58 protein-coding genes (2 of these 58 only partly in view) are annotated in these 54,447 nt (G+C 66.3%); 41 read left to right on the plus strand and 17 right to left on the minus strand.

The annotated features are described in order from the left end of the window. Positions 1-1,617, minus strand: the 5' portion of a protein-coding gene (locus ACA097_RS12230) for an EAL domain-containing protein (RefSeq protein ID WP_371370268.1). Its footprint begins 894 nt before the window's first position; the window shows 1,617 of its 2,511 coding nt (coding positions 1-1,617); its start codon is at positions 1,615-1,617; its stop codon lies beyond the left edge, outside the window. A gap of 293 nt (positions 1,618-1,910) precedes the next feature. Here ACA097_RS12230 and ACA097_RS12235 point away from each other — a divergent pair, with 293 nt between their 5' ends. From ACA097_RS12235 to ACA097_RS12245, 3 genes are all read left to right on the plus strand, one after another. Continuing rightward, the gene (locus ACA097_RS12235) at positions 1,911-3,536 is read left to right on the plus strand and encodes an inorganic phosphate transporter (RefSeq protein ID WP_371370269.1); all 1,626 of its coding nucleotides are present in this window, start codon (positions 1,911-1,913) and stop codon (positions 3,534-3,536) included. A gap of 130 nt (positions 3,537-3,666) precedes the next feature. Beyond that, a complete protein-coding gene (locus tag ACA097_RS12240; RefSeq protein ID WP_371370270.1) occupies positions 3,667-4,725 on the plus strand; it encodes a PA0069 family radical SAM protein in 1,059 nt (352 codons plus the stop codon). Between the two features lie 241 nt (positions 4,726-4,966). Continuing rightward, positions 4,967-5,683: a carbonic anhydrase gene (locus tag ACA097_RS12245; RefSeq protein ID WP_371370271.1), complete on the plus strand. Its 717-nt coding sequence runs from the start codon at positions 4,967-4,969 to the stop codon at positions 5,681-5,683. A gap of 92 nt (positions 5,684-5,775) precedes the next feature. On the opposite strand, the gene ACA097_RS12250 is transcribed toward ACA097_RS12245, so the two are convergent. Next, the gene (locus ACA097_RS12250) at positions 5,776-6,414 is read right to left on the minus strand and encodes a hypothetical protein (RefSeq protein WP_160285431.1); all 639 of its coding nucleotides are present in this window, start codon (positions 6,412-6,414) and stop codon (positions 5,776-5,778) included. 371 nt (positions 6,415-6,785) lie between these two features. Between ACA097_RS12250 and coxB the strand changes: the two genes are divergently transcribed. The 4 genes from coxB (at position 6,786) to ACA097_RS12270 (ending at position 11,064) form a co-directional block, all read left to right on the plus strand. Next, the gene (gene coxB, locus ACA097_RS12255) at positions 6,786-7,910 is read left to right on the plus strand and encodes a cytochrome c oxidase subunit II (RefSeq protein ID WP_371370272.1); all 1,125 of its coding nucleotides are present in this window, start codon (positions 6,786-6,788) and stop codon (positions 7,908-7,910) included. 10 nt (positions 7,911-7,920) lie between these two features. Continuing rightward, positions 7,921-9,516 carry a cytochrome c oxidase subunit I gene (gene ctaD / locus ACA097_RS12260; protein WP_043248082.1) on the plus strand — a complete coding sequence of 532 codons (1,596 nt, stop codon included), beginning with the start codon at positions 7,921-7,923 and terminating at the stop codon, positions 9,514-9,516. An 80-nt stretch (positions 9,517-9,596) separates the two neighbouring features. Next, complete coding sequence (locus ACA097_RS12265) at positions 9,597-10,154, plus strand: cytochrome c oxidase assembly protein (protein WP_371370273.1); 558 nt, start codon at positions 9,597-9,599, stop codon at positions 10,152-10,154. A 22-nt stretch (positions 10,155-10,176) separates the two neighbouring features. Then, entirely contained in the window at positions 10,177-11,064 is an 888-nt protein-coding gene (locus ACA097_RS12270) for a cytochrome c oxidase subunit 3 (protein ID WP_043248077.1), read from the plus strand. A gap of 46 nt (positions 11,065-11,110) precedes the next feature. Here ACA097_RS12270 and ACA097_RS12275 read toward each other — a convergent pair whose 3' ends face one another. Next, entirely contained in the window at positions 11,111-11,320 is a 210-nt protein-coding gene (locus ACA097_RS12275) for a twin transmembrane helix small protein (RefSeq protein WP_043248076.1), read from the minus strand. A gap of 29 nt (positions 11,321-11,349) precedes the next feature. Between ACA097_RS12275 and ACA097_RS12280 the strand changes: the two genes are divergently transcribed. The 15 genes from ACA097_RS12280 to ACA097_RS12350 all read left to right on the plus strand — a co-directional run bounded on the left by ACA097_RS12280 (position 11,350) and on the right by ACA097_RS12350 (position 24,967). Then, entirely contained in the window at positions 11,350-12,129 is a 780-nt protein-coding gene (locus ACA097_RS12280; protein WP_160285428.1) for an SURF1 family protein, read from the plus strand. Then, positions 12,104-12,691: a hypothetical protein gene (locus ACA097_RS12285; RefSeq protein WP_160285427.1), complete on the plus strand. Its 588-nt coding sequence runs from the start codon at positions 12,104-12,106 to the stop codon at positions 12,689-12,691. The genes ACA097_RS12280 and ACA097_RS12285 overlap by 26 nt, the downstream gene beginning before the upstream one ends. Positions 12,692-12,738: 47 nt before the next feature. Further along, complete coding sequence (locus ACA097_RS12290; RefSeq protein ID WP_371370274.1) at positions 12,739-13,812, plus strand: heme A synthase; 1,074 nt, start codon at positions 12,739-12,741, stop codon at positions 13,810-13,812. Between the two features lie 43 nt (positions 13,813-13,855). After that, on the plus strand, positions 13,856-14,761 hold the full coding sequence (gene cyoE, locus ACA097_RS12295; RefSeq protein ID WP_043248069.1) for a heme o synthase: 906 nt from the start codon (positions 13,856-13,858) through the stop codon (positions 14,759-14,761). Between the two features lie 102 nt (positions 14,762-14,863). Continuing rightward, positions 14,864-15,499, plus strand: a complete 636-nt coding sequence (locus tag ACA097_RS12300; protein ID WP_160285425.1) for an SCO family protein — start codon at positions 14,864-14,866, stop codon at positions 15,497-15,499. A gap of 633 nt (positions 15,500-16,132) precedes the next feature. Next, positions 16,133-17,251, plus strand: coding sequence for a Re/Si-specific NAD(P)(+) transhydrogenase subunit alpha (locus ACA097_RS12305; RefSeq protein ID WP_043248065.1), 1,119 nt, complete (start codon positions 16,133-16,135; stop codon positions 17,249-17,251). Positions 17,252-17,318: 67 nt separating this feature from the next. Further along, positions 17,319-17,639, plus strand: a complete 321-nt coding sequence (locus tag ACA097_RS12310; protein ID WP_043248063.1) for an NAD(P) transhydrogenase subunit alpha — start codon at positions 17,319-17,321, stop codon at positions 17,637-17,639. Position 17,640: 1 nt separating this feature from the next. Continuing rightward, positions 17,641-19,077, plus strand: coding sequence for an NAD(P)(+) transhydrogenase (Re/Si-specific) subunit beta (locus tag ACA097_RS12315; protein ID WP_043248061.1), 1,437 nt, complete (start codon positions 17,641-17,643; stop codon positions 19,075-19,077). Positions 19,078-19,273: 196 nt separating this feature from the next. Next, entirely contained in the window at positions 19,274-20,770 is a 1,497-nt protein-coding gene (locus ACA097_RS12320) for an acetyl-CoA hydrolase/transferase family protein (RefSeq protein WP_043248060.1), read from the plus strand. 357 nt (positions 20,771-21,127) lie between these two features. Next, positions 21,128-21,334, plus strand: a complete 207-nt coding sequence (locus tag ACA097_RS12325) for a DUF1127 domain-containing protein (protein ID WP_043248058.1) — start codon at positions 21,128-21,130, stop codon at positions 21,332-21,334. Between the two features lie 283 nt (positions 21,335-21,617). Next, positions 21,618-21,815: a DUF1127 domain-containing protein gene (locus ACA097_RS12330; RefSeq protein WP_160288856.1), complete on the plus strand. Its 198-nt coding sequence runs from the start codon at positions 21,618-21,620 to the stop codon at positions 21,813-21,815. Between the two features lie 88 nt (positions 21,816-21,903). Then, on the plus strand, positions 21,904-22,221 hold the full coding sequence (locus ACA097_RS12335) for a DUF2388 domain-containing protein (protein ID WP_043248056.1): 318 nt from the start codon (positions 21,904-21,906) through the stop codon (positions 22,219-22,221). A gap of 116 nt (positions 22,222-22,337) precedes the next feature. Beyond that, complete coding sequence (locus tag ACA097_RS12340) at positions 22,338-22,634, plus strand: DUF2388 domain-containing protein (protein ID WP_043248055.1); 297 nt, start codon at positions 22,338-22,340, stop codon at positions 22,632-22,634. Between the two features lie 39 nt (positions 22,635-22,673). After that, positions 22,674-23,009, plus strand: coding sequence for a DUF2388 domain-containing protein (locus tag ACA097_RS12345; RefSeq protein WP_043248053.1), 336 nt, complete (start codon positions 22,674-22,676; stop codon positions 23,007-23,009). After that, complete coding sequence (locus ACA097_RS12350; protein ID WP_043248051.1) at positions 23,006-24,967, plus strand: DUF4105 domain-containing protein; 1,962 nt, start codon at positions 23,006-23,008, stop codon at positions 24,965-24,967. Before ACA097_RS12345 ends, ACA097_RS12350 begins: the two co-directional genes overlap by 4 nt. A 7-nt stretch (positions 24,968-24,974) precedes the next feature. On the opposite strand, the gene ACA097_RS12355 is transcribed toward ACA097_RS12350, so the two are convergent. Both ACA097_RS12355 and ACA097_RS12360 read right to left on the minus strand, forming a co-directional pair. Then, positions 24,975-25,376 carry a GFA family protein gene (locus ACA097_RS12355; RefSeq protein ID WP_043248048.1) on the minus strand — a complete coding sequence of 134 codons (402 nt, stop codon included), beginning with the start codon at positions 25,374-25,376 and terminating at the stop codon, positions 24,975-24,977. Between the two features lie 11 nt (positions 25,377-25,387). After that, positions 25,388-26,143, minus strand: coding sequence for a phytanoyl-CoA dioxygenase family protein (locus tag ACA097_RS12360; RefSeq protein ID WP_371370275.1), 756 nt, complete (start codon positions 26,141-26,143; stop codon positions 25,388-25,390). Between the two features lie 213 nt (positions 26,144-26,356). Here ACA097_RS12360 and ACA097_RS12365 point away from each other — a divergent pair, with 213 nt between their 5' ends. The 3 genes from ACA097_RS12365 to ACA097_RS12375 all read left to right on the plus strand — a co-directional run bounded on the left by ACA097_RS12365 (position 26,357) and on the right by ACA097_RS12375 (position 27,718). Next, on the plus strand, positions 26,357-26,584 hold the full coding sequence (locus tag ACA097_RS12365; protein ID WP_371370276.1) for a CopG family ribbon-helix-helix protein: 228 nt from the start codon (positions 26,357-26,359) through the stop codon (positions 26,582-26,584). After that, complete coding sequence (locus ACA097_RS12370; protein ID WP_371370277.1) at positions 26,581-26,862, plus strand: type II toxin-antitoxin system RelE/ParE family toxin; 282 nt, start codon at positions 26,581-26,583, stop codon at positions 26,860-26,862. Before ACA097_RS12365 ends, ACA097_RS12370 begins: the two co-directional genes overlap by 4 nt. Before the next feature lie 277 nt (positions 26,863-27,139). Then, positions 27,140-27,718, plus strand: a complete 579-nt coding sequence (locus ACA097_RS12375; protein ID WP_371370278.1) for an RcnB family protein — start codon at positions 27,140-27,142, stop codon at positions 27,716-27,718. Between the two features lie 30 nt (positions 27,719-27,748). Here ACA097_RS12375 and ACA097_RS12380 read toward each other — a convergent pair whose 3' ends face one another. After that, the gene (locus ACA097_RS12380; RefSeq protein WP_043248042.1) at positions 27,749-28,030 is read right to left on the minus strand and encodes a DUF2218 domain-containing protein; all 282 of its coding nucleotides are present in this window, start codon (positions 28,028-28,030) and stop codon (positions 27,749-27,751) included. A 95-nt stretch (positions 28,031-28,125) separates the two neighbouring features. Between ACA097_RS12380 and ACA097_RS12385 the strand changes: the two genes are divergently transcribed. The 5 genes from ACA097_RS12385 (at position 28,126) to ACA097_RS12405 (ending at position 34,261) form a co-directional block, all read left to right on the plus strand. Then, complete coding sequence (locus tag ACA097_RS12385; protein WP_371370279.1) at positions 28,126-29,058, plus strand: LysR family transcriptional regulator; 933 nt, start codon at positions 28,126-28,128, stop codon at positions 29,056-29,058. 44 nt (positions 29,059-29,102) lie between these two features. Next, positions 29,103-29,558 carry a GNAT family N-acetyltransferase gene (locus tag ACA097_RS12390; protein WP_371370280.1) on the plus strand — a complete coding sequence of 152 codons (456 nt, stop codon included), beginning with the start codon at positions 29,103-29,105 and terminating at the stop codon, positions 29,556-29,558. A 273-nt stretch (positions 29,559-29,831) separates the two neighbouring features. Next, positions 29,832-31,913, plus strand: coding sequence for a 3-hydroxyacyl-CoA dehydrogenase NAD-binding domain-containing protein (locus tag ACA097_RS12395; RefSeq protein ID WP_371370281.1), 2,082 nt, complete (start codon positions 29,832-29,834; stop codon positions 31,911-31,913). Between the two features lie 10 nt (positions 31,914-31,923). Next, positions 31,924-33,120 carry an acyl-CoA dehydrogenase family protein gene (locus tag ACA097_RS12400; protein WP_043248036.1) on the plus strand — a complete coding sequence of 399 codons (1,197 nt, stop codon included), beginning with the start codon at positions 31,924-31,926 and terminating at the stop codon, positions 33,118-33,120. 10 nt (positions 33,121-33,130) lie between these two features. After that, on the plus strand, positions 33,131-34,261 hold the full coding sequence (locus tag ACA097_RS12405) for an acyl-CoA dehydrogenase family protein (protein ID WP_371370282.1): 1,131 nt from the start codon (positions 33,131-33,133) through the stop codon (positions 34,259-34,261). A 307-nt stretch (positions 34,262-34,568) separates the two neighbouring features. On the opposite strand, the gene ACA097_RS12410 is transcribed toward ACA097_RS12405, so the two are convergent. Continuing rightward, on the minus strand, positions 34,569-35,354 hold the full coding sequence (locus tag ACA097_RS12410) for an IclR family transcriptional regulator (protein ID WP_043248034.1): 786 nt from the start codon (positions 35,352-35,354) through the stop codon (positions 34,569-34,571). A 183-nt stretch (positions 35,355-35,537) separates the two neighbouring features. Here ACA097_RS12410 and ACA097_RS12415 point away from each other — a divergent pair, with 183 nt between their 5' ends. Both ACA097_RS12415 and ACA097_RS12420 read left to right on the plus strand, forming a co-directional pair. Then, positions 35,538-37,169, plus strand: coding sequence for an AMP-binding protein (locus tag ACA097_RS12415; RefSeq protein ID WP_371370283.1), 1,632 nt, complete (start codon positions 35,538-35,540; stop codon positions 37,167-37,169). 50 nt (positions 37,170-37,219) lie between these two features. After that, positions 37,220-38,755: a 3-hydroxyacyl-CoA dehydrogenase gene (locus ACA097_RS12420; RefSeq protein WP_371370284.1), complete on the plus strand. Its 1,536-nt coding sequence runs from the start codon at positions 37,220-37,222 to the stop codon at positions 38,753-38,755. Here ACA097_RS12420 and ACA097_RS12425 read toward each other — a convergent pair. Together ACA097_RS12425 and ACA097_RS12430 are read right to left on the minus strand one after the other, a co-directional pair. Continuing rightward, entirely contained in the window at positions 38,752-39,837 is a 1,086-nt protein-coding gene (locus ACA097_RS12425; protein ID WP_371370285.1) for an aminopeptidase, read from the minus strand. The genes ACA097_RS12420 and ACA097_RS12425 overlap by 4 nt on opposite strands. 104 nt (positions 39,838-39,941) lie before the next feature. Then, positions 39,942-41,030 (minus strand): aminopeptidase, encoded by a 1,089-nt coding sequence (locus ACA097_RS12430; RefSeq protein ID WP_371370286.1) that lies wholly within the window; start codon positions 41,028-41,030, stop codon positions 39,942-39,944. A 63-nt stretch (positions 41,031-41,093) separates the two neighbouring features. Between ACA097_RS12430 and ACA097_RS12435 the strand changes: the two genes are divergently transcribed. After that, entirely contained in the window at positions 41,094-41,519 is a 426-nt protein-coding gene (locus tag ACA097_RS12435) for a hypothetical protein (protein ID WP_160285407.1), read from the plus strand. A gap of 66 nt (positions 41,520-41,585) precedes the next feature. Next, positions 41,586-42,020: a lipoprotein gene (locus tag ACA097_RS12440; protein WP_043248022.1), complete on the plus strand. Its 435-nt coding sequence runs from the start codon at positions 41,586-41,588 to the stop codon at positions 42,018-42,020. A gap of 1 nt (position 42,021) precedes the next feature. Here ACA097_RS12440 and ACA097_RS12445 read toward each other — a convergent pair whose 3' ends face one another. From ACA097_RS12445 to ACA097_RS12460, 4 genes are all read right to left on the minus strand, one after another. Next, positions 42,022-42,261, minus strand: coding sequence for a DUF1161 domain-containing protein (locus tag ACA097_RS12445; RefSeq protein ID WP_156957964.1), 240 nt, complete (start codon positions 42,259-42,261; stop codon positions 42,022-42,024). Between the two features lie 151 nt (positions 42,262-42,412). Continuing rightward, a complete protein-coding gene (locus ACA097_RS12450; protein ID WP_160285405.1) occupies positions 42,413-42,637 on the minus strand; it encodes a DUF1161 domain-containing protein in 225 nt (74 codons plus the stop codon). Positions 42,638-42,721: 84 nt separating this feature from the next. Next, positions 42,722-42,937 (minus strand): dodecin, encoded by a 216-nt coding sequence (locus ACA097_RS12455; protein ID WP_043248020.1) that lies wholly within the window; start codon positions 42,935-42,937, stop codon positions 42,722-42,724. Between the two features lie 94 nt (positions 42,938-43,031). Next, positions 43,032-43,919: a LysR family transcriptional regulator gene (locus ACA097_RS12460; protein WP_160285403.1), complete on the minus strand. Its 888-nt coding sequence runs from the start codon at positions 43,917-43,919 to the stop codon at positions 43,032-43,034. Between the two features lie 159 nt (positions 43,920-44,078). On the opposite strand from ACA097_RS12460, the gene trpB reads away from it, so the two are divergent. From trpB to ACA097_RS12475, 3 genes are all read left to right on the plus strand, one after another. Continuing rightward, entirely contained in the window at positions 44,079-45,287 is a 1,209-nt protein-coding gene (gene trpB, locus ACA097_RS12465) for a tryptophan synthase subunit beta (protein ID WP_371370287.1), read from the plus strand. Beyond that, positions 45,284-46,090, plus strand: a complete 807-nt coding sequence (gene trpA, locus ACA097_RS12470) for a tryptophan synthase subunit alpha (protein ID WP_371370288.1) — start codon at positions 45,284-45,286, stop codon at positions 46,088-46,090. Before trpB ends, trpA begins: the two co-directional genes overlap by 4 nt. Before the next feature lie 121 nt (positions 46,091-46,211). After that, a complete protein-coding gene (locus ACA097_RS12475; RefSeq protein ID WP_371370289.1) occupies positions 46,212-46,595 on the plus strand; it encodes a VOC family protein in 384 nt (127 codons plus the stop codon). 88 nt (positions 46,596-46,683) lie between these two features. Here the strand turns inward: ACA097_RS12475 and ACA097_RS12480 are convergent, their stop codons facing one another. Beyond that, positions 46,684-47,625, minus strand: a complete 942-nt coding sequence (locus tag ACA097_RS12480) for an AraC family transcriptional regulator N-terminal domain-containing protein (RefSeq protein WP_371370291.1) — start codon at positions 47,623-47,625, stop codon at positions 46,684-46,686. 306 nt (positions 47,626-47,931) lie between these two features. Between ACA097_RS12480 and ACA097_RS12485 the strand changes: the two genes are divergently transcribed. Beyond that, positions 47,932-48,258 carry an antibiotic biosynthesis monooxygenase family protein gene (locus ACA097_RS12485; RefSeq protein WP_371370292.1) on the plus strand — a complete coding sequence of 109 codons (327 nt, stop codon included), beginning with the start codon at positions 47,932-47,934 and terminating at the stop codon, positions 48,256-48,258. Between the two features lie 4 nt (positions 48,259-48,262). On the opposite strand, the gene ACA097_RS12490 is transcribed toward ACA097_RS12485, so the two are convergent. After that, on the minus strand, positions 48,263-48,607 hold the full coding sequence (locus tag ACA097_RS12490) for a DOPA 4,5-dioxygenase family protein (RefSeq protein ID WP_371370293.1): 345 nt from the start codon (positions 48,605-48,607) through the stop codon (positions 48,263-48,265). Then, complete coding sequence (locus tag ACA097_RS12495; RefSeq protein ID WP_371370294.1) at positions 48,604-49,509, minus strand: LysR family transcriptional regulator; 906 nt, start codon at positions 49,507-49,509, stop codon at positions 48,604-48,606. Before ACA097_RS12495 ends, ACA097_RS12490 begins: the two co-directional genes overlap by 4 nt. A gap of 128 nt (positions 49,510-49,637) precedes the next feature. On the opposite strand from ACA097_RS12495, the gene betC reads away from it, so the two are divergent. From betC to ACA097_RS12510, 3 genes are read left to right on the plus strand one after another with little or no spacing between them, the layout of a single operon-like run. Beyond that, entirely contained in the window at positions 49,638-51,146 is a 1,509-nt protein-coding gene (gene betC / locus ACA097_RS12500) for a choline-sulfatase (RefSeq protein ID WP_371370295.1), read from the plus strand. Positions 51,147-51,181: 35 nt separating this feature from the next. After that, complete coding sequence (locus tag ACA097_RS12505; RefSeq protein WP_371370296.1) at positions 51,182-52,105, plus strand: choline ABC transporter substrate-binding protein; 924 nt, start codon at positions 51,182-51,184, stop codon at positions 52,103-52,105. Positions 52,106-52,112: 7 nt separating this feature from the next. Then, positions 52,113-53,669, plus strand: coding sequence for a SulP family inorganic anion transporter (locus ACA097_RS12510; RefSeq protein WP_371370297.1), 1,557 nt, complete (start codon positions 52,113-52,115; stop codon positions 53,667-53,669). Positions 53,670-53,764: 95 nt separating this feature from the next. On the opposite strand, the gene aroE is transcribed toward ACA097_RS12510, so the two are convergent. After that, positions 53,765-54,447 carry the 3' portion of a shikimate dehydrogenase gene (gene aroE / locus ACA097_RS12515; RefSeq protein WP_371370298.1) on the minus strand. It continues 139 nt past the right edge of the window, so only the last 683 of its 822 coding nucleotides appear in the window; its start codon lies off the right edge, out of view; it ends in the stop codon at positions 53,765-53,767.

Consider the following 54,447-nt stretch of genomic DNA (forward strand, 5'->3'; position numbering starts at 1 on the left):
GTTGCTCGGGTACAGGCTGATGCCCACGCTCGCCAGGGTGATCAGGCTGACCCCGGCCACCCGGTGCGCCACCGCCAGGCGGGCGAGCAGGCGCTCGGCGACCTGCGTTGCCTGCAGGCCGTCGCAGTTCGGCAGCACGACGACGAACTCGTCGCCCGAAAGGCGCCCTACCAAGCCCTGCTCGCGGACCACCGCCTGCAGCCGCGCGGCTACCAACCGCAGCAGCTCGTCGCCGGCTGGGTGGCCGAGGGAGTCGTTGATCTGTTTGAAGCGGTCCAGGTCGATGAACAGCACCGCCAGTTCGGCGCCTTCAGCGTCGCAGCGGCTGATCGCCTGCTCCGCCTCGGCCAGCAGCAGGCTGCGGTTGGGCAGTCCGGTCAATGCGTCATAGAAAGCCAATTGGCGGATGTGCGCGCGCGCCTCGTCGCGCTCCAGCGCCAGCGCGCAAAGGTGCAGGCTGACGTCGACCAGGCGCAGGTGCAGCTCGTCCGGCCCGCGGTTCTGCTCGTAATAGAAAGCGAAGGTGCCGATGACTCGCCCTTCGCTGTTCTTGATCGGGCTCGACCAGCAGGCCATCAGGCCTGCAGGCACCAAATGGCGGTAGTCGTCCCACAGCGGGTCGGTGGCGATGTCACTGACCAGCACCGGTTCGCCGCGATAGGCGGCTGTACCACAGCTGCCCGTGCGCGGTCCGATGGGCGCCCCGTCGATGGCTTGCGAGTAGCTGTCCGGCAGATTCGGCCCCGCTAGCGTACGCAAGCGACCATTGACATCAACCCGCAGGATCGAGGCCTTCACTTCCGGCGCGATGCGCTCCACCTCGCGGCACACCAGGTCCATCACCGCCACCAGCGGCACTTCGCGCACGAGGGCGTCGAGCACCTTGTTCTGCAGCACTTCGTGCAGCTTCGTGTGGGTGATGTCGGTGAGCAGCATTACCGAGTGGGTCGGCTCGCCGCGCGCATCGAGGATGGGGTTGGCCACCACAGAGCACCACAGCGGTCGGCCGATCAGGTCGCGCACCAGCTCCTCGCGCCGGAACACCCCGCCACCGGCGCGCTGCCAATGGCGCAGGCTGCCGGCGGCCACTCGAAGCAGCTCGGACGGCAACTTGCCGACGACGTCCTGGCGGCTCCAGCCGAACATGCGGCTGAAGCCGGTATTCACATAAAGGATTCGCCCGTCGCGACCGGTGACTATCACCGCGTTGTCGGTTTCGTTGGCGGCCAGCGAGAGCACGTCCATCTGCTCGCGCTGGCGGCGCTGCAAGGTGCAGTCCTTGACGAAGGCGGTCAGCAGGCGGCGACCCTGCACGTCGATGCGCGAGATCGACATCGATCCCCACAGCCAGCTGCCGTCACGGCGCTGCATGGGTACTTCGCTGCGGCTGCCGACGATGGCCTCGCTGTCGAGCGGCGCGTCCAGGCGCGGGCGCACCTCGTCAGGCAGCAGCAGGCCGACATCTCGCCCAAGCACCTCGTCCCGGGAATAACCCCAGAGCCGCTCGGCGGCTGCGTTGAACAGCAGCACGCAGTTGCTCTCGTCGAGCACGATGACGCCGTCGATCGCCTGTTCCAGGATCTGCGGCAGTGCGTCTGGGAGTTGTGGGTTGGTCATCGCAGGCATCCCCTGCTGAAGCGGAGCTCGAAACTGTCCTTCGGGTGCACATGACGCCAGCACATCAATATTGAGCGTAGTGGCGGAATGCCCGCCAAGACTAATAGCCATTTGACATATAGTCGACTGCGACTATCGCCGAATGAAGAAAAGTCGCCCTCCCTGCCACGGGCGCAATGAGGCGGACTAGGCTATTAGCGTTCCTGGACAGGAGTCCTCCGTGCACGCCCCGCTAGCCCACTCTCTCCGCGCGACTGCTCGAGGTCGCTCCGCCGTCGCCGGGCGCGCTCGCCATGCTTGACCGCTACCTGCTGCTCGACACCCTGCGCGCGTCGCGCATCTCGCGCATGCCGGTCAATCCGGTGCTGCGCGAAGCCGCAACGCCGACGGGGCACCTGCTGTATTTCCTGCTGCTCGCTGGTGGGCTGCTGTTCACCTTCGGCAGCCTCTGGTACGACGTGCATGCCAGCGGCGGCGAGCTGCGGCCGAACCTGTCCCTGCTGGTCCTGGCGACGGCCCTGCTGATCGCCCTGGGCTTCGAGTTCATCAACGGCTTCCACGACACCGCGAACGCCGTGGCGACCGTCATCTACACGAACGCGATGCGCCCGCAGTGGGCGGTCGGCTGGTCCGGGCTGTGGAACCTGCTGGGCGTGCTGTTCTCCAGCGGCGCGGTGGCTTTCGGCATCGTTACCCTTCTGCCACTGGACCTACTGCTGCACCTGGACAGCAGCGACGGGCTGGCGATGATCTTCGCCCTGCTGGTCTCGGCCATCCTCTGGAACCTGGGCACCTGGTGGCTGGGCCTGCCGGTGTCTTCCTCGCATACGCTGATCGGCTCGATCGTCGGCGTAGGCCTCGCCCACGGCGCCATGGCCGGCGTCATCGGCCTGGGCGGCAGCGCCCTGGCGCAGCTGCTCAAGGTCGGTTATGCGCTGTTGCTGTCACCGCTGATCGGCTTCGCCGGCGCGGCTCTGCTGCTGCTCGGCATGCGCCTGGCGGTGCGCCAGCGTGCGCTGTTCCTCGCCCCCGAGGGACGCAAGCCGCCGCCCCTTGGCATCCGCGCGCTGCTGATCCTGACCTGCACCGGCGTGTCCTTCGCCCACGGCTCGAACGACGGCCAGAAGGGTATAGGACTCATCATGCTGATCCTCGCCGCGCTGCTGCCGCTGGGGTTCGCCATCAATCACGGGCAGAGCGCCGACGAGATCCGCCAATTGCTCGACCTGACCCGCCAGGCCGAGGCCCAGTTGCAACGCCTGGCGACGGTGAATGCACCAACCGATCCACAGCCGGTGCTGCTCGACTACGAGCGCGACGGCCGGCTTCAGCCGCAGGTGCTGCCGGCCCTGGCGGCGCAGATGCACGAAGTCGGCGACCGCCTGGAAAGGCGAGTCGCCGGCGAACCGCTGCCCGAGGAGGAGGTGCTGGCCTTGCGCAACGGCCTCTACCTGAGCGTGGAAACCATCCGCCAGCTTGACCGCACCGAGCAGCTCTTCGACCCGAACGCCTGGAGCACCCTGCAAGCCGTGCGCGAACACAGCCTGCGCACCGTCCAGTTCATCCCGTCGTGGGTCAAGGTCGCCGTGGCCATGGCCCTCGGCCTGGGCACCCTGGTGGGCTGGCGACGCATCGTCACCACCGTCGGCGAGGGCATCGGCAAGGAACCGCTGACCTATGCCCAGGGCGCCAGCGCGCAACTGATGGCGATGCTGACCATTGGCGCGGCGGACCACTTCGGCCTGCCGGTGTCGACCACCCAGGTGCTCTCCTCAGGCGTCGCCGGCACCATGACCGCCAACGGCTCCGGCCTGCAGTGGCACACCATCCGCAACATGCTGCTGGCGTGGCTGCTCACGCTGCCGGCGGCCATCGGCCTGGCAGCGGGGCTGTACTGGCTGCTGCGCGCGCTGATCTGAAAAACGCACCGAACATGATCTTGTAGGAGCGAGCTTGCTCCTACGAAGAGCAATCAGCCACCTATCGCAAGACGCTGGCAAGCGAGCGAAAATGCTGTATTTATATACAGCTATCTCTCGGAGCCCGCCCATGCCCACTCTCCCGCCCCGCGGTCGCGGCACCGCCAGCAACCCGCACAACCGCTTCTCCCCGACCCGCAGCGAGACGGAGGACGACGGCTGGTTCCAGGAGGAGGCACCGCCCTGCCGTGCCACCGAAGTGCGCCGGGAGACGGCGAAGACGGTCATCAGTCGCAACCAGTCGCCGGATGTCGGCTTCGACCGCTCGATCAACCCCTATCGTGGCTGCGAGCATGGCTGCATCTACTGCTTCGCGCGGCCCAGCCACGCCTACTGGGACCTGTCGCCGGGCATCGACTTCGAGACCCGGCTGATCGCCAAGACCAACCTCGCAGAACGCCTGGAAGAAGAACTCAGCAAGCCCGGCTACGTGCCGCAGCCGATCGCCCTGGGCATCAACACCGACGCCTACCAGCCGCTGGAGCGCGAACAGCGCCTGACCCGCCAGGCTCTGGAAATCCTCCTGCGCTTCCGCCATCCGCTGCACATCATCACCAAGGGCTCGCTGATCGTCCGTGACCTCGACCTGCTCGAAGAGCTGGCGAGCCTCAACCTGGTCAGCGTGGCCTTCAGCCTCACCACCCTGGACAACGAGCTCAAGCGCATCATGGAGCCACGCACCGCAGCGCCAGCCGCGCGCCTGCGCGCCATGCGCACCCTCCACGAGCATGGCGTGCCGGTCAGTGCGCTCTGCGCACCGATGATTCCGATGATCAACGACAGCGAACTGGAGAGCCTGCTGGAGGCGGCGCGCGACAATGGCGCGCGCTCGGCCGGCTACGTGTTGCTGCGCCTGCCGCTGGAAATCGCCGAACTGTTCGAAGAGTGGCTGCAGGCGCACTTCCCCGAGCGCGCCGCACACGTGATGAGCCTGATTCGCCAGAGTCGCGGCGGCAAGAATTACGACAGCCGCTTCGGCGCCCGCATGCGCGGCGAAGGCGTGTTCGCCGACCTTCTGGAGAAGCGCTTCCGCCTGGCGGTACGCCGCCTGGGGCTTAACCAGCGTGACTACGGCGGGCTGGACTGCTCGCTGTTCAGCGTGCCTCGTGCGCAGATGAGCCTGTTCTGATCGCGCGATCGTCATGCTGGCGAGCGAGGATGAGCCCGCGTCCCGCGCACACGCTGACGGACGGATAGACAGGGTGGGTTGACCTCAAGAAGACGGATACGGAAAGTTCGTCTGATTCGGCTGTCCGTTACGCCGCCCAATGCCAATTCGCCAGAACTATTCCGACAGCGTGTGCCTTTTGTGCAGGAAAAGAGCGTCGGCAAGCATGGGAAAATTCATAGTCACTCTCCGAGGCTCCTACATGAACGACAAAACGCACGGTGAAGAGCACAACACTGAGACCGCGGATGAAGCGCTGCGCCGCATCGTCGACGGCTTCCAGCACTTCCGCCATGAAGTCTTCCCGCAGCAGGAAGAGCTGTTCAAGAAGCTGGCCCATGAGCAGAACCCACGCGCCATGTTCATCACCTGCGCCGACTCGCGCATCGTCCCCGAGCTGATCACCCAGAGCTCGCCGGGCGACCTCTTCGTCACCCGTAACGTCGGCAACGTGGTGCCGCCCTATGGGCAGATGAACGGCGGCGTCTCCACTGCCATCGAATTCGCGGTGATGGCCCTGGGCGTGCACCACATCATCATCTGCGGCCACTCCGACTGCGGCGCCATGAAGGCGGTGATGGACCCGAAGACCCTCGAACGCATGCCGACCGTCAAGGCCTGGCTGCGCCATGCCGAAGTGGCCAAGATCGTGGTAGAGCAGAATTGCGGCTGCGCCAACCACGAGACCCTGGGCATCCTCACCGAGGAAAACGTGGTCGCCCAGCTCGACCACCTGAAGACCCATCCCTCGGTCGCCGCACGCCTGGCCAGCGGCCAGCTGTTCATCCACGGCTGGGTCTATGACATCGAGACCAGCCAGATCAAGGCCTACGACGCCGAGCAAGGTCGCTTCCGCCCGCTCGACGGCGAGGGCTCGATCCCGATGGCTACCCCGCGTCCGCGCTACAGCCCGTCGTAAATGAAAAAACCGGGCATTGGCGCTGCTCGCCATGCCCGGTCTCTCCTCGATGGCCGACCGCGCCCCGCGGGCGATGGTCGGCACCTCTCTTCTCAGTTCAAGTGCAGCTCGACGCCGAAGCGACGCGAGAGGCACGGCCACTGCTTCCACGCCGAAACCGTCTGCGGATCGCTCAGCCGAGCGCGGTAGGCCTGCGCGGTAGGGCTGTTGAAGATGCTTTCCTCGAGCATCGACTCCGCCGCCTGGTGCACAGCCTCGTCCAGCTGGTTGGCGAAGGGCTCGCCGATCAACTGGTGGGCCACCACGTTGGCCACGGTGGTATCCAGCGGAATCAGCGGCTGGCCGAAGTGGGCGATATAGCGATCGTTCACCTCCTCCACCAGGCGATGCGCCAGGTAGGCCTCGTCCAGCAGCGCGTCCAGGCCGTCGTGCCCATCGAGCAGCGACGGCGGGGTCAGGAAGAACTGTTCGGCGACCTTCAGTACCGGCTTGATCCTGTCCTCGATACCCGCGTCGCGGGCCACGTTGGCCGCCGCTTCGAGGAACTCCGGCACTTGTTCGACATAGGCATGGACGAAGCGGGTCAGCACGCCTGCGGCATCCTCGCCTGACAGGTTGATGCTCGGATGCAGGCTGTTCATCTGAGTCTGGATCAGTCGGGCCAGGTGGCCGTTGCGGGTTTCCAACTCGTGGGCTTGCTGGATCAGTTCACGCAGTGCAGCGGTTTTCATGACAACTCCAAGACAACTCGATTTGGAAGATGAAGAAAGACCTTAGCCCTGCCTGGGGCACAGCTAAGACTGGATCGTAATAATGGCGAAACCTTTATGCTGTCCAGACATATCAATCAGCCAGCATGGTAGCTCAAAGCCGCACCATCCGTGGCCTTGAGAGCATCATTCGCAATTTGCAGCGGCTTTTTTACGCTGCGTTGTTATGTCGCAACCCCTGTCTATACTCCGACTCGACACACCCAAACCTGATGGACCCGGCCTGCCTTACGTGCCGAGGCTCGACGGTCAAAGTTTGCTGTCTTGGCGGTCGCTCCCTTGGCCGCTGGCTCATTGCCGGCGGGATAAGAACAACGATAAGGGGAACCCGAATGCTGCGACATCCACACACCTGGATGGGCTTTCTGTTGCTCTTCGCACTGGCCCCGGCGCATGCCGCCTGGACAGTGAACATGACGCAGGGGGCGACCGAGGTCAGCCACTCCGTATTCGACTTGCACATGACCATCTTCTGGATCTGCGTGGTCATCGGCATCGTCGTATTCGGCGCCATGTTCTGGTCGATGATCGTCCACCGCCGCTCCACCGGCCAACAGCCGGCGCATTTCCACGAAAGCACCCTGGTGGAAATCCTCTGGACGGTGGTGCCCTTCCTGATCCTGGTGGTCATGGCCGTTCCGGCCACGCGCACGCTGATCCACATGTACGACACCTCCGAGCCGGAGCTGGACGTGCAGGTGACCGGCTACCAGTGGAAGTGGCAGTACAAGTACCTGGGCCAGGACGTCGAGTTCTTCAGCAACCTGGCCACGCCCCAGGAACAGATCCACAACAAGGATCCGAAGGACGAGCACTACCTCCTCGAGGTCGACAACCCGCTGGTACTGCCGGCCGGGGTCAAGGTGCGCTTCCTGGTGACCTCCAGCGACGTCATCCACTCCTGGTGGGTGCCGGCCTTCGCGGTCAAGCGCGATGCCATCCCCGGCTTCGTCAACGAGGCCTGGACCAAGGTCGACCAACCCGGCATCTACCGCGGCCAGTGCGCCGAACTCTGCGGCAAGGACCACGGCTTCATGCCCATCGTGGTCGACGTGAAATCCAAGCCCGACTTCGACAAGTGGCTGGCCGCGCGCAAGGAAGAAGCCGCCAAGCTCAAGGAGCTGACCAGCAAGGAATGGACGAAGGAAGAGCTGGTCGCCCGCGGCGACAAGGTCTACCACACCGTCTGCGCCGCCTGTCACCAGCCCGAAGGCCAGGGCATGCCGCCGATGTTCCCGGCGCTCAAGGGCTCGAAGACCGTCACCGGGCCGAAGGAAGGTCACCTGGAAACGGTCTTCAACGGCCGACCCGGCACCGCCATGGCGGCCTTCGGCAAGCAGCTCTCGGAAGTCGACATCGCTGCGGTAATCACCTTCGAGCGCAATGCCTGGGGCAACAACGACGGCGACATGGTCACCCCGCAAGAAGTGGTGGCCTACAAGCAGAAGCAAAAATAAGGAGCCTGCGATGAGCGCTGTGATCGACCATCCCGAGCATTCGCATGCCGGCGAACACCACCACGGTCCGGCCAAGGGCCTGATGCGCTGGGTCCTGACCACCAACCACAAGGACATCGGCACCCTGTACCTGTGGTTCAGCTTCTGCGCCTTCCTCCTCGGCGGCTCGTTCGCCATGGTGATCCGCGCCGAGCTGTTCCAGCCGGGCCTGCAGATCGTCGAGCCGGCCTTCTTCAACCAGATGACCACCATGCACGGTCTGGTGATGGTGTTCGGCGCGGTGATGCCGGCCTTCGTCGGCCTGGCCAACTGGATGGTGCCGCTGATGATCGGCGCGCCGGACATGGCCCTGCCGCGCATGAACAACTTCAGCTTCTGGCTGCTCCCGGCAGCATTCGGCCTGCTGGTCAGCACCCTGTTCATGCCTGGCGGCGGCCCGAACTTCGGCTGGACTTTCTACGCCCCGCTGTCGACCACCTTCGCTCCCCACAGCGTGACCTTCTTCATCTTCGCCATCCACATGATGGGCATGAGCTCGATCATGGGCGCGATCAACGTGGTCGCCACCATCCTCAACCTGCGCGCGCCCGGCATGACCCTGATGAAGATGCCGCTGTTCGTCTGGACCTGGCTGATCACCGCCTTCCTGCTGATCGCGGTGATGCCGGTGCTGGCCGGTTGCGTGACCATGATGCTGATGGACATCCACTTCGGCACCAGCTTCTTCAGCGCCGCCGGTGGCGGTGACCCGGTGCTGTTCCAGCATGTGTTCTGGTTCTTCGGCCACCCCGAGGTGTACATCATGATCCTGCCGGCGTTCGGCGCCGTCAGCTCGATCATCCCGGCGTTCAGCCGCAAGCCGCTGTTCGGCTACACCTCGATGGTCTACGCCACCGCGTCCATCGCCTTCCTCTCGTTCATCGTCTGGGCGCACCACATGTTCGTGGTCGGCATCCCGCTGGTGGGCGAGCTGTTCTTCATGTACGCCACCATGCTGATCGCCGTGCCCACCGGGGTGAAGGTGTTCAACTGGGCCTCGACCATGTGGCAGGGCTCGCTGACCTTCGAGGCGCCCATGCTGTTCGCCGTGGCCTTCGTCATCCTCTTCACCATCGGCGGCTTCTCCGGCCTGATGCTGGCCATCGCCCCGGCGGACTTCCAGTACCAGGACACCTACTTCGTGGTGGCGCACTTCCACTACGTGCTGGTGCCCGGGGCGATCTTCGGCATCTTCGCCTCGGTCTACTACTGGATACCCAAGTGGACCGGCCACATGTACGACGAGACCCTGGCCAAGCTGCACTTCTGGCTGTCCTTCATCGGCATGAACATGGCGTTCTTCCCGATGCACTTCCTCGGCCTTGCCGGCATGCCGCGGCGGATTCCGGACTACAACCTGCAGTTCGCCAACTTCAACATGGTCTCCTCGATCGGCGCCTTCCTCTTCGGCACCACGCAGCTGCTGTTCCTGTTCATCGTGATCAAGACCATTCGCGGCGGTAAACCGGCCCCGGCCAAGCCGTGGGACGGCGCCGAAGGCCTGGAGTGGACGGTGCCTTCGCCGGCTCCGTACCACACCTTCAGCACCCCGCCGGAAGTGAAATGAGACCAACCCCGTAGGAGCGAGCTTGCTCGCGAGCATCGCCCTCATTCGCGAGCAAGCTCGCTCCTACAGGAGGCAGACACATGAGCGACGGCACTATCGAAACCCGCAAACTGGTCACCCGGCTGCTGCTCGTGGTGGTGGCCATGTTCGCCTTCGGCTTCGCCCTGGTACCGATGTACAACGTCCTCTGCAAGACCCTGGGGATCAACGGCAAGACCGCCGGCAGCGCGTACCAGGGCGTCAGCCAGCAGGTCGACGACACGCGCAAGGTGAAGGTCGACTTCGTCGCCAACAACAACGTCGACATGGTCTGGGAGTTCCACCCCGAGGGCGAAATGATCTCGGTGCATCCCGGCGCCGTGAACCAGATGCTGTTCGTCGCGCAGAACCCCAGCGACCGCGTGATGACCGCCCAGGCAGTCCCAAGCATCGCGCCGTCGGAAGCGGCGAAGTACTTCCACAAGACCGAATGCTTCTGCTTCACCCAGCAGGTGCTCAAGCCGGGCGAGCGCATCGAGATGCCGGTGCGCTTCATCGTCGACCGCGACCTGCCCAAGGACATCCACCGCATCACGCTCGCCTACACGCTGTTCGACATCACCGCACGCAAGCCGCCAGTGGCAAGCAACGACCGCTGACCGGCCCAGGAGAACGACAACGATGGCAACCCACGATCCCTACTACGTTCCCGCCCAGAGCAAGTGGCCGATCATCGCCACCATCGGCATGCTCACCACGCTGTTCGGCGTAGGCACCTGGATGAACGACTACAGCGCCGGCAACAAGGCCTCCCACGGGCCCTGGATCCTCTTCGCCGGCGGCCTGATCGTCGCCTACATGCTGTTCGGCTGGTTCGGCCACGTCATCAAGGAAAGCCGCGCGGGACTGTATAGCCCGCAGATGGACCGCTCGTTCCGTTGGGGCATGAGCTGGTTCATCTTCTCCGAGGTGATGTTCTTCGCCGCCTTCTTCGGCGCCCTCTTCTACATCCGCCACTTCGCCGGCCCCTGGCTTGGCGGCGAGGGTCACAAGGGCATCGCCCACATGCTCTGGCCGAACTTCCAGTACACCTGGCCGCTGCTGAACAACCCGGACAACAAGCTGTTCCCGCCGCCGAAGGAAGTCATCGAGCCGTGGAAGCTGCCGCTGGTGAACACCATCCTGCTGGTCAGCTCCAGCTTCACCGTGACCTTCGCCCACCACGCGCTGAAGAAGAACCATCGCGGCCCGCTGAAACTCTGGCTGGCGCTGACCGTACTGCTGGGCGTGTGCTTCCTGTTCCTGCAGGCCCACGAGTACCACGAGGCCTACAGCGAACTGGGCCTGACCCTCGGCTCGGGCATCTACGGCACCACCTTCTTCATGCTCACCGGCTTCCACGGCGCCCACGTGACCATAGGCGCGCTGATGCTGAGCATCATGTTGATCCGCATCCTGCGCGGGCACTTCGACGCCGAGCACCACTTCGGCTTCGAGGCGGCCAGCTGGTACTGGCACTTCGTGGACGTGGTGTGGATCGGGCTGTTCATCTTCGTTTACGTGCTGTGAAAACACGCGGGGCGGCCACTTGGCCGCCCCGCTCCAGCGTTGCGAATCAGAAGTGCCAGGGAGCGGAACTGGCCAATTGGCCGGAGTAGAAGCCCCAGGCGACCAGGGCGAGGGTCAGGGCAGCGAGGATCACGCGCACGGTCAGGGCGTTCACCACCCGAGAACCGTGCCCCTCGTCCTTGACCAGGAAGAACAGCCCGCTGAACAGGCTGGCCACGGTGGCCAGCAGAAGAACGACGATCGCGGCCTTGAGCATTGCGTGGCTCCGATTGCTGAGGGGGTAACTTGCAGTATAGCCAGCACGCCATCGACTCCCGCCCGCGCCACGGGCTGGCGGCAGTCTTCCGGCCAGGCCTCGCGCCGACCCTCGTGGTCCTGGCGCTGTTGCCGCTGCTGGTTGCATTGGGCTGCTGGCAGCTTTCCCGCGCCGCCGAAAAACGCGTGATGCTGGCGGCCTTCGACGCCCGCCGCGAAGCCGCCCCCATCCCCGCCGCGCGACTGCAAGGCCAATCCGACCCGGCCTACGTTCGAGTCCGCCTGCAAGGCCGCTTCGACGCCCAGCACAGCCTGCTGCTGGACAACCGCACCCGCGACGGCGCCGCTGGTGTCGAGCTGCTGCAACCCTTCTACGACAAGCCCAGCGGCCTCTGGCTGCTGATCAACCGCGGCTGGCTGCCCTGGACCAACCGTCGCATCGCGCCAGCTTTCGACACGCCCACCGGCGATCAACTGCTGGATGCCTGGACCTACGTCGCCCCACCCGGCGGCCTGCAATTGGCCGACAGCCAGAGCCAGGCCTGGCCACGGCTGATCACCCGCGTCGACCCCGCCAGCGTCTGGCAGGCGGTAGGCCGCAACGGCCTGCCCCTTGAACTACGCCTGGAGCCGGGCGACGCCGCTTTCGATACCAACTGGCCGGTGGTCGCCGTCTCCCCCGAGCGGCACACCGGCTATGCCGTGCAGTGGTTCGCCATGACCATCGCGCTGCTCGCCCTCTACCTCTACCTCGGCATCCGTCGCGCACGGGAGATGACCCGCCATGAACCCCAGCCTGACCCTCGATGACACCCAGCTGCGCCGCCGCAACCGCGGACGCCTGCAGCTGATCCTGATCCTCGCCGTCGTGTTCGGCCCGATGATCCTGGCAACCAGCATGTACAAGCTCAATTTCTGGGTGCCGCAAAGCCGCAGCTACCACGGCGAACTGATCGCCAACGGCAAGACACCGGCCGACCTTGGCGTGCGCCAGGACGCAGCCAGCCAGCGCTGGCAATTGCTGGTGACCGCTCCCGCCGTCTGCGCCGCCGACTGCCAGCAGCTGGTCTACCTGGCGCGGCAGATCAACATCGGCCTGAACCGCGATGCCAACCGCGCCGAACACGTGCTCGCCGCCGCCCAGCCATTACCGGCGGAGTTCCAGGCGCTGCTGGAAAAGGACTACCCGCGCCTGAAGCGCTTCGCCCTGGATACCGGCGCCCAGGACGCCAGCCTGCAGCAAGGCACCGCCCCGCAACTGTGGATCGTCGACCCCCACGGCAACCTGGTGCTGCGCTACCCCGCCGGCAGCAACGGCAAGGCCATCCTCGGCGACATGCTGCAGTTGCTGAAGCTCTCGCACATCGGCTGAAACCGCGGCCAACCGCCGCCTCGGACAACAAGAAACGGGAGCATTGAATGACGCACAGTGCACGCAAACCCGGCTTCCACGTCGCCGCCTTCGCCACCGCGCTGGCCCTGGTGGTGGTGCTGCTCGGCGCCTACACGCGGCTGACCCACGCCGGCCTCGGCTGCCCGGACTGGCCGGGTTGCTATGGCTTCATCCACGTGCCCAGCAGCGAGGCGCAGTTGGCCCACGCCGAGGCGCGTTTCCCGGAAGCACCGGTCGAGGCGCAGAAGGGCTGGAACGAGATGATCCACCGCTACTTCGCCGGCACCCTCGCCCTGCTCATCAGCGGCCTGGCCATCCATGCGCTGCTGCGTCGTGGCCGTGACGGCCAGCCGCTGCGTCTGCCGCTCGCACTGCTCGGCGTGGTGATCGCCCAGGCCGCCTTCGGCATGTGGACGGTGACACTGAAACTCTGGCCGCAGGTAGTTACCGCGCACCTGCTCGGCGGGTTCACCACACTCTCGCTGCTGTTCCTCCTCAGCCTGCGCCTCTCCGGCGCAGTGCAACCACTGCAGCGCCAAGGTGCTCCCCGGCGGCTGGCCGCTTTCGCCCTGGCCCTTGTAGTGCTGCAGATCGCCCTCGGCGGCTGGACCAGCAGCAACTACGCGGCGGTGGCCTGCATCGACCTGCCGATGTGCCACGGTCAGTGGTGGCCGCAAATGGACTTCGCCAACGGCTTCCACCTGACCCAGCACATCGGACCGAACTACCTCGGCGGCCAGCTCGACAGCGACGCCCGCACGGCCATCCACATGACCCACCGCATGGGCGCCTTCTGCGTGGTCGCGGTGCTGCTGGTGCTGGCCTGGCGTCTGCAGCGGGTCGGGCAGATCTACCTGACCGCGCTGATGCTGCTGGCGCTGTCGCTGCAAGTGGGCCTGGGCATCAGCAACGTGCTGCTGCATCTGCCACTGCCGGTAGCGGTAGCGCACAACGGCGGCGGCGCCTGCCTGCTGCTGACGCTGGTGCTGGTCAATTACCGGCTGCGCTCGCCCGTACGTGTGACGAGCGTAGCCAGCAGCAAGCAACCACGTTCGCTGCTGCCGCTGGAGCGGCCGGTAGCCTATCCCTCGCAAGGCTGAACCCCGTCACGGCGGGACGACGACAACGAACGGAGATTCGAGCATGGCCAGCGTACTCAGCAGCACCCGCAGCCAACCCGGCTGGCGCGACTACCTGGAACTGACCAAGCCCAAGGTGGTCCTGCTGATGCTGATCACCTCGCTGATCGGCATGCTGCTCGCCACCCGTGGCGGCGTCGCCTGGCAGGTGCTGCTGTTCGGCAACCTCGGCATCGGCCTATGCGCCGGCGGGGCGGCAGCGGTCAACCACGTGGTGGACCGGCGCATCGACTCGATCATGGCGCGCACCCATCGCCGCCCGCTGGTCGAAGGCCGTGTCTCGCCCAGTGTGGCCCTGGGCTTCGCCCTGATCCTGGCGCTGGCCGGGATGAGCCTGCTGCTGGCCTTCACCAATCCGCTGACCGCCTGGCTGACCCTGGCCTCGCTGCTCGGTTACGCGGCCCTGTATACCGGCTTCCTGAAACGCGCCACGCCGCAGAACATCGTCATCGGCGGCCTGGCCGGCGCAGCCCCGCCGATGCTCGGCTGGGTGGCGGTGACCGGGCACCTGTCAGCCGAGCCGTTGCTGCTGGTGCTGATCATCTTCGCCTGGACCCCACCGCACTTCTGGGCGCTGTGCCTGCACCGCAAGGACGAGTACGCCAAGGCCGAGATCCCGATGCTCCCGGTCACCCACGGCGAGCACTACACCAAGCTGCACATCCTGCTCTACAGCCTGGTGCTGTTCGCCGTCAGCCTGATGCCCTTCACCATCCACATGAGCGGCCTGATCTACCTGCTGGCCGCCCTGGCCCTGGGCGCGCGCTTCCTCGACTGGGCCTGGGCGCTCTACCGCGACAGCAGGCCCCATGCGGCAATCGGTACCTTCAAGTACTCTATCGCCTACCTTTTCCTGCTGTTCATCGCCCTGCTGGTGGATCACTACCTGCCTGTCCACGTGGCGCTCTGACAGTCGGGGGTTCGCGAGCAAGCCCACTCCATCTCGTAGGAGCGAGCTTGCTCGCGAACGCTCCCCGACGGCACTCACCCGCTCCCGACCCACGAGAACCCCATGTCCCGAGTCAACAAGACTGTCCTCATCCTGGTTGCCATAGTCGCGCTCATCCTTGGCCTCACCGTGCACAAAGTGCTCACCGAGCAACACCGCATCGACCCGACTGTGCTGCTCGACGCCGGCATCGTGCTGCTGCCGCAGTCCCGCGAAGTCCCCGCGCTGACCTTCCAGGACCAGGACGGCAAACCGTTCGACACTGCCAACCTCAAGGGCCGCTGGCATCTGCTGTTCTTCGGCTACACCTTCTGCCCGGACGTTTGCCCCACCACCCTGGCGCAACTGCGCGAGCTGCAGGGCAAGCTGTCGCCGGAAATGCGCGACAAGCTGCAGGTGGTCTTCGTCAGCGTCGACCCGCACCGTGATACACCAGCGCGGCTCAAGGAATACCTGGGCTTCTTCAACGCCGGCTTCCAGGGCCTGGTGGGCAGCGATGACGCCATCCAGAAACTGGCCAACGCCATGAGCATTCCCTACATCCCGGCCGACACCAGCAAACCCAACTACACCGTCGACCACAGCGGCAACCTGGTGGTCATCGGCCCGGACGGCACCCAGCACGGCTTCATCCGCGCTCCGCTGAACAACGCCAAGCTCGCCGAACAGCTGCCCAAGGTGCTGGCTGGCACCGACTGAGGCATTCCCCACCCGGCAGTCCGCCCATTCAGCGCACTGCTTTGCCACACCCGAAGAACGGCTGCCTGAAGGCGGCCGTTCTTTTTTTTAACCACCTGACTGCACACCTTTGAACTAGTCTGAAATTCGACTGCGCACTACACACTGGGTAGGAAGCCAGGAAACATGCACTACCAAGCGCTTCCGGGGATTTTCCTGACCCCGTAGTCAATGTAAAAAATCTGCTACAGAATTTCAGCCATCAGTGATCACTCATATTTCGGATTAAAAACATTAATTAACACCTATACATGTGCCTGAGGCAGGATTGGCGGGCCTCTCACCGGGTTTCCGGGTGTTCTGATGAGCGACCATTCACACCAGGGATAGCGTTTTTCCCCGGTCACAATCGGCAATTAGGCTAAAAGCCAGGGCTGGTGCGACCCTTACCGTGAATGGAGGACTACGGGCCACAACGTGACTTGTAGTTCTTTTTTTGTCTCACTCCAGAACGCCTTGCCGCCTCGGTGGTTCGATTGCAAAATGCCGACGCCAAACGGGTTCCGCCCTTTCGTTGAAGCATCCGCTACCCGTTCGATACCCCGGCCGCCTACGAGCGCCGGACTACTCAAGAATCACGCAGGAGATTTGTGAGTGCTGATCGGTGTTCCCCTCGAGACCCATGCCGGTGAAACACGGGTCGCCGCTACCGCGGAAACCGTCAAGAAGCTTGTCGGCCAAGGCCATCAAGTCGTCGTCCAGAGCGGTGCCGGCGTAAACGCCAGCCAGACGGACAGCGCCTTCGAAGCCGCCGGCGCGAAGATCGGCACTGCCGCCGACGCCTTTGGCGCCGAGCTGGTGCTGAAGGTCGTCGCGCCCAGCGAAGCCGAACTGGCCCAGATGAAGCCGGGCGCCGTGCTGATCGGCATGCTCAATCCCTTCGACAACGACAACATCGCGCGCATGGCCGAACGCGGCATCACCGCCTTCGCCCTGGAAGCGGCGCCGCGTACTTCCCGTGCGCAGAGCCTGGACGTGCTGTCGTCGCAAGCCAACATCGCCGGCTACAAGGCGGTGATGCTCGCGGCGAACCACTACCCGCGCTTCATGCCGATGCTGATGACCGCCGCCGGCACCGTGAAGGCCGCCCGCGTGCTGATCCTCGGCGCCGGCGTTGCTGGCCTGCAGGCCATCGCCACGGCCAAGCGCCTGGGTGCGGTGATCGAGGCTTCGGACGTGCGTCCGGCGGTGAAGGAGCAGATCGAGTCCCTTGGCGCCAAGTTCGTCGACGTGCCCTACGAGACCGATGAAGAGCGCGAGTGCGCGGAAGGGGTCGGCGGTTACGCCCGCCCGATGCCCGCGTCCTGGATGGAGCGCCAGGCCAAGGCCGTGCACGAGCGCGCCAAGCAGGCCGACATCGTCATCACCACCGCGCTGATCCCGGGCCGCAAGGCGCCGACCCTGCTGCACGAAGCCACTGTGCAGGAAATGAAACCGGGCTCGGTGGTCATCGACCTGGCGGCCGCCCAGGGCGGCAACTGCCCACTGACCGAAGCCGGTCAGGTGGTGATCAAGCACGGCGTGACCCTCGTCGGCCACACCAACCTGGCCGCCATGGTCCCGGCTGACGCCTCGGCCCTGTATGCGCGCAACCTGCTCGACTTCCTCAAACTGACCCTCTCGGCCGAAGGCTTCAAGGTCAACCTGGAAGACGACATCGTCGCCGCCTGCCTGATGTGCCGCGACGGCCAGGCCGTGCGCAAGAACGGCTGAGTCCAGCGCTCCTTATAAAGAAGAACCCGCCGGGCGCTGAGCCCGGCCTCGAGACCGGTGAAAGACGATGGAAGAAATGCTGATCTCCCACGGGATCTACAACCTGATCATCTTCGTGCTGGCCGTGTACGTCGGCTACCACGTGGTATGGAACGTCACCCCTGCCCTGCACACCCCGCTGATGGCGGTAACCAACGCCATCTCGGCGATCGTCATCGTCGGCGCCATGCTGGCCGCCGCGCTGACAGTCACCCCGCTGGGCAAGATCATGGGCACCCTGGCCGTGGCCCTGGCCGCCGTCAACGTCTTCGGTGGCTTCCTGGTAACCCGCCGCATGCTGGAAATGTTCAAGAAGAAGGCGCCGAAAGCGCAGGCGGAGAAGCACTGACATGAGCATGAACCTCGTCACCCTCCTCTACCTCATCGCCTCCGTCTGCTTCATCCAGGCGCTGAAGGGCCTGTCGCACCCGACCACTTCGCGTCGCGGCAACCTGTTCGGCATGATCGGCATGGGTATCGCCGTGGTCACCACCGTGGCCCTGGTGTTCAAGCTGGGCGCAGAGATCGCCACCACCGGCATCGGTTACGTGCTGGTCGGCCTGCTGATCGGCGGCAGCGCCGGCTCGATCATGGCCAAGCGCGTTGAAATGACCAAGATGCCCGAGCTGGTCGCCTTCATGCACAGCATGATCGGCCTGGCCGCGGTATTCATCGCCATCGCCGCCGTCATCGAGCCGCAATCCCTGGGCATCGTCGAGCACCTGGGCGACACCATCCCCTCCGGCAATCGCCTGGAGCTGTTCCTCGGCGCAGCCATCGGTGCCATCACCTTCTCCGGTTCGGTGATCGCCTTCGGCAAGCTCTCCGGCAAGTACAAGTTCCGCCTGTTCCAGGGCGCACCGGTACAGTTCGGCGGCCAGCACATGCTCAACCTGGTGCTGGGCCTGACTACCCTGGGCCTGGGCCTGGTGTTCATGTTCACCGGCAACATCGCCGCCTTCGCCCTGATGCTGGCCCTCGCCTTCATCCTCGGCGTGCTGATCATCATCCCGATCGGCGGCGCCGACATGCCGGTCGTGGTGTCGATGCTGAACTCCTACTCCGGCTGGGCCGCAGCAGGTATCGGGTTCTCGCTGAACAACTCGATGCTGATCATCGCCGGTTCGCTGGTGGGCTCTTCGGGCGCCATCCTCTCGTACATCATGTGCAAGGCGATGAACCGCTCGTTCTTCAACGTCATCCTCGGCGGCTTCGGCGCCAGCGCTGACGACGCCGGCCCGGCTGGCGCGAAGGAAGCTCGCCCGGTGAAGTCCGGTTCGTCCGACGACGCCTCCTTCCTGCTGACCAACGCCGACACCGTGATCATCGTCCCCGGCTACGGCCTGGCAGTGGCCCGTGCCCAGCACGCGCTGATGGAACTGGCCGAGAAGCTGACCCACCGCGGCGTCACCGTGAAGTTCGCCATCCACCCGGTAGCCGGTCGTATGCCGGGCCACATGAACGTCCTGCTCGCCGAGGCCGAAGTGCCCTACGACCAAGTGTTCGAGATGGAGGACATCAACTCCGAGTTCGGCCAGACCGACGTGGTCCTAGTGCTCGGCGCCAACGACGTGGTCAACCCGGCCGCGAAGAACGATCCGAAGTCGCCGATTGCCGGCATGCCGATCCTCGAGGCCTACAAAGCCAAGACCGTGATCGTCAACAAGCGCTCGATGGCCAGCGGCTACGCCGGCCTCGACAACGAACTGTTCTACCTGGACAAGACCATGATGGTCTTCGGCGACGCCAAGAAGGTCATCGAGGACATGGTCAAGGCCGTCGAATAATCGACTGTCCTACCGTCCATCCCCAAGACACCGGCCTCGCGCCGGTGTCTTGCTTTCGGACAACGGAAAGCACGCTGGACTTTGGTAGTAAGGAAGGCCCCGGCGGGGCGATTTTGCGACCTTGGTATAAGGGCGAAAAATCGCCGAGTCCCTAGACTGGCCGCCTCGTACACCCCTACTGCCCGAGGTTTTTTCCATGTACCGTGATCGCGTGCGCCTGCCCTCCCTGTTGGACAAGGTGATGACTGCGGACCAGGCTGCAGCCCTGATCCAGGACGGCATGACCGTCGGCATGAGCGGCTTCACCCGCGCCGGCGAAGCCAAGGCCGTGCCCGAGGCCCTCGCCCAGCGCGCCAAGCAGCAGCCGCTGAAGATCAGCCTGATGACCGGTGCGAGCCTGGGCAACGACCTCGACAAGCACCTCACCGAAGCCGGCGTACTCGCCCGGCGCATGCCCTTCCAGGTCGACAGCACCCTGCGCAAGGCGATCAACGACGGCTCGGTGATGTTCATCGACCAGCACCTGTCGGAAACCGTCGAGCAGCTGCGCAACCACCAGCTCAAGCTGCCGGACATCGCGGTTATCGAGGCCGTAGCCATCACCGAGGAAGGCCACATCGTGCCGACCACTTCGGTGGGCAACTCCGCCAGCTTCGCGATCTTCGCCAAGCAGGTGATCGTCGAGATCAACCTCGCGCACCACACCAACCTGGAAGGCCTGCACGACATCTATATCCCGACCTATCGGCCGACCCGCACGCCGATCCCGCTGACCAAGGTCGACGACCGCATCGGCAGCACCGCGATCCCGATCCCTCCGGAGAAGATCGTTGCCATCGTCATCAACAATCAGCCGGACTCGCCCTCCACCGTGCTGCCGCCGGACGACGAGACCCAGGCCATCGCCAACCACCTGATCGACTTCTTCAAACGTGAAGTGGACGCCGGCCGCCTGGCCAAGAACCTCGCGCCGCTGCAGGCAGGCATCGGCAGCATCGCCAACGCGGTGATGTGCGGCCTGATGGAGTCGCCCTTCGAAGACCTGACCATGTACTCCGAAGTGCTGCAGGACTCGACCTTCGACCTGATGGACTCGGGCAAGCTGCGCTTCGCCTCGGGCAGCTCGATCACCCTGTCGACCCGCCGCAACGCCGACGTCTTCGGCAACCTGGAGCGCTACAAGGACAAGCTGGTGCTGCGTCCGCAGGAGATATCCAACCACCCCGAAGTGGTGCGTCGCCTGGGCATCATCGGCATCAACACCGCGCTGGAGTTCGACATCTACGGCAACGTCAACTCGACCCACGTCGGCGGCACCAAGATGATGAACGGCATCGGTGGCTCGGGCGACTTCGCCCGCAATGCGCACCTGGCGATCTTCGTCACCAAGTCCATCGCCAAGGGCGGCAACATCTCCAGCGTGGTGCCCATGGTCAGCCACGTCGACCACACCGAGCACGACGTCGACATCCTGGTCACCGAGCAGGGCTTGGCCGACCTGCGCGGCCTCGCACCGCGAGAGCGCGCCAAGGTGATCATCGAGAATTGCGTGCATCCGTCCTACCGCGACGCCCTGCTCGGCTACTTCGAAGCGGCCTGCGCCCGCGGCGGCCACACCCCGCACATCCTGCGCGAGGCCATGGGCTGGCACATCAACCTGGAAGAACGCGGCCACATGCTCGCAGCCGGCTGATTCCGCAGACCTTGCGGGCCATTTCGCAAAGAATGGCCCGCAAGGGTGGACAGGCAAAAAAAAACCACGTAAAAACACTTCCGAACAGTTTTTTGTCCCGCCTCGACTGTTCCACTCCCCCCACTGCCGCCCTGGCAGACCCCGCTAAAAAATCCGAATTTCCCGCCAACTGCGCACCACAATGGAGCGCGGCGGTACAGTTCGCCCCAAAATCGCCATTACAGTTCGCCAAAACAATTCGCTGACGCTATTTAATTCAGAGCAACTGTACCTGTATCAGCTGACCAAAAAGTCAGAAGATATGCCTCAACAACTTCCGTAACCCACTGCCCGCCACAAGCGGGAAGGACGAAAATCATGGAACGTACCCTCGGTTCCGCTACCGTCAGCAACATCCGCACTTCTTCTACCGCTCACCGTGGCCTGGTCGGCACCGTGCGCCTGTGGCAGCGCCGCATCGAGAGCCGCCGCCAACTGGCTCGCCTGGATTCCCGCCTGCTGGCCGACGCCGGCATCAGCGAATCCCAGCGCTACGCCGAGCTGAACAAGCCGTTCTGGAAGTAAGCGATACAGCTAAAAACTGTTATGGTCTGCAATCGCATTAGCGGACTGTACCGGTAGCCTGCAACGGGCCGCTCACTGCAAAGGAGCGGCCCGTGCCATTTCTGGCACCCCATCCTTGATCTTCATCACCAATTCCGGCCCACAACAGTTGGGCGCTAGGCAGGTGCAACAGTTCGTGCAACAGCTCGACTGTTCCTCCCGAATATCCCCTCCCTGCCCCTGCCGCGACCATCTCCTCAGCGCGAAGCTGTACTGCCCCTCAATAGGACTGGAGGCAGCCGACATGGAAAGGGCAATTCACAGCAGCACAGATCACCACCTGATCAAGCTGATTCCACGCCTGCAGGTACGGTTTGGACTGTGGCTGCGCAACACCCGCACCCGCCACCAACTCGCCCAGCTCGGAGAGCGGGAACTGGCCGATGCCGGGATCGACAATTGTCAGCGTGCGCGTGAGCTTTCGAAGCCTTTCTGGCGCTGACCGGCTGGTCGCTCGGGCGGGGCTCCGCTAGTCTGCGTGGTGTCGCGGCAGCTTTGGCCGCGCTGGTCTTTTCGACAGGAGTGTCCTCATGAACCGTCTGCGTCTGCTTACCGCCGCCGCTCTGCTCACTTGCGCCAGTGGCGCTTTCGCCACCAGCTTCATCGTCACCACCGATATGACGGTAGATGCCACCAAGGCGAGCTCCGATGGCACCACCAACGTCAGTAACTCCTTCAAGGACGACAAGATCGTGCTGGAGGCGCGTGACGATGCGGCCGCCTTCGTCGCCTCACGCGGAGAAGTCCGTGGCGCACACCTGGAAGCCGCTCTTCGCCACATCCGCAGCAAGCTGCCGACCTTGGCCGCCAACGACCTGCAACTGGCCCAGGCGATCCTCGTCATCTGACCCTTCCCGGGGTGCTCGGATGCGCCGGCAACGCCGGCCACCGAGCGTCCTGCGCTGGCTCTCGCCTGCGCATTCCGTTAGCCTTGGCGGCCGTGCTTTTCCGATTGCCAAAGCCCATGACGCGCCTCCCGCTTCTGCTGCTCACCGGCCTCTGTTTCGCCGCGCCCGCGCTGGCGTTCGATCAGACGACCATGTTCGGCGCCGGCAGCAGCTACGTGACCAGCAAGGTCACCAGCACGCCTTTCGAAAACAAGCTCCTCGGGGCCGCCCGCGATGACGCGGCAAGCTTCGTCGCCACGGATGGCCAGGTACGCGGAGTGCGCCTGGAACAGGCGTTGCGCTGGCTGCGCAAGCAGCATCCGACGCTGGCGGCGAACGATCGGGAACTGGCCGAAGCCATCCTTGCCCAATAAGTGATTAGGCAGCCGCCGCTGCCCTTTCGGAGTTTTCCCATGCGTCTTAGTGCCTTTTCCAAGAGCTCTCTTCTCGTCGGCCTGCTGCTCGCCGCTTGCGCTACCGGCGCCCAGGCTCACTCCGTCGTGCGCCTGTTCAACATCAGCACTAACGCCACCGGCCGCAGCCTGGACTTCACGTCCGACACCACCACCTCGATCCGTGACATGAAGATCGTCCGCGAAGCCCACGACGACGCAGCCAGCTTCGTAGCCAGCGACGGCGCGATCCGCGGTGCCCAGCTGGAAGCTGCGTTCAAGGCCGTGCGCGAGCGCATGCCCGAAGCCCGTGACGCTTCCGACCAGCAGCTCGCCGAAGCCATCCTCGCTCTGTGATCCCGCTAGGCCGCCGCTGGCTGGTGGCGCTGACCCTGTTCGTCGCCACCAGCTCCCAGGCCGCCTTGCGCCTGGAACTACGCGACGACGGCCTAGCCCCGGCGCAGCGCCAGGCCAGCCAGCAGTTGCTGGATGACGTCCAGCAGCTGCTCCCGGCGTCCTTCAAGGACGCCCTGGACCGCAACGTCACCATCGAATGGCGCGACGACCTGCCGGGCGACGGCATCGGCCAGGCCATGCGTCCGGGCGCCATCGCGCTCAGCCGCCGCTACCTTGGCGCCCTCACTGACGGCAGCGCAGCCACTCGCAAGACCGGCCGTAGCCACGGCACTCTTCGTCGCGAACTGCTCGCCACTGTGGTCCATGAGCTGACGCACCTGTACGACCGTGCGCGCCTCTGGAGCCCCGCCGATGCCACGCTGATCCGCCGCTGCACGCAGCAGCGCGAGACCATCGGCCGCATAGGCGAAGGCGCTGCCTGCCGCGGTCAGGCCGAACGCCGCTTCACCCTCTCCGACGACCCGCGCCTGCTCGACCTCGCCGGCTGGCCGCAAAGCGCCGGCAAGCACGGCCAGCGCGACGGCGAGAACCGTTTCCTGCTGCGCAGCCCGGACCGCTACGAGCTGAGCAACCCGCGCGAGTTCGTCGCGGTGAACATGGAGTACTTCGTCCTCGATCCGAGTTACGCCTGCCGTCGACCAGCGCTGTACCGCTATTACGCGGAGCGCTTCGGTGAGCGGCCACAGAAGTCGGATTGCTCGGCGCCGCTGGCGTACCTCAACGCCGGCCGCGACTTCGGCCGCCAGCCGCTGGGCCAGCTCGATCCGGAGCGTGTCTACGAGGTCGACTACCTGCTCGCCGAAGCCAATGACCAGTGGATGAGCCGCTGGGGCCACGCCATGTTGCGCCTGGTGGTCTGCGCCCCCGGACGGCCGCGCGGGCCGGACTGCCGGCTGGACCTGGACCAGCACCTGGTGCTGTCCTTCCGCGCCTTCGTCGGCGACCTGCAACTGTCCAGCTGGGACGGCCTGACCGGCTCCTATCCGTCGCGCCTGTTCGTCCTGCCGCTGTCCCAGGTGATCGAGGAATACACCAAGATCGAGCTGCGCAGCCTGGCCTCGGTGCCGCTCAAGCTCAGCCGCGAGCAGATCGACGAGCTGGTCCGGCGCGCCATGCAGGTGCACTGGAGCTACGACGGCAACTACTACTTCATCTCCAACAATTGCGCCGTGGAGTCGCTCAAGCTGCTGCGCAGTGGCGTCCCCGACGCGCGCCTGCAGGACCTCGACAGCATCACCCCCAACGGCCTGCTGCAGATCCTCGAGAACCGCGGCCTGGCGGATGCCAGCGTGCTCGACGATCCCAAGCGCGCGCTTCGCCTGGGCTATCGCTTCGACTCCTTCCGCGACCGCTACCAGGCGATGTTCGAGGTGCTGCGCCAGCACCTGGACGTCCCGCAGACGCGGGTCGAGGACTGGCTCGCCCTCCCCGCCAGCGAACGCCGCACTTGGTTCGCCAAGGCCGATCTTCGCGCCAGCGCCGCCCTGCTGCTGCTCGAACAGGCTTCGCTGCGCCGCCAGCTGCAATTGGCCCAGGACGAGCTCAAGCGCCTCTACCTCGGTCACCGTGACGATGCGAATGGCGATCCGAAACTCGTCGCCGCCGGCAAGACGCTGCAGCAGATCCTCGACGACAGCGGCTTCCTCAGCCAGCCGGCGGAGCTGCTCGACAGCGGCTACGGCCTGCCGCAGCCGGGCGAGTCCTCGCGCCTGCAGCAACAGACCCAGGAGCGCCAGGCGCGGCTACGTCAGCTGAGCAACAACCTGGACCAGGAAATCCGCGCCCTGCTCAGCCCCGAACGCCGCGACGAGCTGAAGGCGCTGGAAGACAACCTCAAGCAGCTCGGCGCGCACCTGCGCGAACTGCACAAGGCCGCGGGCGGCTTCGAGCTGCCTTGAGCCCCGTCTAAAGCTGCTCTTCCTGCTCCTCGGGCAAACCATCGTCCATGTGCAGCCAGGGCAGCCGGCTGTTCACCCAGATGTGCCTGCTTGGCGGCGCCGATTCCGGGTGGTCGAGGCTGCTGACCGTGACGTCCAGGGTCTCGGGCGTGCGGTCCGTCTCGAAGATCAGCTGGGCGCCGCACTGTGCGCAAAAGTAGCGGTGATTGCCGGGGCTGGAGTGATAGCAGGCCGGGCTGCCCTGTAGCCAGGCGAAGGCCGTGCGCGGAATGGTCGCCCAGGTCACCAGCGTGCCGCCGGTGGTGCGCCGGCAGATCGAGCAGTGGCAATGGGCGACGTCGTCCAGCGATGCTGTGAAGCTGTAGCGCAGCGCGCCGCAATGGCAGCCACCCTGGTGGGTCTGCGTCATCTCGAATCTCCTCAGTCGTATTCCGCGGCTTGGTGATCGCCGAGCAGGCGGCGTTGGCGGGGTGTGCAGGCGACCAGCACTTCGGGATTGAAGCGCCAGTCGAGATAAGGGGAGAACTTCTGCGCCACCATGCGCCGGCCATAGTGCACCTGCAGTAGGTAGCGCGTGCGCGGACTCAGGTTGCGGCTGCCGGAGTGCCAGAGTTCGCTGCGGAACAACAGGCAATCACCTGCCTGGCAAAGCACGGGTTCGGCCGTGCGGCCACACCAGCTTTCCTCGTCCGGCCAGGGAGCGTGTCCGGCGCGGTGACTGCCCGGGATCACCCGGGTCGGGCAAAGGTCCGCATCTATGTCGTCCAGGTAAATTTGCGCGGTGCAGAGGAACATCGGTAGCTCGAATCCACTGGCGAGCAATTCCGCCGGCAACGCCATGGGCAAGTAGTCCAGGTGCATCTCCGCGCCAATGAAGCCCGGGTGGCAGCGCCACGCGGTCTGGCCGATGACATGGCAATCCGCGCCGAGCGCCGCCTCGGCAATCTCGATCAGGCCCGGCGGATCGAGATACGGCAGCCAGCTTGGCGAGCGGTTGAACACGCACTTGTAGTGATCGACCAGGCCCTCGTAGTCCCAGTGGATGGGTTTCAGCGCATCGATCAGTGCGCGTACTTCAGCCACCTGCGCAGCGTCCAGCAGTCCACGCAACAGAACGAAGCCCTCGTCCTGCAGGGCTCGCAGGGCTTCGGCAACGGGTAGGACCTCATCGGCCATGGCGCTTCTCCTCTGCCGCAGGGCGGCCGGATCTCTCCCGCCAGCATGCGCGGGCCGGGTTCCCGTCGGCAATCGGCGCCGCCGCCCTCACCTCTGCAGTCCCCTGGCTTCCGCCCTTCCCCAACCCCCCAATTCATCCTTCCAAGTGCTTGATTCGTATACTTCTGTTATCTTTGTAAGCACTGTATACAGCGTAAACGGACTGTTCATAAATTGACCACCGTAATCTCCTTCCGTGCCGATGACGCCCTGGCCGCAGCCCTGGATCAGCTGGCCCGCGCCACCCATCGCGATCGCCCGTACCACCTGCGCCAGGCCCTGGCGCAGTACCTGGAGCGCCAGGCCTGGCACGTCGCAGCCATCGACGAGGGGCTGGCCGACGCCAATGCCGGGCATCTGCTGGACCACGTGGAAATCGAACGCAAATGGGGGCTGGCATGAGCCTGCAGTGGACGCACAAGGCGGCCGCCGACCTGGACGGCCTGTACGACCACTACGTGGTGCTGATCGGCCCGGAGAAGGCCCTTAGGGCGATCCAGGACATGGTCAGCCAGGTGAAGGCGCTGGCCGATCTCAGCCTGAGCAGTGTCGGCAAGCCGAGCGAAGTGCCCGGTGTGCGCGAATTGCTGCTCGAGCGTTGGCCTTACCAAGCCGCCTACCGGGTAAAGGGCCGGGATGTACAAATTTTGCGCATCGATGCTGTGGAAAACTCGGGGTAAAAGTGGTCACACGGTTACAAGATATTTCAAAGTATTGACTTTGCTATTTTGTACAAATTTCGATCAATTGAGCATTTCAAATTTAATTGATCCTTATTTGACCCGATTACTCACAAATGCATTTAGAGTGACCGAACGGTAACAAATGGTATTTCGAACCTGACGCTGCCGTTTACACCTTGGCGGAACTTCCCGAAAACCGGGAACTCAGTTCCGGCCGCCTACTGGCCACTTTTCCCGGCGCCTCCGCCCTTTTCCTGTTTACGACCCGACGACCATGTCCAAGAGCCTCTCTCTTCGCGCCCTGGGCCTGAGCCTGCTGCTGCCCGCCGCCGGCGCGCTCGCCTGGAACGGCAACGACGCCCAGCAGCAACAGCAATGGCAAGACCAGCAGCGGCAGCAGCAGGAGCAACAGCGCCAATGGCAGGAGCAGCAGCGCCAGCAGCAGGAGCGCCAACGCCAGCAACAGGAGCAGCAGCGGCAACAGGCCGAGCAGCAACAAAGGCAGCAGGAAGAACGCCGGCGGCAGATCGAGGAGCAGCAGCGTCAGGACGCCCTGCGGCGGCAGCAGGAAGAGCAGCGCCAGTGGCAGGAGCAGCAACGGCACCAGCAGGAAGAGCGCCAGCGGCAATGGGAAGAAGCGCAGCGCCGGCATGAAGCCGAGCGACGTCACTGGGCGACCGGGCAATACCTGCCGCCGGACTACCGTGTGCACCGCTATTACGTGGAAGACTGGCGGATGCACCAGCTACCGCCACCAGCCCGTGGTTCGCAGTGGATGGATGTGGATGGCAACTATCTGCTGATCGAGCTGGCCAGCGGGCTGATCCAGCAGATCATCGCCGGCCAGCGCTGAGGCTGGCCGGGCGGGGAGGGTGGTGCGGGTTCAGCGCCACTCGACCGGCAGCTGACCTTCCTTCCAGGCGAAGCGGTCGAGGTGGCTGACCACCACTTGCTGCAGGCGCGCCAGCGCTTCGCCGTCGGCGGCTTCGGCCTTGAGGTGCAGCGCCGCTGCATCGGCGTGCAGGTAGCAGGTGCCGAAGTCGAAGCGCAGCACGCCGCGATCCTCGCTCAGCTCCACCGGCAGCTTGTGGGCAAAGTGGTTGCACAGGCGCTTCAGGTAGCGGGCGCCATCGGGGGTCGTCACGTCAGCGTGGGACGTCAGCATCTTCTTTCTCCTTTTTTCGGAAGTCGCATCCTAGACAGAAGCAATCCGCGCAAAAACCGGCTAATTTGCCTTTCACTGTTTAGCGGAGCTTCACAATGGACAACCTCAAGGGCATGGCCATCTTCGCCACCGTGGTCGCCCGCGGCTCCATGGCGGCAGCCGCCGAAACCCTTGGCATGACGCCTTCGGCGGTCAGCCAGCAGATCCGCAAACTGGAGGCCCACGCCCAGGTCACGCTGCTGCACCGCACCACGCGCAAGCTCACCCTGACCGAAGCCGGCGCCGCCTTTTATCGCAGTTGCGCGGAGATGCTGGCCATCGCCGAGGAAGCCGAGCAACGCCTGGGCGAATGGCGCGAGGCGCCGGTCGGCGAACTGCGCCTGGCCGCGCCTGTGGGCTTTTCCGGAAAGCTGATCACCGAAGCCCTACGCCCGCTGCTGGAAAACCATCGGCAACTGCGCCTGCAGCTGTTTTTCCACGACGAGCAGATCGACCTGATCGAGCAGCGCATCGACCTCGCCATCCGCGTCGGCAACCTGGCCGACTCCAGCCTGGTGGCGCGCCATCTCGCCGAATGGAACAACCTGGTCTGCGCGGCGCCGGTTTACTTGCGCCGCTGTGGCCCCATCGATCATCCGCAGCAGCTGCAGCAGGTCGACTGGCTGTCGCTAAACACCCGTGGCCAGGCCCATACGCTGCAATTCAACGGCCCGGACGAGGAGAGCTGCCGGCTGCGCCTGGAGCCCCGGGTCGCCGCCAACAGCATGATCGCCCTGCGCCAGTTCACCCTCGACGGCCTGGGAATTTCCCTGCAGCCGGAACCCGAAGTCCGCGAGGCACTGGAGGAGGGCAGGCTGGTGCGCCTGCTGCCGCAGTGGACGTTGCCAAGCTTCGGCATCTACGCCGTCACGCCACGCCGCGATGCCCAGCCGGCCAAGGTCAAGGTGGCCATCGAGGCGCTGCGTAGACACCTCGGTGGCATCGCGCCGATCCAGCGGGAAACGGCTGTGCGCTCACGCCCGGCGTGAGAGGATGATGCGCTTTCCCTAGCCACCTGCCGGAGATTCACGCCATGGACCTGACCTGGAGCTGCAAGCACCACAGCGAGCTGAGCAAGGAAGAGCTGTACGCCATCCTGCGCCTGCGCTGCGAGGTCTTCGTGGTCGAGCAGACCTGCCCCTACCAGGACATCGATGGCCAGGATCTCGCAGGCGACACCTGCCACCTCACCGCCCACGAAGGCGAGCAGATGCTGGCCTACCTGCGCCTGCTCGACCCGGAGACGCACAGCGGCGAAGTGGTGATCGGCCGTGTCATCACCGCTGCCGCCGGCCGCGGCCGCGGCCTTGGCCACCAATTGATGGAGCATGCCCTCGACGAGGCGGCCTTGCGTTGGCCGGGGCGGCCGGTCTACCTCTCTGCCCAGGCGCACCTGCAGGGCTACTACGGCCGGTATGGATTCCAGGCCGAAGGCGACGTGTACCTGGAAGACGACATCCCGCACATCGACATGCGCCGCCCGGCCTGACCCGGCGCAACACCAAAGCCGCCGCCCCGCATCGCCGGGCCGGCGGCTTTTTCATGCACGCGAGATACCCGCGAAGACACGGGGTTCCGCTTGGAGCGAGCCTGCTCGCGAATCCACTCGGCACCCAAACAATTCGCGAGCAAGCTCGCTCCTACAAATGCAGCTCGTCCGATGGCACTCACCTAGTCTCTCGACAAGCAAGAATGATCTTTATATTCTGCACAGCGAAATATGATTCCGTTAAACAACAAAATTACAACGGAGATTACGAGCATGTCCGAGGTGGTACGGGTCGAGCGCCAAGGCGACGTGGCCCTGATCAAAGTCGACAATCCCCCGGTCAACGCCCTGGGCCACGCGGTCCGCGACGGACTGCTGCGAGCCTTCCGCGAGGCCGAGGCGGACGCCGCCGTGCGTGCCGTGGTGCTCGTCTGCGAAGGCCGTACCTTCATGGCCGGCGCCGACATCAAGGAGTTCGGCAAGCCGCCGCAGGCGCCTTCGCTGCCGGAGGTGGTCGAGGCCATCGAAGCTTCGAGCAAGCCGAGCGTGGCCGTGATCCACGGCACCGCCCTGGGCGGCGGACTGGAAGTGGCGCTCGCCTGCCACTACCGCATTGCCAGGGCAGACGCACAGGTCGGCCTGCCGGAAGTGAAGATCGGCCTGCTTCCCGGCGCCGGCGGCACCCAGCGTTTGCCACGCCTGGTGGGCGTCGAGAAAGCGCTGGAGATGATCGTCTCCGGCAACCCGGTGAAAGCGCCGCAGGCCTTGGAGTACGGCATTCTCGACGCGATCGTCGAAGGCGACCTCGCCGAAGCCGGACTGGCCTGCGCTCGTCGCCTGCTGGACGAAGCGCGCGGTCCTCGCCGCACCGGCGAGCGCCAGGTGCAAGGCGACGCCGCGCTGATTGCCGCCAAACGCGCCGAAGTCCAGAAGCGCATGCCCGGCCTGTTCTCGCCGCTGCGCTGCGTCGAGGCGATCGAAGCCGCTGCGCAACTGCCGCTTGCCGATGGCCTGAAACGCGAGCGCGAGCTGTTCCAGCAGTGCCTGGAATCGCCACAGCGCGCGGCACTCATCCATGCCTTCTTCGCCGAGCGCGAAGCCGCAAAGATCGCCGGCCTGCCGGCCGACACACCGGTACGCGAAGTACGCAGCGCAGCAGTGATCGGCGGCGGCACCATGGGCGTCGGCATCGCCCTGTGCTTCGCCAATGTCGGCATCCCGGTGAAGTTGCTGGAAATCGACCCGTCGGCCCTCGACCGCGCCCTGCAACGCGCTCGCGGCACCTACCAGGCCAGCGTCGAGCGCGGCAGCCTCAGCGCCGAGGCCATGGAGAAGCGCCTGGGCCTGATCCAGGGCGTGCTCGACTACGAAGCGCTGGCCGATGTCGACCTGGTGATCGAAGCCGTGTTCGAGAGCATGGAAGTGAAGCGCCAGGTCTTCGAGCGCCTGGATGCCGTGTGCAAGCCCGGCGCCATTCTCGCCAGCAACACCTCCTCGCTGGACCTCGACGAAATCGCTGCCTTCACCCAACGTCCGCAGGACGTAGTCGGCCTGCACTTCTTTAGCCCGGCCAACGTCATGCGCCTTCTCGAAGTGGTGCGCGGCAAGGCCACCAGCGCCGAAGTGCTGGCCAGCGCCATGCAGATCGGCAAGCGCCTGAAGAAGGTCTCCGTGGCGGTCGGCGTGTGCGACGGCTTCGTCGGCAACCGCATGATCTTCCAGTACGGTCGCCAGGCCGAGTTCCTGCTGGAGGAGGGCGCCAGCCCCGCGCAGGTGGACAAGGCCTTGCGCGACTTCGGCATGGCCATGGGCGCGCTCGCGGTGCGCGATCTTTCAGGGCTGGACATCAGCCACGCGATCCGCGCGCGCCAGCGACCGAACCTCAAGCCCGGCCAGACCCTGCCCACGGTGCTCGACCACCTGTACGCCGCCGGCATGCTCGGGCAGAAGACCGGTGCCGGTTTCTACCTGTATCCCGAAGGCTCGCGCACGCCGCAGGAGAACCCTGCGCTGCAGGCGATGCTGGAAGCGTCCGCCGCCGCGCGCGGCATCGTGCGCCAGCCGGTGAGCGACGAGCACATCGTCGAGCGCTGCCTCTTCTCGCTGGTCAACGAAGCCGCGCGCATCCTCGACGAGGGCATCGCCCAGCGCGCCAGCGACGTCGACCTGATCTTCCTCAACGGCTATGGCTTCCCGGCCTGGCGCGGCGGCCCGCTGTTCCACGCCGACCGCCTTGGCCTGGACCACGTGCTGCAACGCATCCGCGAGTTCCACCAGCGCTTCGGCGCCTGGTGGGAACCGGCGCCGCTGCTCGAACGCCTGGTGGCCGAAGGCCGCCGCTTCGCCGATCTCTAAGGAGCCACCCATGGACATTCATTTCACCCCCGAAGAGCTGGCCTTCCGCGACGAAGTCCGCGCCTTCCTGAGCACCAAGCTGCCGCAGGACATCAGCACCAAGGTCCGCCTCGGCAAGCACCTGGGCAAGGCCGATCACCAGCGCTGGCAGCGCCTGCTCAACGAGCAGGGCTGGTACGCCACGCACTGGCCGGAGGAATTCGGCGGCACCGGCTGGAACGTCGTGCAGAAGCACATCTTCGAGGAGGAGTGCGCCGCCTTCGGTGCGCCGCGCACCATCCCCTTCGGCGTCAACATGGTCGCCCCGGTGATCATCAAGTTCGGCACGCCCGAGCAGCAGGCGCACTTCCTGCCGCGCATCCTCGACGGCACCGACTGGTGGTGCCAGGGCTACTCCGAGCCGGGCGCCGGCTCCGACCTGGCCTCGCTGAAGACCCGCGCGGTGCGCGACGGCGACCACTACATCGTCAACGGCCAGAAGACCTGGACCACCCTCGGCCAGCACGCCGACTGGATCTTCTGCCTGGTCCGCACCGACCCGGAGGCCCAGCAGCAGCGCGGCATCAGCTTCCTGCTGATCGACATGCGGACCCCCGGCATCACGGTGCGGCCGATCATCACCCTGGACGGCGACCACGAGGTCAACGAGGTCTTCTTCGACAACGTGAAGGTGCCGGTGGAAAACCTGGTCGGTCGCGAGAACGAAGGCTGGACCTGCGCCAAGTACCTGCTCACCTACGAACGCACCGGGCTGGCCGGCATCGGCGCGTCCAAGGCGGTGCTCGCGCACCTCAAGCGCGTGGCCAGCCGCGAACTGTGCGATGGCAAGCCGCTGCTGGAAGACCCGCTGTTCCGCGCCCAGGTGGCCGAGGTGGAAATGCAGTTGATGGCCATCGAGATGAGCACCCTGCGCATCCTCGCCGCTGCCCGCGAAGGCGGCGTGCCGGGCGCGGAAAGCTCGATCCTCAAGGTCAAGGGCACCGAGATCCGCCAGGCCATCAGCCATCTGCTGCGCAAGGTGCTCGGGCCTTATGCGCTGCCCTTCATCGAAGACGAATTCGACCTGGATAAGGGCGTCGAGCCGCTGCACGCCGACTACTCGACGGCGCCTGCCAGCCAGTACTTCAACCTGCGCAAGCTGTCGATCTTCGGCGGCTCCAACGAAATCCAGAAGAACATCGTCTCGAAGATGATTCTCGAGCTGTGAGGGCATGAGCATGGACTTCAAACTCAGCGAAGAGCAGCAAATGCTGCAGGACACCGCGGCGCGCCTGGTGCGCGACGATTACCCCTTCGACAAGCGCGAAGCTTTCAGCGCGAGCGCGCTGGGCTACAGCGCCGACTTCTGGCGCCAGCTCGGCGAGTTGGGGCTGACCTCGGTGTCCCTGCCTGAGGCCTACGGCGGCTTCGGCGGCGGCGTGGACAGCATGCTGGTGCTCACCGAACTGGGCCGCGGCCTGTGCCTGGAGCCCTACCTGCAATCGGTGGTGCACGCCGGCGGCTTGATCGCCCAGCTCGGCAGCGACGCGCAGAAGGACCACTGGCTGCCACGCATAGCCAGCGCGGAAGCGCAATTCGCCGTGGCCCTGGAAGAGCCGCAGAGCCATTACCAGCTGCACGACGTAAAGACCCGCGCGGAAACCGCGGGCGCCGGTTGGAAGCTCAGCGGGCGCAAAGCGGTGGTGATCGGCGGGCAGAGCGCCACGGCGATCCTGGTGTCGGCACGCACCGCCGGAAATGCGCGGGACGAGCAGGGCATCGGCCTGTTCCTGGTCGATCCGGACCAGCCCGGCGTGCAGCGCCGCGCCTATCCGACCATCGACGGGCAGGGCGCCTGCGAGCTGTTCCTCGACGGCGCGCTGGGTGAGGCGGTTGGTGTTCCTGGCGAAGCCCTGGCCGCGCTGCAATACCAGCAAGGGCGCGCCATCGCCGGCCAGTGCGCCGAGGCACTGGGCAGCATGCAGGAAGCCTGCGACCTGACCCTCGACTACCTGAAGACGCGCAAGCAGTTCGGCGTGCCGATCGGCAAGTTCCAGGTGCTGCAGCACCGCATGGTCGACATGCGCAGCGAGCTGGAGCAGGCCACCAGCATGGCCATCCTCGCCGCCTGCGTGGCCGACCAGCCGGACAGCGCCGAACGCAGCCGCACCCTGGCGGCGGCCAAGTTCATCGTCACCCGCGCCGGGCGCTTCATCGCCGAGCAGGCGATCCAGCTGCACGGCGGCATCGGCATGACCTGGGAATACGTGCTCGCGCACCACGCCAAGCGCCTGGTGAGCTTCAGCCACCAGCTCGGCGACGACGACCACCACCTGAAGGCCTACGCGAAGCTGATGGAAGTCGCCTGACGGCAGAACCTGTAGGAGCGAATCTCATCCGCGAATCGCGCCGGGCATTCCGGTTATCGCAGACAAGGTCCGCTCCTACAGGAGCACTTCCGTGGATGTTGTAGGAGCGGCCCATGGCCGCGATTCGCGCGCATGGCGCGCTCCTACAAGGATCGATCAGGCGCCGAGGCTCTCGATATTCCGCGCCAGCGCCGGGCATTCCGGTTATCGCGGACGAGGTCCGCTCCTACAGGAGCGCTTTCGTGGATGCTGTAGGAGCGGCCCAAGGCCGCGATTCGCGCGCACGGCGCGCTCCTACAGGGAGCGATCAGGCCCCGAGGCTTTCGATATCCCGCGCCAGCATCTCCAGCTCGTGGGCCAGCGAGCCCTTGAGGGTTTCCTCGCTGAGCTGGAAGGAGGGCGCGCCGCAGGTCAGCGCCATCAGCCCGCCGTCGGCCAGGCGCAGCGGTACGCCGGCGGCGCGGACGTTGCGGTCCCAATCGCCGAGAGACAGGCAGAAGCCGTTCTCACGGTATTCCTCGAAGGAACGCTCCAGCGAGGCGCGCAGCACCGACCAGTCGCCTTCGTGGCGGGCTTCCAGCGCCTGCAGCAGGTGTTCGCGCTCCTGCTCCGGGGTCGCCGCGAGATACGCGCGGCCGGCGGCTGTGGTCGCCAGCGGCAGGCGTACGCCGGCATCCATGCGCAGGGACGTCGCTTCCGGCGGACGGCAGTTCTCCACGTAGATCATCGACAGCCAGTCGCGGCAGGTCAGGCCCACGGTGGTGTTGGTGCGCTTGGCGAAGGCATCCATGTACGGCTTGGCCAGCTGGCGCACGCGCAGGTTCGACACGTAGGCGTAGCCGAGTGCGAGCACGCCGGAGTCGAGCTGGTACTTCTCGTGCTGCTGCGAGTAGGCGAGATAGCCGAGCTTCGTGAGCGTGTAGGTCATGCGCGACACGGTGGGCTTGGGCAGCCCGGTGATCCGCGCGATTTCCTGGTTGCCCAGCACCACCGAGCCATGGGTGAAGGCGCGCAGCACGTCGAGGCCGCGGGCCAGGGCCTCGACGAACTTGCGGTCCTTGGGCGTGCCGGTGTCTTCGATGTCGTCGCTCATGCTGCCTCGGCGGATGGAAAAGGGCGCCGGAGCCAGTTCCGGCGCGGGGCGAACGATAGCAGATCGACCCGGCGCAGACAGCAGCACGAGTGGTCGTTGCACCACCAAAGCCTATCGCATAACATCGATTTCGACATTGTGTTTCGCAGAGTAAAACAATAATTCACTAGCGGAGGGCTGATCGTGCCCATCACTGCCGAAGGTTACGTCGCCAGGCAAATCGCCGAGCACGCCTACCAGAATGTCCACGACCTGCTGCGCGACGCCGCTCGCCAGCACCCCGAGCGTCCGGCCTTCTCCTGCGGGCCGAGCAGCCTGAGCTTCGCCGAGCTGGAACGCCACTCCGACGCCTTCGCCCGCTACCTGCGCCACTGCGCCGGCCTTCAGCCCGGCGAACGCCTGGCGCTGATGCTGCCCAACTCGCTGCAGTACCCGATCGCTGCGTTCGGCGCGCTGAAGGCCGGCCTGGTGCTGGTCAACACCAATCCGCAGTACACCGCCGGCGAGCTCACGCACCAGCTGCGCGACTCCGGCGCGGTGGCCATCCTGCTGCTCGACCGCCAGCTGCCGCTGCTGCGCAACGTGCAGGGCGACAGCGCCGTACGCCAGATGCTGCTGACCTCGGTGGACGACATCGAGCAACCGCAATACGCCTGCGAAGAACCCGATGCCACGCGCTTCATGCAGGCCCTGCGCCTGGGCGCCGAAGCGCCGCCGCTGGACGCCGAGCCGGGCCTGGAGCGCCTGGCGCTGCTGCAATACACCGGTGGCACCACAGGCGTATCCAAGGGCGCCATGCTGACCCACCACAGCCTGCTGGCCAACGTCATCCAGACCCTCGAACTGTTCATGCGCCCCGGCCTGCTCGACCCCGCCACCGATGTGCGCATCGCGCCGCTGCCGCTCTATCACATCATGGCCTTCGCCACGAACTGCCTGAGCTCGGTGGGCATGGGCCTGCACACCGTGGTGATCCGCGACGGGCGCAACCTCGACGAGATCATCGGGGCCATGCGCCGCTATCCGTTCAGCCTGCTCAGCGGGCTGAACAGCCTGTTCGTCGGGCTGATGAACCACCCGGACTTCACCAGCATCGATTTCAGCCACCTGAAGTGGGTCACCAGCGGCGGCGGCCCGCTCAACCTCGAGGTCGGCCGGCGCTGGCAGGCGCTCACCGGCGCGCCCGTGCTGGAAGGTTTCGGCCTCACCGAGGCATCGCCGGTGGTCTGCACCAACACCCGGCAGACGCCCTATCGCGAAGGCTTCGTCGGCGCGGCGCTGATCGATACCGAGGTACGCATCCTCGACGAAGCGGGCAATCCCTGCGCCGTCGACGAGCCCGGGGAACTCTGCCTGCGCGGCCCGCAGGTGATGCTCGGCTACTGGCAGCGCCCGGAGGAAACCGCCCAGGTGCTCGACGCCGACGGTTGGCTGCGCACCGGCGATATCGCCCTGCAGGACGCCAACGGCCTGCTGAAGATCGTCGACCGCAAGAAGGACATGATCCTGGTCTCCGGTTTCAACGTCTTCCCCAACGAGGTGGAGGATGCCGCGATGCGCCACCCGGGCATCCGCGAGTGCCTCGCCATCGGCGTGCCGGACGCGCGCAAGGGCGAGGCGGTGAAGCTCTTCGTCAGCCTGCGCGACCCGGCGCTGGATGCCGCCGCGATCATCGCCCACTGCCGCGAGCACCTCACCGGCTACAAGGTGCCGAGCCATGTCGAGATCCTCGACGAGCTGCCCAAGAGCTCGGTGGGCAAGATGCTCCGCCGCGAACTACGCGACCGCGAACGGCAACGGAGCGACGCCTCGTGAGCACAGCGACTAAGGTTGAGACAGGCCAGTCACTCGAGGGCGCCTCGCGCATGCCTTCCAGCTCCCTTCCCGCTTTCCAGCGCATCGGTGTGATCGGCGCCGGCGCCATGGGCCGCGGCATCGCCCAGCTGTTCGCCAGCGCCGGCGTGCCGGTGAAGCTCTACGACAGCCGCGCCGAGGGCATCCAGCAGGCGCTGGCGTTCAACCGCGAGCTGCTCGAGCGCGCCGCCGCCAAGGGCAAGATCGACGCCGATACGCTGGCCGCCACCCTGCATCGCCTGCAGCCAGCACACAGCCTCGACGAGCTGGCCGACTGCGACCTGCTGATCGAAGCCATCGTCGAAGACCTCGACGCCAAGCAGGCGCTCTTCGCCGAGCTGGAAGCGCGCGTCAGCGATGACGCCGTACTCGCCAGCAACACCTCGTCGCTGTCGGTCACCCGCATCGCCGCGCGCTGCCGCCGGCCGCAGCGGGTCGCCGGCTTCCACTTCTTCAACCCGGCGCCGCTGATGCGCATCGTCGAAGTGGTGCGCGGACAGCGCACCGACGAGTCGGTGATCGCGCGCCTGTGCCGTCTCGCCGAGCAGGCCGGGCATTTCCCCGCGGTCAGCCCGGACAGCCCCGGGTTCATCGTCAACCACGCCGGCCGCGCCTACAGCACCGAGGCCCTGCGCATCCTCGGCGAGGGCATCGCCAGCGCCGCGCAGATCGACCGCATCCTGCGCGACGGCGCGGGCTTCCGCATGGGCCCGTTCGAGCTGTTCGACCTCACCGGGCTGGACGTTTCCCACGCGGTGATGGAATCGCTCTACCAGCAGTTCTACCAGGACCCGCGCTACCTGCCGTCGCCGCTCGCGGCGCAACGAGTCGCCGCCGGGCTGCTCGGTCGCAAGTCCGGCGAAGGCTTCTACCGCTACCAGGACGGCCAGCAACTGCGCGAGCCGGAGTCGCGCCCCTTGCCGGTGACGCTCGACCGGCCGTTCTGGCTCGACAGCCAGGACCCCGACCTGCGCCACCACGTCGGCCAGTTGCTGACCCAGGCCGGCGTGATCCTCGAAAGCGCCGAAGCCCCCTCGGCGCGCGCCATCTGCCTGGTCACCCCGCTGGGCGAAGACGCCAGCACGCGCATTGACGCCCTGGGCCTGCCGGCGGAGCGCAGTCTCGCGCTGGAGAGCTTCGGCGAGCTGGACAAGCGTCGCGTGCTGATGCGCCAGCCCGCCCTCGACCCGCAACTGGAAGCCCAGGCCCGCCAGGCGCTGGGCGCGGACGGCGTGCCAGTAGAAGTGATCAACGACTCGCCCGGCTTCATCACCCAGCGGGTGATCGCCAGCATCGTCAACCTCGGCTGCGAGATCGCCCAGCGCGGCATCGCCACGCCGGTTACGCTGGACCGCGCGGTGCAGCTCGCGCTCGGCTATCCGTTCGGCCCGCTGGCCTTCGGCGAGCACTACGGCGCGGCGCGCATCCTCACCATCCTCCAGGGCCTGCTGACCTGCTACGGCGAGCCCCGCTACCGGCCAAGCCCCTGGCTGCGCCGGCGCGTGCAGCTCGACCTGCCGCTGCACGCCCCGGATGTGGCCGACTAACCGGAACCGGCCAGGCGCGGCGGTGCTGCTTTCGACGCCAACTCTTCTGCACGCAGGGCGCCCAGCCTCGCCAGGCGCTGGGTGGAGGGTTGCGCGGCGAGGGCGCTCGCGGCGCTGAAGAAGCGAGTCCAGTCGCCACCCACTTGCCGGAACAGCGCGGCGAACGCCGGCACCCACTGGTCGTAGATGCCGAAAGGCGCCAGCGAAGCGTTGTTCAGCGGCGCATCGACCCAGGCGTCGTAGAGCCCCTTGCCGCCCCAGCGCCGGGTCATCTGCAGGTGATAGCGGTCGCGCAGGCGCTGGAATTCGGCAGCTTTGCGCTCACGCAGCTGCTCGGGCGGCAGGCCGCTGGCATAGAGGTTCTGCAGACGCTCTCGGGTCTCCAGGACCAGCTCGGTCAGCACGTCGCGCTGTGCGCGGGCGACGTCGGCGCCCGCTGCCCGGCCATGCGCCGCCAGCCACTGGCGCAAGCCTTCCTGCTGCACGAAGTTGGCGAGCGACTCGTTGAAGGCGCTGTCGCCGGCCACGTACAGGCGCTGGTGGGTGAGCTCGTGGAAGATCAGCTCGGCCAGGTGGCGGTCGTCGCTCAGCATGGTGCTGAGGATGGGTGCATCGTTGCGGCCGGGAATCACGAAGGATTCGGAGGTGCCTATGTAGGTCTCCAGGCCCTGTTCGCGCAGCACCGCCGCGGCCCGCTCGGCATCGCCGGGATGATAGAAGCCCAGGTAGCCGATGCAGCCGACCTGATCGAAACAACTGCGGTGCGGCTCGACGGAAAACTCGCTGGTGGCGAACAGGTTCCACATCGCGTAGTCGCGGTGCAGGTCGACGTAGGAGCGGTAGCTCGGGTTGTCCGGCAGGGCGAGTCGATGGCTGGCGAACTCGCGCGCGTCGGCCGCTGCAAGCAGCAGCTGGCGTGTGCGCGGATCGGTTCGAGGATCGGCGAGCACCGCGCTGAGCGGCTCGCGGTCCGCCTGCAGTTGCGTCTCTCCCTCACGCATTTGCTGCAGGTAGCTCTGGCCGGCGCAGGCCACCAGCAGCGGCAGGCCAAGGCAGAGCAGGGCACATCGGGATCCTCCCATGATGGCGCACCTCTGCCCGAGTAACCGGGGCCGGGCGGGTCCGAGATGGACCGAGGTTCGGGGCCCCGACTGCAATGGCCCCTGCAGGTAAAGCTAGCGCAGATTCAGAAGCTCACCGGCTGCCCGGACTTCAGCTGCTGGAGCTTCGCCTTGCGCTGGACGGCGGGCAGGGCGCCGAGCTTTTCGACCCGCGCGTAGAATGCCGGCCAATTGCCGCCAACTTGGCGCAGCAGCGTGGCGAAGGCGGGCACCCACTGGTCGTAGAGACCGAAGGGCAGCAGCTTGGCGTTGTTCATCGGGCCGTTGATCCAGGCGTCGTACGGACACTTGCCGCCCCACTCGCGCAGGCAGAGCGCGCGGTACTCGCTGCGCATGCGCTCGAACTCGGCGGCCTTGCCGGCGCGCTTGGCTTCATCCGACTGACTGCTGGCATAGAGCTTGTCGAGGCGCTCGCGGGTATCCAGCACCAGGCGGGTGAGGCCATCGCGCTGACGCACGGCAAGTCCGTTTTCCGGCGACAAACCACGGGAGGCGCGCCAGCGGCGGCCGCCTTCCTGCTCGACGAAGCTCGCATAGGACTCGTTGAAGGCGGTGTCGCCGGGCAGGTAGTAACGCTGGTGCGCCAACTCGTGGAAGATCGTCTCAGCAAGGCGCTGGTCGTCCCAGCGCAGCATGCTGCTGATGATGGGATCGTCGAACCAGCCGAGGGTTGAGTAGGCCTCCACGCCGCCAACGTAGACGTCCCAGCCCTGCGCCTTCAGGCGCTTCGCTTCGCCCTGGGCGGAGGGCTCGCTGTAGTAGCCGCGATAGGCCACGCAGCCGGCGATGGGGAAGCAGTGGGTCAGCGGGTGCAGCGACAGTTCCGGCGTGGCGAAGACGTTCCACACCACATAGGGGCGCCGGATGTCGCTGTACAGCCGGTAGCTGTGGTTGTCGGGGAGGCCCAAGGTTGCGCTGGCGAAGTCGCGCGCCTGCTGGGACAGCGCAAGGCGTTCGCGCAGCCGGTCATCACGGGACGGATCGGCGACCACATCGGCCACCGGCTCGCGGGCATTCAGCAGCTTGAGCTGGCCACTGCCCAACTGCGCGTAGTACTGCACGCTGGAGCAACCGCCCAGCAGGACGAGCGCCAAGCAGGGAACCCAGCGGGGCAATCGGCGGTCGAGTAACGCTATACGCAGGCGGGATGGCATGCGCGGCACCTTAGCACAGGCCCTCTGCGCCGCCCTACGACAAGACCCACAGGAGTGAACCCCATGCGCCCGCTGATTCTGGCAGGCGGCCTGCTCGCGCTGAGCGGCTGCTCGCTGATGCTGCCGAAACCGGACCCGAACCGCGCCTGGGTCGACCTCGACACCAACAGCCAGAGCGACCTGGCGGCCCTGGCGGTGGACGGCAAGCCGTGGTCCTCCTCGCGCTACTTCGAGGTCGACCCCGGCCAGCACGAGCTGCGCGTGCGCTTCCAGTTCCAGGTCCAGCCGGCCGATATCGGCGCCGCCAACGCCGTCTCCGAAAGCCTCTGGCGCGATTGCCAGCTGACCCTGAAGTACCGCGACTTCGGCGCCGGCCAGCGCTATCGCCTGCGCACCGGCAGCGTCGGCTTCCATCCCTGGGCGCGGCTCTACGATAACGACGACAACGAACTCGCCAGCGGCCAGGCGGGGCGCTGCGAGAAGGCCTGATCGCGCGCACCGGGGCGATCACCAAGGGGTATGCTGAATGCATTATCCCTCACGAGCGCCGCTGTCATGCGCAAATCGTCGCTGCTGTTCCTGTTGCCGTTGCTCGGCGCCTGCGCCGGGCCGTTACCGAAACACGACCCGGGCATGGCCTGGGTCGAGCTCTACACCCAACCAGCCCACACCCTGCTCGCCCAGCGCCTCGACAACCAGGTGCTGCGCGATGGCCGCTATTTCCAGGTGCCGCCGGGCAAGCACGAGCTCGAAGTGCGCTACCAGTACGAAGTTCCCGGGGGCGGCGGAGGTGGGTTGGCGAACAGCGACAACACCATCGAGATCACCTGCCGCGTCTGGCTGACCTACGACGGCTTCGCCGCCGGCCAGCGCTATCGCCTGGAACTGCGCCCGCAGCTGCGCAAGGCGCTGGCGCTGCTGACCGACGCCAATGGCCAGGTGGTCGCCCGCACCAACTTCCAGGGGCGGCAGGACTGCCGCCTGTTCTGAGTCAGTCGTCGTTGCGCTGGTAGACGATCTTGCGGGTGCCACCTTCGCAACTGCCGACCACCATGTTGGGGTCCTTCACTTCGCTGTCGGTGACAATCTCCAGGGTGTAGGAGGTCACCCCGGCGGACTGGATCTTGGTCTCGATTTCCTTCCTGAGTTCCTCGCAGGGCTTGGTCTTCGCCTGCGCGACACTCGCGCAGGCCACGGCCAGCAACAGCACGGCGATCTTGCTCACGGTCATGGCATTCCCTCGTCAGCCCCACCACGGGGCGCTGCCTATCCTAACGACAGACCGCCCGGCGGCGACAGAGTGCCATCAAGGTGCGCCCTGGCAACGGGCAAAGAAAAACCGGGGCCCTCGCGGTACCCCGGTTTCGCTGCGCAAGCACCCTTCACTTGCGCGAGTAGACGATCTCCTTGCGCCCGCCGTCGCAGGTGCCGACCACCTTGGCCGAACCGGCGGCGCCCTTGTCGACCACTTCCAGGCTGTACCCGGAAACGCCCTTGGCCTTGAGCTTGGCGTCGATCTCCGACTTCAGCTCCTCGCACGGCTTCGCCGCCGCCAAGGCGTGTCCCCCAATGGCCAACAGACCCACGGCCAACAACCAGTTCTTCATGAAAACGCTCCCTCGTTCATTGCTTGCATGAGGCCCCGCAGGGCATGGACCGGGTCGCCCCGAAATCTTGTCGGCCCGCGCCGATCAGCTGTCGGCGATCTTGAAGCCGATCTTCAGCGTTACCTGGTAGTGACCGACGGAGCCGTTGACGATGTGCCCGCGCGTTTCCACCACCTCGAACCACTCCATGTTCTTCACCGATTTGTTCGCCTCGGCCAGCGCGTTGCCGATGGCGTCTTCGATGCTGGTGTGGGAGGAACCGACCAGTTCGATCTTCTTGTAGGTGTGATGGTTGGACATGGAGGCTCTCCTCTCTCAGGCAGGAATGCTCGCAAGGCGCGGGTACCTCCTTGGACAGTAGTAGAGCCCCCCGAAGGCGGCAAACCGCCCGCCTTCAGTCGTGAAACGCCGCACGCAGCCAGTCGGCCAGCTGCGCCGCGCGCGGGTCGGGCTGGCGCAGCGGGGTCCACAGGGTCAGCCGCGCCTTCGTCTCGACGAAGCCCCAGGGCGCCGCCAGACGGCCAGCCGCCAGGTCATCGGCGACCAGCGCCTGCGGGGCGATGGCCACGCCCAATCCAGCTACCGCCGCTTCCAGCAAGTAGTAGAGATGCTCGAAACCCTGGCCCAAGCGCAGCTTGCTTGCATCCAGGCCTTGAGTCGTCGCCCATTGCGGCCAAGCCTGCGGGCGCGAGGTGGTGTGCAGCAAGGGTTCGTCCAGCAAGGTCGCGGGGCCGGCCTGGCGCAGCTCGGCAAAACGCGGATGACGCGGGCTGAGCACCGGCCCGATGCGCTCGACCGCCAGCTCGAAGACGCGCATGTCGGCCGGCCACGGCGGCTCGGCAAACAACAAGGTGGCGCCTACGCCGCCGCGCCGCGGGTCCAGTTCGCCTTCGCTGGCGGACAGTTGCAGGCGCAGCTCCGGCAGCTCGCGGTTGAGGCGGTCGAGGCGGGGGATGAACCAGCGCGCCAGCAGGCTACCCGGACAGCCGAGGACGAAGGGCCCTTCGCCGCCGCCCTGGCGCAGCTCGCCGCAGACCCGGCGCAGGCGCTCGAAAGCATCGGTGCTGGCCTCGCCCAGGCGGCGCCCTGCATCGGTGAGTTTTACGCCGCGCCCATCCTTGACGAGCAGGCTCACCCCGAGCTGCTCCTCGAGCAACCGCAGCTGCCGGCTCACTGCGCCGTGGGTGACGTGCAGTTCGTCGGCCGCACGACTCAGGCTGCCGAGGCGGGCCACGGCATCGAAGGCGCGAAGTGCATTGAGCGGGGGTAGGTCACGGCTCATGGCGATAAACCTGTGAGTTTTCCTGACAAGTCATGGCGATCTTATCGCTTTTCCGCCAGGGCCGGCAGCCGTATCCTGAACGCCACTTGTAGGAGTGGGCCATGCCCACGACCGCGCCCATGGGGCGCTCCTACACCACGAACCCACAGGAGCTCTCCCATGTCTTCACTGCGCACCGGCCCGGACGCCAAGGGCCTGTTCGGCAGCTTCGGCGGCCAGTACGTCGCCGAAACCCTGATGCCGCTGATCCACGACCTGGCCCGCGAATACGAGAAGGCCAAGGACGACCCGGCGTTCCTCGAGGAGCTGGCCTACTTCCAGCGCGACTACGTCGGCCGCCCGAGCCCGCTGTACTACGCCGAGCGCCTCTCCGAGCACTTCGGCGGCGCGAAGATCTACCTCAAGCGCGAAGAGCTGAACCACACCGGCGCGCACAAGATCAACAACTGCATCGGCCAGATCCTCCTGGCCAAGCGCATGGGCAAGAAACGCATCATCGCCGAGACCGGCGCCGGCATGCACGGCGTGGCCACCGCCACCGTGGCCGCGCGCTTCGGCATGCAGTGCGTGGTCTACATGGGCACCACCGACATCGACCGCCAGCAGGCCAACGTCTTCCGCATGAAGCTGCTGGGCGCCGAGGTGATCCCGGTCACCGCCGGCACCGGCACCCTCAAGGACGCGATGAACGAAGCCCTGCGCGACTGGGTGACCAACGTCCACAACACCTTCTACCTGATCGGCACCGTGGCCGGCCCGCACCCGTATCCGGCGATGGTCCGCGACTTCCAGGCGGTGATCGGCAAGGAAACCCGCGAGCAGCTGGCCGAGAAGGAAGGCCGCCTGCCCGACTCGCTGGTCGCCTGCATCGGCGGCGGCTCCAACGCCATGGGCCTGTTCCACCCGTTCCTCGATGACCAGAGCGTGCAGATCGTCGGCGTCGAAGCCGCCGGCCACGGCATCGAGACCGGCAAGCACGCGGCCAGCCTGAACGGCGGCGTGCCGGGCGTGCTGCACGGCAACCGCACCTTCCTGCTGCAGGACGAGGACGGCCAGATCATCGACGCGCACTCCATCTCCGCCGGCCTGGACTACCCCGGCATCGGCCCGGAACACGCCTGGCTGCACGACATCGGCCGCGTCCAGTACACCTCGATCACCGACCACGAGGCGCTGGAAGCCTTCCACACCTGCTGCCGCCTCGAAGGCATCATCCCGGCCCTGGAGTCGTCCCACGCCCTGGCCGAAGCCTTCAAGCGCGCGCCCAACCTGCCGAAGGACCACCTGATGGTGATCAACCTGTCCGGCCGCGGCGACAAGGACATGCAGACCGTAATGCACCACATGCAACAGGAGCAGAAAGCATGAGCCGCCTGCAGACCCGCTTCGCCGAACTGAAACAGCAGAACCGCGCCGCCCTGGTGACCTTCATCACCGCCGGCGACCCGGGCTACTCGACCTCGCTGGACATCCTCAAGGGCCTGCCCGAAGCCGGCGCCGACGTGATCGAGCTGGGCATGCCCTTCACCGATCCGATGGCCGACGGCCCGGCTATCCAGCTGGCCAACATCCGCGCCCTGGGCAACGGCCAGAACCTGGCCAAGACCCTGAAGATGGTCCGCGAATTCCGCGCCGGCAACGACACCACCCCGCTGGTGCTGATGGGCTACTTCAACCCGATCCACTACTACGGCGTGGAGAAGTTCATCGCCGACGCGAAGGAAGCCGGCGTCGACGGCCTGATCGTGGTCGACCTGCCGCCGGAACATAACGAAGACCTGTGCTTCCCGGCCCAGGCCGCCGGCATCGACTTCATCCGCCTGACCACCCCGACCACCGACGACAACCGCCTGCCGACCGTGCTCGAAGGCAGCTCGGGCTTCGTCTACTACGTGTCGGTGGCCGGCGTGACCGGCGCCGGCGCGGCGACCCTGGACCACGTCGAGGAAGCCGTGGCCCGCCTGCGTCGCCACACCGACCTGCCGGTATCCATCGGCTTCGGCATCCGCACCCCGGAGCACGCGGCGAGCATCGCCCGCCTGGCCGACGGCGTGGTGGTCGGCTCGGCGCTGGTGGACAAGATCGCCAATGCTGAAAGCTCCGCCGCCGCTGTGCAGGGCGTGCTGGGCCTGTGCCGCGAACTGGCCGAAGGCGTGCGCAACGCGCGCTAATCGTCCGATCGACGAAAAGGCGGCGCACCTGCGCCGCCTTTTTCATTTCCGCCCGCCAGCATTGACCCCTGGCCCACGACTGGCAGGATAGGGTCTCCGCTTTTCGCTCGAAGTCCTCTCCATGAACCTGCACAGCGTCCACCACGTCGCCCTGATCTGCTCCGACTACCAGCGCTCCAAGCGTTTCTACAGCGAGATCCTCGGCCTGCGTATCGTCGCCGAGACCTACCGCGCCGCGCGCGACTCCTGGAAGCTCGACCTGGCCCTGGGCGATGTGCAGCTGGAGCTGTTCTCCTTCCCCGGCGCGCCTTCGCGGCCGTCGTATCCCGAGGCGCAGGGCCTGCGTCACCTGGCATTCGCGGTGGACGACCTGGAGTCGGCGGTGGCCGAACTGGAAGGCCATGGCGTGCGCTGCGAGCCGATTCGCCTCGACGAACTGACCGGCAAGCGCTTTACCTTCTTCGCCGACCCGGACGATCTGCCGCTGGAGCTTTACGAGCGCTGAGGAATCTCTTCGTAGGAGCGAGCTTGCTCGCGAACCGCTTCGGCACGAGGCCATTCGCGAGCAAGCTCGCTCCTACAAAAGCATCGCGTCACGCCGGCATCGCCGCGTCGCCCAACGCGCTGCGCAGGCTCGCCAGGTCGCGCAGCGGCGGGGCGCCGAACAGGCGGCTGTATTCGCGGCTGAACTGCGACGGGCTTTCATAGCCGACTCGGTGCCCTGCCACCGCCACTTCCAACCCCTCGGAAAGCATCAGCCGGCGCGCCTCCTGCAGGCGCAGCTGCTTCTGGTACTGCAGCGGGCTCAGGGCCGTCACTTCCTTGAAGCGGTGGTGCAGGGTGGACGGACTCAGGTTCACCTCGCGGGCCAGGTCCTCGATGCGCAGGGCCTTGTCGAAGTTGCGGTTGAGCCACTCGATGGCGCGGGTCACGCGATGGGTCTGGCTGTCGGTCATTGCCAGGTCGTGCAGCAGGTGGCCCTGCGGACCACGCAGCAGCCGGTAGAGGATCTCGCGGATGAACAGCGGCGCCAGCATCGGGATGTCGCGCGGGGTGTCGAGCAGGCGCATCAGCCGCAGCAGGGCGTCGAGCACCGTGGTGTCCAGGCGCTGCAGGTAGATGCCGCGGCTGGCCGGGCGCGGCGTGCTGCCGGCGAGGCCCGCGTCGGCGATCAGCCGGGTCAGCTCACCCGGATCGATGTCCAGGCGCAGCGACAGGTAGGGCTTGTCCGGCGACGCCTCGATCACCATGCCGGAGACCGGCAGGGTCACCGATACCACCAGCAGATTGAGCTCGTCGTAGCGGTACAGCTCGGGGCCGACGCGGATTTCCTTGCTGCCCTGGGCGATGACGCACAGCGCCGGGCGGTACAGCGTCGGCATGCGGCCTTCGCTGGGCTGGTTCATGCGCGCCAGGGACAGCGTGTCGATGCCGGTTTCGTGGACTCCGGCACCGGCGCAATGGCGCTCGATGATATCGGCCAGTTCCTGGCGGCTGGCGGCGACGGGATCGTACAAGGCGGACGACTGCGACATACGGGGGGCCTCCGAAAGTGGCGTCGCCAAGCTTACGCCGAGAGCCGCGCGAGGGGTGTGACAGGACGACAGACGCTGGAGGATCGGGCAAGCAATCGGCAGGAATGGACAAGCGCTTGGCCGCGTGGCGCCGGCAACATGCGCCAGAAGCAGCGGAAGCGGCGCGATCAGGCAGGCTCGACCGTCTTGCGCAGGATCAGGCAAGAAGTGCGCAGCATCCGTCTACCGCTGCCAGGTGCCTGGCTCCTACTCTGGCACAACCGGGCCAATCCCCGTTCGCTGGGCCCGGGACAGGAGGAATCACGCATGGCCATTCGACGCCCACTCGAACATCAGCTTCTGATCCAGTCCCGCCCCGGCCACGAGGCGGCGCTTGCAGAACTGCTCGATCGCCTGATCAGCGCCGCCCACCAGTTGCCCGGCTGCCAGTCCTACGAAGTCCTGCTGCCGGCTACCACCAGCGATGTCTGGCGCCTGCGCGGCCGCTGGGCCGACAACGCCAGCCTGGAGGCCTACCTGGAACTGCCGGCGCAGCGTCTGCTGGGGGAAATCCTCGCGCACCACGCGCTCAGCCTGCAGGCGTGCATCGACGAGGCTCCGGGTTTCGGCCAGCAATTGCGCCAGGCCAGCTGAGCGCTCACATCAGGCAGCTCAGATCCAACGGCCGCACGGCCCCCATCCAGATCGCCCGGTCGCGGTGATCCACCAGTTCATCCCCGGTCTGCGGATGGATGAACACGACCAGCCCGCCACGGTGCAACGCCAGCCAGGGCACCAGGTCCGCGAATACTTCAGGTGCGAACGCCAGCTGACAGCTCCAGTCCGGATGCGGTCCGACCGGTTTCTGGTGCATGCGCCCCATCTGCAGCGGGAAGCGGCGCGCCGCTTCCTCGCAGAGGGTGCGGGCCTGCTCCAGGGTGGTGGCATCGTAGTAAACGTGGGCGTGGAAGCCCTGGATGGCGATTTCATCGAAGCCGGTCACGGTGCGGGGCCCTCCCTTTTCAATTCGTCATGCAGCCAGTCGATGAAGAGCTGCACCAGGCGCGCGCGGCGCTTGCGCTCGGGTTGCACGGCGTAATAGCCATAGCGCGAGGCGGCGCTTTCGCGGACCGGCCGGCACAGTAACCCTTGCTCCAGCAGTTCGTCGACCAGGTGCCGCCAGCCGATGGCCACGCCCTGGCCGGCGATGGCTGCCTGCACCAACAGCGTGTAGTTATCGAAGCGCAGCCCGGCGGACTCCGGCGGCCGCTGCAGGTCGAGCGTGCGGAACAGCGCCGGCCAGTCGAACCAGCGGCTGTGCGCCTCGGACTTGAGGTGCAGCAGCGGCAGGCGCTGCAGTTCCTCCAGCGGCAAAGGCAGCTGGCGCTCGCCGAGCAGGTGCGGGCTGCACACCGGGAAGACTTCCTCGCCGAACAGCAGCAAAGCCTCGCCGTGCTTGAAGCGCCCGTCACCGAAGGCGATAGCCACGTCGACGTCGCTGCGCAGGCTGCTCGGGCTGCGTTCACTGCTCAGCAGGCTGACGTCCAGTTGCGGGTGCATCTGGCGGAAGCGCGGCAGGCGCGGCATCAGCCAATAGGCGGCGAAGGCGAAGTCGGTGGCCACCTGCAGCACTTCCTGGCTGTGCCGAGCGCTGACCGCCGCGACACCCGCTTCCAGCTCGGCCAGCCCGGCCTGCACATGCTGCTGCAGGAGCAGGCCGCTTTCCGTCAGCACAATGCCCCGGTGTACCCGATCGAACAGCCGCACGCCCAACAGCTTTTCCAGGCGCTTGATCTGCTGGCTCACCGCCGGCTGGCTGCTGCCCAGTTCGGCGGCGGCGGCGGTGAAGCCCTGCTCGCGCGCCGCGCACTCGAACACGCGGAGCAGTTCCAGGGGCAGGCTCATGGGCGCTTCATCCATAAGCTGGTGTTATCCGAAGCATGTGCTGGCATGCGCTTTACCCTCATTCGACGCGGCATGACACTCATCCACAGCACTATCCCATAACAATCGTGCATAGGATAAGTCCCGCCATGCCACGCCCGAACATCCTCTTCATCATGGCCGACCAGATGGCCGCGCCACTGCTGCCGCTGCATGACCCGGCCTCGCCGATCCGCATGCCCAACCTGATGCGCCTGGCCGAGCAGGCCGTGGTGTTCGACTCGGCCTACTGCAACAGCCCGCTGTGCGCGCCCTCGCGCTTCACCCTGGTCAGCGGCCGCCTGCCGACACAGATCGGCGCCTGGGACAACGCCGCCGACTTCGCCGCCGACGTGCCCACCTACGCCCACCACCTGCGCCGCCTCGGCTACCGCACGGCGCTGTCGGGCAAGATGCACTTCTGCGGGCCGGACCAGTTGCACGGCTACGAGGAACGCCTGACCAGCGACATCTACCCGGCCGACTACGGCTGGGCGGTGAACTGGGACGAGCCGGACGTGCGCCCGAGCTGGTACCACAACATGTCCTCGGTGCTGCAGGCCGGGCCCTGCGTGCGCACCAACCAGCTCGACTTCGACGAGGAAGTGGTGTTCAAGGCGCGGCAGTACCTCTACGACCACGTGCGCGAACACGCCGACCGGCCGTTCTGCCTGACGGTCTCCATGACCCACCCGCACGATCCCTACACCATCCCGCGCGAGTACTGGGACCTCTACCGCGACGAGGACATCCCGATGCCCTCGGTGGAGCTGCCGCAGGACGAGCAGGACCCGCATTCGCAGCGCCTGCTCAAGGTCATCGACCTGTGGGACAAGCCGCTGCCGGCGGAGAAGATCCGCGACGCCCGCCGTGCCTACTTCGGCGCCTGCAGCTATGTCGATGCGCAGATCGGCGCGCTGCTCAAGACCCTGGAGGACTGCGGCCTGGCCGAAGACACGCTGGTGGTGTTCTCCGGCGACCACGGCGACATGCTTGGCGAGCGCGGCCTCTGGTACAAGATGCACTGGTTCGAGATGGCCGCCCGCGTGCCGCTGCTGATCAGCGCGTCCAAGCGCTTCGCCGCGCGCCATGTGAGCGAGTCGGTGTCCACCCTCGACCTGCTGCCGACCCTGGTCGAGCTGGCCGGCGGCGAGCTACCGGCGGAGCTGGAGCTAGACGGCCATTCGCTGCTGCCGCACCTGCAAGGGCAGGGCGGGCACGACGAGGTGATCGGCGAATACACCGCCGAAGGCACGCTCAGCCCGCTGATGATGATCCGGCGTGGCAACTTCAAGTTCGTCTACTCCGAGCAGGACCCCTGCCTGCTCTTCGACCTGAAGAACGACCCGCGCGAGCTGGAGAACCTGGCCGGCTCGGCGTCGCATCGCGAGCTGTTCGAGGCCTTCCTGGCGGAGGCGCGGCAGCGTTGGGACATCCCGGCGATCACCGCCCAGGTCCTCGCCAGCCAGCGCCGCCGGCGCTTCGTCGACGCGGCTCTGAACCAGGGCAAGCGGACCAGCTGGGACCACCAGCCCTTCGTCGACGCCAGCCAGCAATACATGCGCAACCACATCGACCTGGACGACCTGGAGCGCCGCGCCCGTTATCCCAAGCCCTGATAACCACAACCGAGAAAGCCGAGGGGAGAGAGAGCATGACCAAGCTATCCGCATTGCTGTTGGCCAGCGCCGTGACATTGGCCGGGCAGAGCGCCCATGCCGAGGACGCCGCCTGCACCACCGTCAAGCTGGCCGATCCGGGCTGGACCGACATCGCCGTCACCAACGGCGTGGCCAGCTTCCTGCTCGACAGCCTCGGCTACCAGGCCAAGGTGGACACCCTCTCGGTGCCGATCATCTACGGCGGCCTGCGCGACGCCCAGGTGGACGCCTTCCTCGGCAACTGGATGCCGGCGCAGCAGAGCTACCACGACAAGTTCGTCGCCAGCGGCCAGGTCCAGCAACTGGCGAAGAACCTCGAGGGCACCGAGTTCACCCTGGCCGTGCCGAGCTACGTGTACGACGGGGGCGTGAAGAGCTTCGCCGACCTGCAGAAGTACGCCGACAAGTTCGACCACAAGCTCTACGGCATCGGATCTGGCGCGCCGGCCAACCAGTCGATCCAGAAGATGATCGGCGGCAACGAGTTCGGCCTGGGCGACTGGAAGCTGGTGGAGTCCGGCGAGCAGGCGATGCTTGCCGAGGTCGGCCGCTCGGTTAAGCGCCAGCGCTGGATCGTCTTCCTCGGTTGGACGCCGCACCCGATGAACGTGAAGTACGACATGAAGTACCTCACCGGCGGCGACAAGTATTTCGGCGCCACCGGCAGCGTCTACACCCTGACCCGCAACGGCTACGCCCAGCAGTGCCCGAACAGCGCACGGCTGCTGGCCAACCTGAGCTTCGACCTGCCGATGGAAAATGCGGTGATGGCCCAGGTGCTGGAGAAGAACGTCGCCAATACCGACGCGGTGAAGGCCTGGATCAAGGCCAACCCGCAGGCCCTGGGCAAGTGGCTGGACGGCGTGAAGACCCGCGACGGCGGCGACGCGCTGAGCGCTGTTCAGGCACGGCTGTAATCCCTCGATGCGCCGCCTCCACGGCCTGCTGCCGTTCCTCGCCTGGCTGCCGCGCCTGGGCCCGCGGGCAATGGCTCAGGAGGCCTGGGTCGGCTTCGCCGGCGCAGTGCTGGCGCTGCCGCAGTCCATCGCCTATGCGCTGATCGCCGGGCTGCCGCCGCAGTACGGGCTCTATGCAGCCATGCTGCCGGTGGCTATCGCCTGCCTATGGGGCTCGTCGCGGCACATGGTCGGCGGGCCGACGGCGGCGATCTCGGTGGTGCTCTATGCCACGGTGGCGCCGCTCGCGCCGCCGGGCAGCGAGAGCTACGTGCAACTCGTGCTGCTGCTGACCTTCCTCGCCGGAGTCCTGCAATGGGCGCTGGGCGCCCTGCGCTTCGGCGTGCTGCTGAACTTCGTCTCCCACTCGGTGATGCTCGGCTTCACCCTGGGCGCGGCGCTGGTGATTGCCCTCGGGCAGTTGCCGTACCTGCTTGGCGTCGAAGTCCACAGCCAGGGCAGCGCGCTGGATGGCACGCACCTGCTGCTGCAACGCCTGGATGAAAGCGACACGCCATCCCTCGCCATCGGCCTGCTGAGCCTCGCCGTCAGCCTGCTCGTGCGCTGGCTGAGACCGCGCTGGCCGGCGTTGATGCTCGGCCTGCTGGTCGCCAGCCTGAGCGCCTGGGCGCTGCCCCAGTGGTTCGCCGGGGTCGCGCGGGTGCAGGCTTTCGCGAGCGCATTGCCGCCCTTCAGTCCGCTGCACTTCGATGTCCGGACCATCACCCAACTGCTGCCCGGCGCCCTCGCCTGCGGCCTGCTCGGTCTGGTGACCAGTTTGTCCATTGCCCGCTCGCTGGCCGCGCGCAGCCAGCAGTTCCTCGACGCCAACCAGGAAATCCGCGCCCAAGGGCTGTCCAACCTGCTGGGGCCCTGGTTCTCCGCCAGCCTCTCGGCCGGCTCCTTCACCCGCTCCGGGCTGAACCTGGAGGCCGGCGCGCGCTCGCCGCTGGCCGGGGTCTTCTCCGCGCTCTGGGTCGCCGCGCTGGCGCTGGCCGGCGCCCGGCTGATCACCCACCTCCCGCTACCGGCGATGGCCGGTGGCATCCTGCTGATCGCCTGGGGCCTGGTCGACCGCCCGGCGCTACGCGCGCTCTGGCGCGGCAGCCGCAGCGAGTTCCTGGTGATGGCGCTGACCGCCGCCGCGACCCTACTGCTGCCGCTGGAGAATGCGATCTACCTCGGCGTGCTGGCCTCGCTGCTGCTCTACCTGCGGCGCACCTCGCAACCGCGCGTGGAGCGCTGGGAGGCCACCGGCGAGGAGGTCTTGCGGGTCGAGGGCTCGATCTTCTTCGGCGCCTGCGACTACCTGCAGCGGCTGATCCAGACGAGCCGAGGCCGGTGCCTGGTGCTGGACGCACAGCACGTCAACTTCATCGACTTCGCCGGCGCGCACATGCTCCAGCAGGAAGCGCGACGCCTGGCCGGGGAGGGGCGCCACCTGGTCCTGCGCAACGCGCGCCCGAGGGTGCGCGACGAGCTGGCCAGGCAGATGGGCGAAGGAGCGGTGTTGCGGGTTGAGTAGGATGGGTAGAGCGAAGCGAAACGCATCCTACGGGCCCCGCGAGCAAGGGTGACGCGGCGCCATTCGCGAGCAAGCTCGCTCCCACGAAGAGCCGGTCAGTCAGCGAGCTGGCGGCGGAGTTCGGCCAGCACCGGCCGCGAATCGGGGCGCACACCGCGCCAAAGCTGGAAGGCTTCGGCGGCCTGCTCGACGAGCATGCCCAAACCGTCGATGCAGCGCGCCGCACCTTGCTCGGCAGCCCAGCGATTGAAGGCGGTGGTTTCCTTGCCATACATCATGTCGTAGCAGACCGTGTGGCCCTTGCGGATCAGCGCCGGGTCGATCGGCGGCAGCTCGCCGGCGAGGCTCGCCGAGGTGCCGTTGACGATGACGTCGAAGGCCTCCTCGCGCAGGTCGAAACCGCCGGCGCGCACTTCGCCCAGGTCGGCGAACTCACGGGCCAGCTGCTCGGCTTTCGCGGCTGTGCGGTTGAGCACCACCAGCGCGGCGGGACGCTCGCCGAGGAAGGGTTCGAGGATGCCGCGCACCGCGCCGCCGGCGCCAAGCACCAGCACGCGCTTGCCGGCCAGCGCCACGCCGTTGTTCACCACCAGGTCGCGGGTGAGGCCGGCGCCGTCGGTGTTGTCGCCGAGCAGGCGGCCGCCATCGAGCTTCTTCAGGGTGTTGACCGCGCCGGCACGACGGGCGCGCTCGCTCAGCTCATCGGCCAGGCGATAGGCCTCTTCCTTGAACGGCACAGTGACGTTGGCACCCAGGCCCTCGGCGAAGAAGGCGCGGG

Origin of the sequence: Pseudomonas sp. QL9 (assembly GCF_041409665.1) — a bacterium.
Classification (GTDB): domain Bacteria; phylum Pseudomonadota; class Gammaproteobacteria; order Pseudomonadales; family Pseudomonadaceae; genus Pseudomonas; species Pseudomonas knackmussii.

Bases quoted from the DNA above. Each gene is read 5' to 3' on its own strand.
- ACA097_RS12235 (WP_371370269.1), top strand. From the start codon at position 1,911: ATGCTTGACCGCTACCTGCTGCTCGACACCCTGCGCGCGTCGCGCATC.
- ACA097_RS12240 (WP_371370270.1), top strand. From the start codon at position 3,667: ATGCCCACTCTCCCGCCCCGCGGTCGCGGCACCGCCAGCAACCCGCAC.
- ACA097_RS12245 (WP_371370271.1), top strand. From the start codon at position 4,967: ATGAACGACAAAACGCACGGTGAAGAGCACAACACTGAGACCGCGGAT.
- ACA097_RS12250 (WP_160285431.1), bottom strand. From the start codon at position 6,414: ATGAAAACCGCTGCACTGCGTGAACTGATCCAGCAAGCCCACGAGTTG.
- coxB (WP_371370272.1), top strand. From the start codon at position 6,786: ATGCTGCGACATCCACACACCTGGATGGGCTTTCTGTTGCTCTTCGCA.
- ctaD (WP_043248082.1), top strand. From the start codon at position 7,921: ATGAGCGCTGTGATCGACCATCCCGAGCATTCGCATGCCGGCGAACAC.
- ACA097_RS12265 (WP_371370273.1), top strand. From the start codon at position 9,597: ATGAGCGACGGCACTATCGAAACCCGCAAACTGGTCACCCGGCTGCTG.
- ACA097_RS12270 (WP_043248077.1), top strand. From the start codon at position 10,177: ATGGCAACCCACGATCCCTACTACGTTCCCGCCCAGAGCAAGTGGCCG.
- ACA097_RS12275 (WP_043248076.1), bottom strand. From the start codon at position 11,320: ATGCTCAAGGCCGCGATCGTCGTTCTTCTGCTGGCCACCGTGGCCAGC.
- ACA097_RS12285 (WP_160285427.1), top strand. From the start codon at position 12,104: ATGAACCCCAGCCTGACCCTCGATGACACCCAGCTGCGCCGCCGCAAC.
- ACA097_RS12290 (WP_371370274.1), top strand. From the start codon at position 12,739: ATGACGCACAGTGCACGCAAACCCGGCTTCCACGTCGCCGCCTTCGCC.
- cyoE (WP_043248069.1), top strand. From the start codon at position 13,856: ATGGCCAGCGTACTCAGCAGCACCCGCAGCCAACCCGGCTGGCGCGAC.
- ACA097_RS12300 (WP_160285425.1), top strand. From the start codon at position 14,864: ATGTCCCGAGTCAACAAGACTGTCCTCATCCTGGTTGCCATAGTCGCG.
- ACA097_RS12310 (WP_043248063.1), top strand. From the start codon at position 17,319: ATGGAAGAAATGCTGATCTCCCACGGGATCTACAACCTGATCATCTTC.
- ACA097_RS12315 (WP_043248061.1), top strand. From the start codon at position 17,641: ATGAGCATGAACCTCGTCACCCTCCTCTACCTCATCGCCTCCGTCTGC.
- ACA097_RS12320 (WP_043248060.1), top strand. From the start codon at position 19,274: ATGTACCGTGATCGCGTGCGCCTGCCCTCCCTGTTGGACAAGGTGATG.
- ACA097_RS12325 (WP_043248058.1), top strand. From the start codon at position 21,128: ATGGAACGTACCCTCGGTTCCGCTACCGTCAGCAACATCCGCACTTCT.
- ACA097_RS12330 (WP_160288856.1), top strand. From the start codon at position 21,618: ATGGAAAGGGCAATTCACAGCAGCACAGATCACCACCTGATCAAGCTG.
- ACA097_RS12335 (WP_043248056.1), top strand. From the start codon at position 21,904: ATGAACCGTCTGCGTCTGCTTACCGCCGCCGCTCTGCTCACTTGCGCC.
- ACA097_RS12340 (WP_043248055.1), top strand. From the start codon at position 22,338: ATGACGCGCCTCCCGCTTCTGCTGCTCACCGGCCTCTGTTTCGCCGCG.
- ACA097_RS12345 (WP_043248053.1), top strand. From the start codon at position 22,674: ATGCGTCTTAGTGCCTTTTCCAAGAGCTCTCTTCTCGTCGGCCTGCTG.
- ACA097_RS12355 (WP_043248048.1), bottom strand. From the start codon at position 25,376: ATGACGCAGACCCACCAGGGTGGCTGCCATTGCGGCGCGCTGCGCTAC.
- ACA097_RS12360 (WP_371370275.1), bottom strand. From the start codon at position 26,143: ATGGCCGATGAGGTCCTACCCGTTGCCGAAGCCCTGCGAGCCCTGCAG.
- ACA097_RS12370 (WP_371370277.1), top strand. From the start codon at position 26,581: ATGAGCCTGCAGTGGACGCACAAGGCGGCCGCCGACCTGGACGGCCTG.
- ACA097_RS12375 (WP_371370278.1), top strand. From the start codon at position 27,140: ATGTCCAAGAGCCTCTCTCTTCGCGCCCTGGGCCTGAGCCTGCTGCTG.
- ACA097_RS12380 (WP_043248042.1), bottom strand. From the start codon at position 28,030: ATGCTGACGTCCCACGCTGACGTGACGACCCCCGATGGCGCCCGCTAC.
- ACA097_RS12385 (WP_371370279.1), top strand. From the start codon at position 28,126: ATGGACAACCTCAAGGGCATGGCCATCTTCGCCACCGTGGTCGCCCGC.
- ACA097_RS12390 (WP_371370280.1), top strand. From the start codon at position 29,103: ATGGACCTGACCTGGAGCTGCAAGCACCACAGCGAGCTGAGCAAGGAA.
- ACA097_RS12395 (WP_371370281.1), top strand. From the start codon at position 29,832: ATGTCCGAGGTGGTACGGGTCGAGCGCCAAGGCGACGTGGCCCTGATC.
- ACA097_RS12400 (WP_043248036.1), top strand. From the start codon at position 31,924: ATGGACATTCATTTCACCCCCGAAGAGCTGGCCTTCCGCGACGAAGTC.
- ACA097_RS12405 (WP_371370282.1), top strand. From the start codon at position 33,131: ATGGACTTCAAACTCAGCGAAGAGCAGCAAATGCTGCAGGACACCGCG.
- ACA097_RS12410 (WP_043248034.1), bottom strand. From the start codon at position 35,354: ATGAGCGACGACATCGAAGACACCGGCACGCCCAAGGACCGCAAGTTC.
- ACA097_RS12420 (WP_371370284.1), top strand. From the start codon at position 37,220: ATGCCTTCCAGCTCCCTTCCCGCTTTCCAGCGCATCGGTGTGATCGGC.
- ACA097_RS12425 (WP_371370285.1), bottom strand. From the start codon at position 39,837: ATGGGAGGATCCCGATGTGCCCTGCTCTGCCTTGGCCTGCCGCTGCTG.
- ACA097_RS12430 (WP_371370286.1), bottom strand. From the start codon at position 41,030: ATGCCATCCCGCCTGCGTATAGCGTTACTCGACCGCCGATTGCCCCGC.
- ACA097_RS12435 (WP_160285407.1), top strand. From the start codon at position 41,094: ATGCGCCCGCTGATTCTGGCAGGCGGCCTGCTCGCGCTGAGCGGCTGC.
- ACA097_RS12440 (WP_043248022.1), top strand. From the start codon at position 41,586: ATGCGCAAATCGTCGCTGCTGTTCCTGTTGCCGTTGCTCGGCGCCTGC.
- ACA097_RS12445 (WP_156957964.1), bottom strand. From the start codon at position 42,261: ATGACCGTGAGCAAGATCGCCGTGCTGTTGCTGGCCGTGGCCTGCGCG.
- ACA097_RS12450 (WP_160285405.1), bottom strand. From the start codon at position 42,637: ATGAAGAACTGGTTGTTGGCCGTGGGTCTGTTGGCCATTGGGGGACAC.
- ACA097_RS12455 (WP_043248020.1), bottom strand. From the start codon at position 42,937: ATGTCCAACCATCACACCTACAAGAAGATCGAACTGGTCGGTTCCTCC.
- ACA097_RS12460 (WP_160285403.1), bottom strand. From the start codon at position 43,919: ATGAGCCGTGACCTACCCCCGCTCAATGCACTTCGCGCCTTCGATGCC.
- trpB (WP_371370287.1), top strand. From the start codon at position 44,079: ATGTCTTCACTGCGCACCGGCCCGGACGCCAAGGGCCTGTTCGGCAGC.
- trpA (WP_371370288.1), top strand. From the start codon at position 45,284: ATGAGCCGCCTGCAGACCCGCTTCGCCGAACTGAAACAGCAGAACCGC.
- ACA097_RS12475 (WP_371370289.1), top strand. From the start codon at position 46,212: ATGAACCTGCACAGCGTCCACCACGTCGCCCTGATCTGCTCCGACTAC.
- ACA097_RS12480 (WP_371370291.1), bottom strand. From the start codon at position 47,625: ATGTCGCAGTCGTCCGCCTTGTACGATCCCGTCGCCGCCAGCCGCCAG.
- ACA097_RS12485 (WP_371370292.1), top strand. From the start codon at position 47,932: ATGGCCATTCGACGCCCACTCGAACATCAGCTTCTGATCCAGTCCCGC.
- ACA097_RS12495 (WP_371370294.1), bottom strand. From the start codon at position 49,509: ATGAGCCTGCCCCTGGAACTGCTCCGCGTGTTCGAGTGCGCGGCGCGC.
- betC (WP_371370295.1), top strand. From the start codon at position 49,638: ATGCCACGCCCGAACATCCTCTTCATCATGGCCGACCAGATGGCCGCG.
- ACA097_RS12505 (WP_371370296.1), top strand. From the start codon at position 51,182: ATGACCAAGCTATCCGCATTGCTGTTGGCCAGCGCCGTGACATTGGCC.
- ACA097_RS12510 (WP_371370297.1), top strand. From the start codon at position 52,113: ATGCGCCGCCTCCACGGCCTGCTGCCGTTCCTCGCCTGGCTGCCGCGC.